Origin of the sequence: Kitasatospora purpeofusca, assembly GCF_034043715.1 — a bacterium.
Classification (GTDB): Bacteria; Actinomycetota; Actinomycetes; order Streptomycetales; family Streptomycetaceae; genus Kitasatospora; species Kitasatospora purpeofusca_A.
Genome location: NZ_JAXCLC010000007.1, coordinates 110,590 through 166,797 on the forward strand (window position 1 = coordinate 110,590; position 56,208 = coordinate 166,797).

The window sequence follows — 56,208 nt, forward strand, 5'->3', positions numbered from 1 at the left end:
GTTCCTGGCCGCGCGCCAGGGCTGACGAGGCCGGGGCCGACCGGCCCGGACGGGGTCCCGGACCGTCTCCGGGGCCCCGTCGTCGCGTTCGGGGCTCCTTCGGCGCGTTCACCGGGCTCGGTCGTCGGGTTCGGGGCCCCGTCGGCGCGCTGCTGTGCTCCGTCCATCGCGCGCTCAGCCGGTGGTCGGGAACACCCGGCGGACCACGCGCTCCGCCGCCCCGCCGTCGTCCCAGGGGCAGAACCGCTTGCGGAAGTCGGCCCGCGCCGCCGGCTCCGGGTCACCGGCCAGCAGCGCCGCCGCCAGCCCCTCCGGATCCGTCGTCAGCGCGCCCGGCGGCTGCTCGAACAGGTCGAAGTAGACGCCCCGGTCGCGCTTGTACTCCTCCCAGTCCGGCGCGAAGACCACGATCGGCCGGTCCAGCACGGCGAAGTCGAACATCATCGACGAGTAGTCCGTCACCAGGACGTCGGCCGCCAGGTAGAGGTCCTCCACCGTCGGGTGCGCCGACACGTCCAGGATCTCCGCCGCGCCCTCGTCCGCCGCCAGGTCGCCCGGGCCGCCGGTGTGGAAGTAGTGGGTGCGGACCAGCAGCGTGAACTCCGGCCCCAGCCGCCGGGCCAGCTCCCGCACGTCCAGCAGCGGCACATAGCCGCCGCGCGCCTCCCGGTGGGTGGGCGCGTACAGCACGGCGGTGCGCCCCGGCGCCAGCCCGAACCGTTCGCGCATCGCCGCCGTCCCGGCCGGCGTCGCGTCGGCCAGCCGGTCGTTGCGCGGGTACCCGGTGTCCAGCATCTCGTAGCGGCCCGGGAAGGCGCGGGCGAAGTGCTCGCTGGTGTGCGGGTTGGAGGAGACCAGGAAGTCCCAGCGGTCGACCGCCTCCTGGAGCCGGTCGAAGTCCATCCCCTCGGCGGCCACCGGGTGGTCCCTGAGGTCCATGCCCATCGCCTTCAACGGGGTGCCGTGCTGGGTCTGGACGTGCACCGTGCCGGGCCGCTTCGCCATGGTCCGGGGGAAGTTGACGTTGTTCACGAAGTACTTGGCCGTGGCCATCGCCTTCAAGTACGCCGGGGTGTTGAGAATCACGTACGGCACCCCCTCCGGCAGCGTCGCCGCCCGGGCGCGGTCCTCCACCACCCAGACCCCGTGGATCCCGGGCGCGAGCTCCTTCGCCTTCTCGTAGATCGCGGCCGGGCTGCAGGCGTAACCCCGGTGCCAGTACGCGGCGTACACCGCCAGCTGCGGGTTCAACGGCATCCGGCGGAACGTGTTGTACGCGGTGAACCGGGCGCTGCTGCGCACCCCCTTCTTGAGCGCCGGAGCCACCGCCCGGGCCCCGCGCTTGAGCCCGCGCGGCAGTCGGCCGGTGCGGCGCAGTTCCGCGTACGCGCGCCGGGCGCCGCGCGCCGCGAGCCGGTACTGCACGCCGCGCACGCCCCCGGGGAAGCGGTAGCCCGCCGGGCGGTGCCGGGTGAAGTGCTCGGCGATCCGCCGGAAGAACTCCGGCCGCAGTCCGACCGGGACCAGCCCTGGCGTGTCGTAGACGGTGAGCGCCTGCTGCACGGTCCGTTCGAAGACCAGGGTCCGCAGCGTCGCGGGGACGGGGTGGCCGGGGCGGTTGGGGCCGTCGGGGTGGTCAGGGGCGCCGGGGTGCTCATGGCGGTCGGGGCGGTCCAGGAAGGCGAAGATCGCGTCGTACTGGGCGAAGGCGTCGGCGTGCTTGGCGGAGGCGGTGCTGGTGATCGCCCCGGCCCGCCCGCGCCGGTAGAAGTAGCAGGGGCGGTCGAAGTAGCGCAGCCGCTCGGCGGCGAGCAGCGCCGGGTAGGTGACGGAGATGTCCTCGTAGAAACCGCGGCCGAAGGACACCCCGAGCCCGAGCAGGAACTCCCGGCGGAACACCTTGTTCCAGACCGACATCACCGTCCTGAACACGGCCGGGTGCTCGGCCAGCGTTGCCCCCGCGACGAGCGGGGATCCGGTCAGCACGTGCCGCCACGGGTTGGGCTCGGTCCCGCCGTCGGGGTAGACGTGGACGAAGTCGGTCAGCAGGACGTCGGCGGGCGCCTCGCCGCGCCGCTCGCGCTCCAGCTCGCCGGTGAGCTCGTCCAGGAGGGCGGTCACCGTGCCCTCGGGCACCCAGTCGTCGCTGTCGACGAACCAGACGTACGTGCCGCGCACCTCGGGGAGGGCGGCGGTGCGGGCACCGCCGAGGCCCTGGTTCTCGGCGAGGTGGAGGACGCGCAGGCGCGGATCACGGGCCGCGTACTCGTCCAGGATCGCGCCGCTGCGGTCGGGGGAGCGGTCGTCGACCGCGATCACCTCGAAGCGGGACTCGGAGGACGGGGTGTCCGCCAGGAGGGAGTCGAGGCAGCGGGGCAGGAAGCGCTCCACCCCGTGGACCGGGAGCACGATGCTGAGGAGGACTGGCACGCTGGCCGAGTCTACCGAGCGCTGCCGCGGGCGGCGGAGGACGGGTGCGGAGGACGGGCGCGGTGGCGTCGTTGGTGGGCGGGGCGCGGTCCCGGGGCGACGCCGGTCGGGGCGGCCCTGGTGGGCGCGGTCGAGGGCCGCGGAGCCGGAGCCGCCGGTGCCGGACCCCGAGGGGTGGCACCGGCAGCCTGGTGGCAGCCTGGCCGACCCTCTGCGGCCGGCCGCCGGTCCGAGCACCGCCCGAACCCGGCCACCGCAGCGTCGAGGCGGCCTGGCAGTAGGAACGGGGGAGCCGGAATCTTCATCAGTCGAACACGGAAGGCGGTAGTGCTCGCGCCCGCGTGGTCGATAGAGATATTGCTTGGAGCCGACTCCCGCGTCAATCCCCCGGCTGTGTTCACTTCCTAAACGGATAGTCGTACCTCGTCGTCGGCGGACCGGGCCTGTCCCGGGGGTGACGGTGGGAGGGCGGTGGGAGGGCGGCGGGGTGGCCGCCGGGTGGCCACGGCGCGTGAAGGGGCGGTGACCCCGTGCGCCGGGCGTGCACCGTCACGGCGAGCGCCGGGTGTGCGACCCGAAGAACCCGGTGACGTACCGCCGGTCGTGCACCATCATTGATGCTCAGTCGTGATCGACCGGGTGGGGCCTGGTGCAGTGTCAGTTGACGCAGCACGGTACGGTTGCAGAACACCAGGACGGTTGCGCGAAGGCCGTCTGTCACGGATAGTCTTCGCCTCACGGCCCTGGCGCCTCGTAGGGGTGGGAAAAACTGATGGAACACATGCAAGTGCGGACCCGGCCTCGGGTGCCCGCGATCCAGTGCGGTGTCGGCGCGACCGGCCGCCGGATCGAGCGACACCTGGCTGTGCTCGGCGCGCCCGCACTCCCGGCGGTGGACACCGCCGAGGCGCTCGGGCTGATAAGGGAGCTGACGCCGCGCGGCGTCGGCGCCCCGACCGCGCCGCCGCGCCGCCATGCGCGGGTCAAGCTGCTGGCGCCGCTGCGCCGGCTGCGGCGGGGGCTCTTCGGCAGTCGCGGCTGAGCCGACCGGTCCGGTCGAATCCGGTCCGGCCGCGCGGGGGCCCCGTTCCCGGGGCTTCTCGCACTGCCCTTCGCTTTGCGCACACGCCTTTTCGGTACCGGCCCGACGGATCCTGACGACCGTCGGGCCGTCCGCGTTCCCGCACCCCGGTCCGTGCCGATGGGGGACCGGTCGATCATTCGCGGTCCGCGCCGGTCCTCGGATGGCATTTCGGATGCCATTTTGGTCTGAACCTCTCAGCCTATGTCGACCGGGCTCTCCGGCGCCGGGAGTCGGCGAGGCTTGCCGGTCCACCCCCGGCCGTGGGTCAGGATGGCGCCATGGCGGACCACACCCACTCCCGAACCACGTCCCACTCCACTCCCACCTCCACGTCCTTCCGGACCGAGACCTTCGACATCACCACCGGAAGCCATGAGGTCGCGCTCGACATCACCGACCGCTGCGTCCGGTTCCTCGACGAACACGCCGTCGGACGGGACGGCCTGCTCAACGTCTTCGTCCCGCACGCCACGGCCGGCATCGCCGTCCTGGAGACCGGTTCCGGCAGCGACGAGGACTTCCTCGCCACCCTGCGCGACCTCCTGCCGGCGGACGACCGGTGGCGTCACCGGCACGGCAGCCCCGGCCACGGCCGCGACCACGTCGTCCCCGCCCTGGTGGCCCCGCACGCCACCCTGCCGGTGATCGACGGACAGCTCGCCCTGGGCATCTGGCAGTCGGTGGTGCTGATCGACACCAACGGTGACAACCCGCACCGCACGCTCCGGCTCTCCTTCCTGGGCTGAGCCCGCCATCCGGCCCCGGCCCCGGATCCGCCGGGGCCGGACCAGCCGGGCTCCGGACCCGCCGGGGCCCGGCGGCGCGCTAGTCGGACAGCGGTGCCTCGGGTCCGGGGTCGGCGGCGGCCTCGAGCACGGACGCGAGGTACCGCTCGATCGCCAGGTACTGGCAGAGCACGGCGACCGGGCGGCCGAGCCGCGCGTACCAGGCGGCGAGCCGGGCGAAGGCGATGACCTCGAACCAGACCTCGCCCGCCGCGTCCATCGACACCAGGAACGCTTCCTCGCCGCACTCCGGGTGCCCCGGCAGCGTCCCGTAGGCGAAGCCGATCCGGTCCGGCTCCTCCACCGTCCACACCACCCGGCACGGGATCACCAGCCGGGGCCAGCGGCTCCCGGGCAGGGCGAGCCGCAGGAGGACGGTCGCCCCGGGCTCGGCGGGCGCGTACGGGAACACGGCGAACCCGGTGCCCAGCTGGCAGCCCCAGCCGAGGACGAAGCGGCCGGCCCGGGCCAGGACCTCCGGGCCGTGCCCGAGATGCACCCGCCGCCGCAGATGCGTGTAGCCCTCCGGCAGCCGGGCGTCCGCGGTGGCGCCCACCTCGCGATAGTTGGGCCCGGTGGCCCGGGCGGCGCGCAGCCTCCGCTCCAGGGCGGACCCGGACGTCCTGGACGTCCCGGACGTCCCGGACGTCCCGGACGTCCCGGACGTCCCGGCAGGTCCGGAGGTCCCGGCAGGTCTGGAGGTGTCGGTCCGGGCGGAGGGGACCGGCAGGACCGGGGGGACCGGCGACGGGACGGCGGGAACGGCGCGGGAGGCCTCGTGACCGGGAGAGTCGGGCATACGGCCACCGTATCGGCGGTCCCCGGAACGGCCTCGCCCGGGACTGCCTTGCGCGCTGCCCGGCGCGGGGAGTAGAGAGGCTGCATGAGCGAAACAGCCAGGCAGGACAGCGGCGGCGCGCCTACCGGGGACATGGGCGACCCGGCGGCGGGGCAGGAGGTCTGCGAACTCGCCCCGAGCGGTGCGGAGGCGGCCCTGCTGCGCGACCCCGATTCCACCGGTCCACGCGCGGACTGCGTGCTGTGCGGCGAGCCGACCGAGCTGCCCGCCGACCACCCGGGCAGCACCCTCTGCCCCGTCTGCGCCTGGCAGCAGGCCCAGCGGATCGCCTGCTCCGGCTGAGCGGGCCGCCCGGGTGAACAGCCGGGTCTCCGGCGTCGGGCACGTCTCCGGCGTCAGGCGTCCTCCCGTCCCGCCGGTGCCAGGGTGGAGCCGTGCCGGCCCTTGCGGACCAGGAGCTGGGCCGGGATCCGGCTGCGCAGATCGGCGACGTGACTGACGATGCCCACCGCGCGGTCCCGCTCGCGCAACCCGTCCAGGACGTCCATCACCTCCTCCAGGGTGTGCTCGTCCAGGCTGCCGAATCCTTCGTCGATGAACAGGGTGTCCAACGGCATGCCCCCCGCCTCGTCGGTGACCACGTCCGCCAGACCGAGCGCCAGGGCGAGCGAGGCGAAGAAGCTCTCGCCGCCGGATAGCGTCGCGGTGTCGCGCTCGGTGCCCGTCCAGGCGTCCACCACCCGCAGCGCCAGCCCCGAGCGCTTGTTGCCGCCGCCGCGGTCGTCGCTGTGGACGAGCGTGTACCGGCCGCCGGACATCCGGACCAGCCGGTCGCTCGCCGCGGCCGCCACCTGCTCCAGCCGCGCCGCCAGGACGTACGACTCCAGGCGCATCCGGAGCCGGTTGTCGGCCGAGGTGCCGGCCGCGAGCGCGGCCAGCCGGCTGATCCGCCCGTAGCTGGCCAGCTCCGGGGCCAGCGAGCGCGCCAGCTCGGCCAGCTGCCGCCCGATGGCGGCGAGGGCCTCGCAACGCTGACGTGCCGCGTCCCGCGCCGCGTGCGCCGCCCGCAACCGGTCGGTGGCGGCGCCGAGCCCGCTCCGGGCCCCCGGCAGGTCGGCCGGTGGCAGGGCCGCCGCCGTGGCCAGTTCGGGTTCGGCGAGCCGCCGCTCCACTGCGGCGAGTTCGGCCCGGTGCCGGTCGATCCGCTGCTCCAGCTGGTCCCGCTCGGCTCGCGGCAGCAGCACGGCGACGGCGTCCTGGGCGCTCGCGAACCCGGCCGCCACCGCCGCGTCGGCCAGCTCGTCGTCCGCCTGCTTGAGCTGGTGCGCCGCCTCGGTGGCGGCCCGGTCGGCACCGGCCAGCGCGGCCACCGCCGAGGCGAGGCGGTCGAGCGAGGCCGCCCGGGCCGCCACGGACGGCGCCTCGCCGCGGGCCGCCGCCACCCGGGCGGTCAGCTTCTCCTGCTCGGCGTGCAGGGCGCGGGCCTGGGCGGCGAGTTCGGCGCTCCGCTCCCGGGCGTCGGAGAGCGCCGTACGGCGGGCGGTCTGCTCCTCGGTGAGCCGCTCGATCGCCCGGCCGACCGCACCGAGCCGATCCGCGACCCGGACCGCTTCCTGGTGTTCCGCCCCCAGCCCGCCGAGCACCCCGGCCAGGGTGTCGGCGGCCTCCTCACCGGCCGCGCCGGCCGCCGCGGCCCGCCGCACCCGGAGTCCGGCGAGTTCCCGCTCGGCCGCGTCGGCGGCCTGCTCGGCGGCCGTCTGGGCGCGCCCGGCCCGCTCCTCGTCCTCGGCCCGGACCGGATCGCCGACCGGGCGGGCCGGAGCCGGGTGCTCCGCCGAGCCGCAGACCCGGCAGGGCTCGCCGGCGCTCAGCCCGGAGGCCAGCTCGGCGGCCATCCCGGCGAGCCGGCGCTCACGGAGGTCCAGGCCGTACTGACGGGCGTCCAGTGCTTCGGCGCGCAGCGCGAGGGCGCGCGGCCCGGCCCGGCCGATCTCGTCGTCCAGCGCGTCCCGGGCCCGGGCGGCGGACAGCCGGGCGGTCAGCTCGGCGCGCCGGGCGTCCAGCCGCTCGACCAGCGCGGCGGCCTCCCGGGCGGCGGACTCCTCCTCCTTGAGGGCTGCGTGCCGGGCGTCGAACTCGGCCAGCCACTCGCCCGCCTCCTCGGCGAGGTCCTCGGCGCGCCGCAGGTCCGCGGTCAGCGCCGTCCGGGCGCCGGCCAGCTCGGCGCACTGCCGCTCGTCCGCCCCGGCCGCCTCCAGCCGGACGATCTCCGCGCGCAGCCGCCGTTCGGCCCCGGCCAGCTCCTCGGCCTCGGCGTGCGCCAGCGCCCGGCCGCCGCCGGCCGGTCCGTGCTCACCGCCGTCGGGGCGGTCGCTGCCGTCGAGGAATTCACGGCCGGTCCGGCCGGTCGCGACCTCGGCGAGGACCGCCCGGTGCCGGTGCTCCTCGTCCCGGGCCCGCCGGTACGCCGCCGCCGCCCGCTCCCGCAGGTGCAGCACGGACTCGACCCCGACCGCCGCCTGCGCCGCCGTCAGCCGCCGCCGGTCCGCCGCGCGGGCGGGCTCGTCCCCGGCCAGCCGGGCCGCCTCGCGCACCGCCTGCCGGTGCCGCTCCTGCCGGTCGGCCCGCTGCTCGGCGGCCTCCCGGGCCTGCTGCGCCGCCCGGTGCGCCTCCTCGGCACCGGCCAGCGCGGCCTCGGCGACGGTCAGCTGCTCGGCCGCGCCGCCGCGCAGCACCGCCGCCCAGCCCAGCACCCCCGTGGTGAGCTCGGCGTCCGCCGCCGCGCTCGGTGCCGCCTCGTCCCCGGCCGCCACCAGACCCTCGGCCGGCTCGGCGCCCGGCCCGGCCGCCTGCTCGGCCTTGCTGGCCAAGTCCCGCAGCCGGCGGCGCCCGGTCTGGACGGCGGCCTCGTGGGCCCGGCGCTGCTCCGCGAGCCAGGCCTCGACGGACTGGAACCGCTCGGTGTCGAACAGCCGGCGCAGCAGCTTGCCGCGCTCCTCCGAGTCGGCCCGCAGGAAGCGCGCGAAGTCGCCCTGCGGCAGCAGCACCACCTGGCAGAACTGGTCCCGGCTCATCCCGATCAGCCGGTGGATCTCCTCGCCGGCCTCCTGGTGCGACTTGCTGACCGCCCGCCAGCCGGGCCCGCCCTCGCCGGTGCCCGCGGCGTCCGCCGACCACTCGCGCAGCAGGGTCTGGGCCCGCTCGACGGTCATGCCCGTGCCGACCTTCTTCGGCCGCGGCTGCTCGGGGATCCGGATGATCTCCAGCCGGCGGCCACCGAGCGTCAGCTCCAGCCGGACCTCGGTCAGCCGGTCGGGCTCGGCGTGGTCGCTGCGCAGCCGGTTGGCCTTGCGGGTGCCGGGCACCTCGCCGTAGAGGGCGTAGCAGACCGCGTCCAGCACGCTGCTCTTGCCCGCGCCGGTGGCGCCGCGCAGCAGGAACAGGCCGCCGGCGGCCAGCGCGTCGAAGTCGACCGTCTCGGCGCCGGCGAAGGGGCCGAAGGCGGTCACGGTCAGCCGGTGGAGTCTCATCGGGGCTGCTCCGCCTTCCGGTCGGTGGTCTCCCGGACGCGCTCGAAGCCCTCGCGCAGCCAGCCCAGCTCGTCCTGGTCGGGGTCGGTGCCGGGGCGGACGTGCCGCAGGAAGCCCTCGGCGATCTCCAGGTCCGTCCGTCCGCTGACCCGCGCCGCGTAGGAGGTGGAGGCGGCGGCGGTGCTCTCCTCCGGGTCGAACAGCAGTTGGAGGGTGTGCGGGAAGCGGCGGCGCAGCCGCTCCATCGGCTCGGTGGGGCGGCTCGGGTCGGTGAGGGTGACCTGCACCCAGGACTGCTCGTCGGCGGTGTACCGCTCGTCGGTGAGCAGTTCGTCGAGCCGGCCGCGCAGCCGGGCCAGCCGCCGGGGGGCCGGGCAGGGTACCCGCTCGGCGGTGACCGCGCCGTCCGCCGCGAGGTCGACCAGCCACATGCTCTTGCGCTGCTCGTGCTCGGAGAAGGAGTAGGCGAGCGGGGAGCCGCTGTAGCGCAGGTGCGGGGCGAGGGTCTGGCAGCCGTGCAGATGGCCGAGCGCGGCGTAGTGCACGCCGTCGAAGACCGAGGCGGGTACGGCCGCGACCCCGCCCACCGCGATGTCGCGCTCGCTGTCGCTGGGCTCGCCGCCGGTGACGAAGGCGTGCGCCAGGACGACCGCGCGGGTGCCGGCCGGGCGGGCCGCGAGGTCGGCCCTGACCTGCTCCATCGCCGCTCCGAGCACGGCGGCGTGCCCGCCGCGGGCCAGCCCGAAGCGCTCCCGGACCAGGGTGGGCTCCAGATAGGGCAGCCCGTAGACGGCGACCGGCCCGTGCGCGTCGGCCAGCAGCACGGGCTCGGCGCACTCGCCCGGGTCCGTCCTCAGGTGGATGCCGGCCCGGCCGATGAGGCCCGCGCCGACCCCGAGGCGGCGGGCCGAGTCGTGGTTGCCGCTGATGAACACCGTCGGCACGCCCAGGTCGGCCAGCCGGTGCAGCACGTCGTCGAACAGCGCCACCGCCTCCAGGCCCGGCAGTGCCCGGTCGTACACGTCGCCGGCGACGAGCACGGCGTCGACGCGCTCGTCCCGGACCACTGCCACGAGGTGGTCCAGGAAGGCGCGCTGGGCGTCGTGCAGGCTCTCCCGGTGGAACGAGCGCCCGAGATGCCAGTCGGAGGTATGCAGCAGTCGCATGGTTCCCGACCATAACGGGCGCCACCGACAAGCCGGTCCGGAACGGGTGTCGCCGGTCGCCCCCGGACCCTCCGCGGGCCCTCACTGACCTCACTCCGAGTGCGTTGTCAGTGACGGTGTGTATGGTCGCGTTCGCCGGGAGCCGAGGGGCTCGTGGGGCCGGTGGGGAGTACCGACGACGGAGGGAGACGACCGTGCGCGAGCGGATGCGGAGCGGGTTCCAGGGCCCGGACCAGCGGCGGGCGACGGAGCGGGAGTACAGGCAGGAGCAGGAGCAGCAGCAGGGACAGGGGCGGCGCCGGAAGCGGGGTGGGCGCCCGATGGCGGGCGGCTGCCGCACGCGGTGGCGTGCGCCCGTGGTGCGGCTGTGGGGCCCCGGGGCGGAGCGGCGCCGGCCCGGGCCGGCCGGGCCGGGCGGAAGGGTCCCCGACGGGCGGCCGCCGGGCGGCGGGGCGAGCGCGCCCCGGTCGGGCGGTTCGGGCGGGCCCGCCGGTCCCGGGGCGCGGGAGCGGCGCCGGGGGCGCCCGCGCGGGGCGCCGCCGCCGCAGCCGGTGGCGCTCGCGCTGGCCGTCGGCGCCGCCGACTTCGCGGACCTGGCGCGGTACGGGCTGTTCGGCGGGCTGAGCTTCCGCTCCTACCTGCGGCGGGTGGCGGTCCAGCTGCGGGCGCTGCGCGGGCAGGGCCTGGAGGTCCACCTCCGGGTGCTCGACCCGGCGGACTACGCGGAGTACTGCGAGGAGTTCGGCTTCACGCCGGGGGACGCGGCCGCCCGGGTCGCGTACGCGGCCGATCCCGAGCTGGCCGGGGAGCCGTTCGTCTACGCGGGGCAGCGGCTGGCGGTGCTGCTGCCGGAGCTGGCCGACGACCACCGGGCGCGGGTCCGGATCTCCGTCGCGATGGCGGCCCTGCTGACGGCGGCGGGCGAGGGGCCGCCGGGGGAGCGGCGGCTGGTGGCGGTGATGCGGCACGCCGTCGAGGTCCAGCTGGCGGTGGGCGCCGGTGCCGGTGACGGGACCCATCTGCTGACCCTGCGCTGCCACGGCCCCGAGGACGGCGGGGAGCTGACCTCGGCGACCGACGTCCGGGTGGAGCGCGGCCGGCCCGGGCCCGGCGGGCGGGACGCCGAGGCGTTCTGCGTGACGCTGGCGGCGGGCCTCGCCGTGGGTGGTGCCGGTGCGATGGTGCTGCACGGGGACCCGGCCGCCCCCGGCGGGCAGACGGTGCGGGGGTGGGCCCTGCGCGGCGGGAGGCTGCGGCCGATGACCGTCCGCGAGGTGCTGGACGAGCTCGCCGACGATGTCGGCCGGGGCCTGCCCTTCCCGCCGGCCGTCGTCCCGCTGCCCGGCTTCCCGCTGCCGGCGCCGCCGCCGTCGGGTGAGGGCGGACCGCCGGGGGACCGTCCGCAGGGCGGGCGGCCGTCCGGGGAGCGGCCGTCCGGGGGCGGGGGTGGGCCCCTGGCCTGATCGCGGCTGACCAGGGCGTTCGGCCCCGGGTGTCCACCAAGCGGCGCTGGGGACTGTTCATCGACCGCCTGTTCGGGGAAGATTTCGGGGAAGATCAACAGTGGGAACGGCCGGTACCCCACGCCGCCGCGCCCGCCGCTCCGCCCCGAACCGTGCGCACCGCGAACCGTCCCCGCGCACCGTCGGTCCGGCGAGCCCGACACCGAAAGGGGGGACGCATGAGCCGGATCGAGTACAGCGCGGAGATCGCCGAGCTGCTCGGTCGGGTACGCCGGCGTCCCACGGCGGGCTGGCCGTGGCGGCCGGGCGAGACGGTGCCCGACGGGCTTCCGGTGAAGCAGTCCTGGGGGTGGCTGTTCGCCCCCGACGGCCGGGTGCTGACCCTGGTCAACCCCAAGGACGGCGTCGTCTCGCTGCCCGGGGGCTCGCTGGAGCCGGAGGACGCCGGCGACCCCGGCTCGGCGCTGGCCCGGGAGGCGGCCGAGGAGGCGCAGGCGCTGATCGGCACGCCGTACTACCTCGGCTACCTCTACGACCGGGTCGGTTCGGCCAACGGTGGCCACGAGTGCGCCCGGGTCCGGATGGCCGCCGCGCTGCGGGCCGTCGGTCCGAGCGTGCCGGACCCGGCCTCAGGGCGGCACTACCGGCGGCTACTGGTCGCACCGGGCCTCGCCGTCGAGCTGCTCGGCTGGGGTGCGCCCGGCCTGCGGCAGGCCCGGGCGGCGGTGGCGACCGCCGTCCGGAGACTGGGCGCGCCCTCGGCCGCCAACGAGACGATCGAGGAACTGCCGGCGGCGGGCTGCGAGCTGTTCCCCGGCGCGGCCCCGGGTCCCGCCGCCGGGGAATCGCCGACGGCCTGACCGACCGACGGCCTGACCGGCCGTTCGACCGGTTGACTGGCCAGCCGTCTGATCGACCGTTCGTCTGACCGGGCGACCGAACGCGCCGAGTACGGGGGTCGAGCGCCGGGGCCGAGTACCGGGACCGAGCGCCGGGCCGCACGCCCGCGCGCGTCGCCGTCGGTGGTCGCACGTCCGGCGGAGCGCCGTCGCTCGATCGGGCGACGCCCCGAAACCGGCGCACGGGCGCACTTACCGTGGCAGAAGGGGCAGTTCACCGCGCCGTTGTCAGACCGACCGTCAATTGCCTTGGCATGACAGCTTCCAGAGTTAGCTACCGCCTGGTATCAAATTATGTGACGCACGTCACTCCCAGGAGGTGTCATGCTACGCCCTGCCCGTGCCATGTCCGTCGCCGTCACCGCAGCGCTCCTCTCCCTGACCACCCTCGTCACAGCCGGTTCGGCCCACGCCGCCGGGGTCAACTACGTCGCACTCGGCGACTCCTACGCCTCGGGCCTCGGAGCCGGCAGTTACACGAGCGAGAGCGGCAGCTGCAAGCGCAGCACCAACGCGTACGCGTACCTGTGGAAGAACGCGCACGCGCCGTCCTCCTTCTCCTTCCTGGCCTGTTCCGGAGCCAGGACCGGAGATGTGCTCAACAACCAGCTCTCCACCCTGAACTCGGCCACCACGCTGGTGAGCATCAGCGTCGGCGGCAACGACGCGGGCTTCGCCAGCACGATGCAGACCTGCGTCCTGGACTCGGAGAGCGCCTGCCTCAACGCGGTCGCCACCGCGAAGAACTACGCCACCAGCACGCTGCCCGGCAAGCTCGACCAGGTCTACTCGGCGATCCACGCCAAGGCCCCGAACGCCCGGGTCGTCGTGCTCGGCTACCCGCACCTCTACAAGGTCGGCGGCAGCTGCATCTTCGGCATCGGCGACACCAAGCGGGCCGCCATCAACGGCGCCGCCGACGCACTCGACGACGTCATCGCCAAGCGCGCCGCCAACGCCGGCTTCGCCTTCGGCGACGTCCGGTCGATCTTCCGCGAGCACGAGATCTGCGGCTCCAGCACCACCTGGCTGAACAGCACCACCCTGCCGGTGGAGGAGAGCTACCACCCGAAGGCCGCCGGTCACTCCGGCGGCTTCCTGCCGGTGTTCACCGCGCAGGCCTGACCGCGACCCGCCGCACGCCTCCCCACAGGCGCGCACCCCACACCCCACACCCCACACCCCGCGCCTCCCCACAGGCGCGACCCCGCCCCCGACCCCGCACCCCGCCCCCGACCCCGACCGCACAACCGGCGGGCCCGCCGGTCCCCCCGCTCAGGAGGGACCGGCGGGCCCGTCCCGTCACTGCCCCGGCGGAGGGAACGGGATCCCGGCCAGGGCGGGCAGCAGTTCCCGCTCCTCGTGGGTGAGGTGGGCCTCCAGCTCGTCCGCCGTCCGCGCCAGGGCGGCCCGGAACGGCCCCGGCTCGGCGGCGTCGAGGCCGGACACCAGCGCGACCAGCTCGTCCTTCAGTCGCGCGACCGTGCGGTGCTCCTCGGCCAGCTGTTCGAGCACACCCCGCAGCTCCGGGTGGCTGCGGGCCAGCGCGGGGAAGACACCCCGGTCCTCGCCGGTGTGGTGCACGGCCAGGCCCTGGCAGAACGCCAGGCAGTGCCGGCGGATCTGAAGTCCGAGTGCCGGAGCGTGTCCGACACCTCCGGCGAGGTGCGCCTCGGTCTCGGCCCGCAGCTGTCGCAGCTGGGCGCGCAGCCAGTCGTGCACCTCCAGCAGTTTGTCCGCGAGGCTCGCCACCTCGCGCGCCGGAGCCCCGGCCCCGGGGTGCTCCAGGACGACCACGGGCAGCAGCCGCGCGGTGTGCCGCTGGTAGTCCCCGTACCCGGGGGCCGCCCGGACGACGGCCTCGAACAGCCGCTCGCGCCGGTCCCCCTCGGCGGGGACGGCGGTCGCGTCGAAGACCTCCGGGCCGAGTTCCACCCGCACCAGCGGGCGGGCGAGCAGATTGCGGTACCACTGCGGGTGCTCGGGCGCCCCGGCCGCCGAGGCGACGACCAGCAGCAGCCCGTCCGCCCGCACGAACCCGAGCGGGACGGTGTGCTCCCGCCCGGACCGTTCGCCGACGGTGGTCAGCAACAACAGGTCCCCGCCCGCGAAGGGTCCGCCGACCCTCCCGCCCTGGGCACGGAACTCCTCGATGACAGTTTGATTGAACGACAGGGAAGACATCGGCATACGACTGTGCAGCTCTCTCTTCGGATCGCGATCCGGATCGCTCTCCGGATCGCTCTCCGGAGCATCGGAAGGGGAAGTCGAGAAAAAGGGGAAGGAGCGGCACCGTCCCGGGGCAGGCCCGGTCGCATCGTCAAGAGGGGTGCGAAGAGGTGCGAAAGATGCTCGGAGGAGCTCAGAAAAGGGGAGCGGAGAACGTTCTCATCACGCGTCGTCCCTCGGTGTCGGGTGCCGGCCCGGCTGCCGGCCGGCCCACATCTCTTTGGCCGGCGCCACGCTGCACGCGGCCCATCCCAGCACCCGGCCGGTCCCGCTGTCAACGCGTCGACGGGCCGGAGAAACGACGCACCGCCGACCCCGGTGCGGGGTCGGCGGTGCGCCGTGCGAGCTGGGGTCAGGGCTGTCAGTGCAGGTAGGAGGCCAGACCGGCGGGCTTGAGGCCGGCCGCCTCGGCGGCGGCCAGGGCGCGGCGGAGGTCGTCGGCGAGGGTGTCGGTCCAGTGCATCAGGACGACGTCCCCGGGCGACAGGGTCCCTTCGTGCCAGACGTTGGAGGCGCCCCAGCTGAAGTCCGCGTCGGCGGTGAGCACAGTGCGCATGCCGCAGTTGGCGGCGGCCTGGAGGGTGTCGGCGTTCCAGGCGAAGTACGGCGGGCGGAACACGGTCGGCGCGGTGCCGAAGAGGCGGGCCAGCGAGTCGCGGGCGTCGCAGATCTCCACCTGCTGCTCGGCGAGCGGGAGGGTGGTGAGGTCGGTGTGGGAGACGCTGTGGTCCTGGATCGAGGAGCCGGGCGCGGCGGTCACCCGCCGGAAGTAGTCGGGATTGTTGGCGGCGGCCATCGGCAGCGGGAAGGCGGTGATCGGCAGCTTGTTGGCGGCGATCACCTGCTCCGCCTCCGGGGTGATCTGCCAGCCGTCGTCGACGGTGAAGAAGACCACCTTGTCGCTGGTCGGCACCGAGGCGGCGGCGGTCGCCGGGGCGGGCGCGGGGCCGTCGACCCGGACGTCGTCGACCGCGAACGGGCCCTGCTGGTACCAGCCGTGGACGGAGAGCCGGACGGTGGTGGCGCCGGGGGCGGCGGTGAAGCGGGTGGTCAGCTTCTGCCAGCCGCCGTTGGTGGACTCGGTCCAGGCGGGGGCGGTCGGGCGGTCGGTGCCGCCGGTGGCGCCGAGGAAGACGAACTTCCCGCGGACCCAGGCGGAGGCGGTGTAGGTGGTGCCGGGCCGGACCGAGACGGTCTGCACGCACTCGCCGGTGGACTCGTCGCCGGCCGGGGCGACGGCCAGGGCGGAGCCGCCGGAGTGCGGGGCGGCGGTGGTGAGGGCGGCCTCGGCGGGCCCGCCGGAACAGCGCCAGCCGGGCACACTGCCCCAGTCGGCGAGCGAGGAGGCGGGGATCTCGAACCCGGGGTTGGTCGCCAGGTTGACGGTGGTCGCGGTGGCAGTGGCGGCAGTGGCCGTCACCGGCGGCGCCGCGACGGCCGGCCCGGCCAGGCCGGCCACCAGCAGCGCGGCCGAGGCGGCCAGCGCGGGCAGCCGTGCGGGCAGGCGCCCGGACCCGAGGGCGGACAGGCGCGAGGACATGCGCGTGGAAAGACGCATGGGCAGGCGCGAGGACATGCGCGAGGAGATGGACACGTGGGGACTCCAGCGTGGGGGACGCGCCCGTGGGGCGGACGCGCGGACAACGGGATGTGGGGGTGCTCCCGGAGGGGGCGGGAGCTTCGGCGTGCCGCACTCGGACCGGAGCAAAACAATGGACTGGACCACAGCGATCGTCAAGGGACCGGCCGTACCCGACGGACTCCCAAATCACCTGCGTAAAACGGGACAGGACGAGACGTCAGGGGGCGTACAGCTCCTCGATGTCCGCCGCGTAGTGCTCGACGATCGCCGCCCGCCGTAGCTTCAGCGAGGGCGTCATGAGCCCCTGCTCCACCCCGAACTCCCTGGGCAGCAGCCGGAAGGCGCGGATCGACTCGGCCCGCGACACGGCGGTGTTGGCCGCCGCCACCGCCCGCTGGACCTCGGCGTGCAGATCCTCGTCGGCGAGTACGGTCCACGGATCCGACTGCCCGCGCCCGCGCCGCTTCAGCCAGTGCGCCAGCGCCGCCGGATCGAGGGTGATCAGCGCGGCCACGTACGGCCGGTCGTCGCCCACCACCAGGCACTGCGAGACCAGCGGGTGGGACTCCACCCGGACCTCCAGGGCGGCGGGTGCGAGGTTCTTGCCGCTGCTGGTGACGATGACGTCCTTCTTGCGGCCGGTGATGGTCAGGTAGCCGTCCTCGTCCAGGCTGCCGAGGTCGCCGGTGCCGAGCCAGCCCTCGAAGAGCGATTCGGCGGTGCAGCGCGGATGGTTGAGGTAGCCGCCGAAGACGCCGGGACCGCGGACCCACACCTCGCCGTCGTCGGCGATCGCCACCGTCGCGCCGGGCACCGGCCGTCCGACCGAGCCGATCTTCGACCGCCCGGGCGGGTTGCCGGTGACCGCGGCCGAGGTCTCGGTGAGCCCGTAGCCCTCGAACAGTTGGAAGCCGATCCCGGCGAAGAAGAGTCCCAGCTCGCGGTCGAGGGTCGAGCCGCCGCACATCAACGCCCGCACCCGGCCGCCGAACACGGTGCGCAGCCGCTGGTAGACCGTGCGTTCGTAGGCCAGGTGGCGCAGCCGCAGCGCGGGGCCGGGGCCGGGGCCGTGTCCGAAGGTGCGCTGTTCCCGGGCGGCCGCCCAGTCGACGGCCACCTGCCGCGCCTGTTCGAGGAGTTCACCGCGGCCGGCCTCCTCGGCGGTGCGCCGGGTCTGCTGGAACACCTTGTCCAGGACGTAGGGGACGACGAGCAGGAAGGTCGGGCGGAGGGCGGCGAGGGCGGGCAGCAGCGCGTCCGTGGACACCTCGGCGACATGGCCGATCCGGAAGCCGCCGCGGATCGAGGCGATCTGCACCATCCGCCCGTAGACGTGCGCCAGCGGCAGGAAGAGGACGGTGCACGGCGGGTGCCCGCCGGTGTCACGGAGTGCCTCGCCCCAGCCGTCGAGCAGCGCGTCGGCCGCGGCGGCCAGCGCGCCGTGGGTGATCAGGCAGCCCTTGGGGCGCCCGGTGGTGCCGGAGGTGTAGACGACGGTCGCGACGGTGTCGGTGGTGACGCCGAGCCGCTGCCGGTGGACCAGGGAGTCGGGCACCCCGCGTCCGTCCTCGGTGATCGCCTCGACGCAGTCCCGGTCCAGCTGCCAGATGCCGGTCAGGTCGGGTAACGCGTCGCAGACCGCGCCGACGGTCATCGCGTGGTCCTCGTCCTCGACCAGGCAGGCCACCGCCTGGGTCTCGGCGAGGATCCAGCGGACCTGCTCGGGCGCGGCCGTGGGGTAGACGGGGACGGAGATGGCGCCGATCGACCACAGCGCGTAGTCGAACAGGGTCCACTCGTAGCGGGTGCGGGACATCAGGGCGACCCGGTCGCCGTAGCGCACGCCCCGGGTGAGCAGGCCCTTGGCGAGGGCGAGCACCTGGTCGCGGAAGTCGGCGGCGGTGATGTCCTGCCACGCGTCCTCGGCTGCGGCGGGCCGGAAGCCGTCGGCGGGCCGGGAGCGGTCGGCGCGCCGGGAGCGGTCGGTGCGGCGGGTCAGCTGCACCAGGGCGGGGGAGCGCTCCGCGGTGTCGTAGAGCGAGTCGGCCAACCCTCCCGCGGCCGGCGGTCCGGCCGGGGCGGGGGTGGTGAACTCGCGCACGATCCCCCCGATCAGTCCTGCAGGTGCAGCGAAACTATCGGATCCCTCGCCGACTGCCCAGGGTTGTGACGGTGACGCGACGAGATCGGCACCGGGGTGTGCGGAAAGTGTCGCGGAGCCGTCGAGAGCGTCGTACGACTGTGCGGGAGCGGTGATCGCGACGGCGATCCGGACACGATCCGGTCCGGCGCGAGGAGAGGGCGGGTTCGACCCTCGAACGAGTGGTCAGGCCGTAGTAGAGTCTCGCAGACCTGCGGCCGGGGTACTCGGCCGCGGCCTGGCGCCGCCCCTGGCCGGCACTTGGTCCGTACCAACCCTGTCCGCATCAACTCGTCCGTGTCAAACCGCCGGTGCCGACCCGCCTCCGGGCCGAGCCGCCTCCGCGTCGCCCGCCCCCACGCTTCCGTTCCCAGGCCGCCCCGCCCCCGCACGCCTCCCCGTACTCCCCACACCCCCGTCCGCGCCTGGCACTTCCCGACCGAGGACTCCATGCGTCTGCGCAGCAGCTCGATCCGCGCGAAGATCATCGCGCTGCTCCTGGTGCCCATCGTCGCCCTCACCGCCCTCTGGGCGTACGCGACGCTCGCCACCACCGGCGACGTCTGGAGCCGGCTCGACGTCAGCGCGACCTACAAGGAGTTCGGGACCCCGGTCGACCTGTACGCGCACGACCTCCAGAACGAGCGCCGGGCCGCCGTCCGCAGGCTCGCCGACCCGGCCTCCCGCGCCGCCCGCGACGCGTTCGAACAGGCCCGCGCCGCCACCGACCACGACCTCGCGGTACTGCAGCAGAAGAAGGACACCGAGGGCAGCCGGCTCGACGAGGCCCAGCGCGGCCGCTACCTGCAGATCCTCGCCGCCGCCGACCAGCTCAGCCCGCTGCGCGCCCAGATCGGCCGCGCCGCGCTGAACTGGGAGTTCGCCCTCGGCCAGTACACCGACCTGATCAAGCCCACCTTCGGCTTCCGGTCCGCGTTCGTCGCCCGCCAGAGCGGCCAACTCCCGAGGCAGGGCACGATCCTGATCGAGCTGATGCGCGCCCGGGAGTACCTCGCCCAGGAGGACGCGGCGATGGAGGGGCTGCGCAGCGGGACCGGCCGGCCGACCCCCGAGCAGTACCAGGTCGCGCTCGACGCCCTGCACAACCAGCAGGCGCTGTTCACCGTCTACATCGCCGAGCTGGACCCCGCCGACCAGGCCGACTACATCGCCCTTCGCGGCGGCGAGGCCTGGGCCGCGCTCGCCCGCGCCGAGGCGGACTTCGTCGGCGCCGGCGGACCCGAGCGGGTGGTGCAGGCGATCAACGGCGACGCCTGGCGGGAGACCGCCGACCGGGCCCTCGGCGACCTCGCTGCGATCAACGCCCGGCTGAGCGGCACCATCGACGACCGCGACCACTCCTATGCGGTCGGACTGCTCTGGCGCGGCGGCATCGCCGGTCTGATCGGCCTGGTCGCGGTGGTGCTCTCGGTCCTCATATCCTTCCGGATCGGCCGGGGCCTGGTCCGCGAGCTGATCGGACTGCGCAACGCCGCCAACGAACTGGCCGGCACCCGGCTGCCCTCGGTCATGCTGCGCCTGCGCAAGGGCGAGTCGGTGGACGTCGCCACCGAGGCCCCCGAGCTGGAGTTCGGCCAGGCCGAGATCGGCCAGGTCGGCCGCGCGATCAACGCCGTGCGGCGGGCCGCCGTCGAGGCCGCCGTCGAGCAGGCCGAACTGCGGCGCGGCATCTCGGCCGTCTTCGTCAACCTGGCCCGCCGCAGCCAGGTCCTGCTGCACCGCCAGCTGACCCTGCTCGACACCATGGAACGGCGCGTCGAGGACCCGGCGGAGCTGGAGGACCTCTTCAAGGTCGACCACCTCACCACTCGTATGCGCCGGCACGCGGAGGGCCTGATCATCCTGGCCGGCGGCTCGCCCGGCCGGGCCTGGCGCAAGCCGGTGCGGATGGTGGACGTGGTCCGCGCGGCGGTCGGCGAGGTCGAGGACTACGCCCGGGTGATCGTCCGGCCGTTCCCCGGCACCGGCCTGCTCGGCAGCTCGGTCGCGGATGTCACCCACCTGATCGCCGAACTGGTCGAGAACGCGGCGGTTTTCTCCCCGCCCAGCACCCAGGTCACCGTGCAGGGCGAGGTGGTGGCGCACGGCTTCGCGCTGGAGATCGACGACCGGGGGCTCGGACTGAGCGAGCAGGCGCTCGCCGGGATCAACGAACGCCTCGCGGTGGAGCAGGAGTTCGACCTCGCCGACACCGACCGGCTGGGCCTGTTCGTGGTCAGCCGGCTGGCTCGCCGGCACGGTATCCGGGTGAACCTGCGCCCCTCCCCGTACGGGGGGACGACGGCGGTGGTGCTGATTCCGCGAGAGCTGCTGGCGGAGGCGCCGGACGGGTTGCCGGAGCCGCCCGCGGCCTCGAATCCGGGGCCGGGGTCCGGGGCGGGCGCCGCCCCTGGCCCGGGCACCGCTCCCGGTCCGGTCGGCGGTCGGCGGGCAGTGGCGGGGAGGCGCGGACAGCGCGACCTGGTCGCGGTGCCCGCCCTGGTCGAGGACGACTCCCTCGGCTCCCTCGGCTCCCCCGACTCCCTCGGCTCCGACGACTTCCACGACTTCCACGACTTCCACGACGCGCGAGGCGTGGACGCGGCGGGCGGCCGGCACCGGATCGCCGGGGGGCCGCGCCCCTCGGCGCCCGAACCGGCCCGCACCCCCGGCGGTCTGCCGCGCCGCTCGCGCGGCGGCGGGCCCGTGCTGGTCGCGGCGACCGCCGCCGACGCGACCGGGCCCGGTACCGGCCGCCACCGGCGCGCGGGCGACCCGGCGGGCGCGGCGGACGGCGTCGACTCCCTCGGGCCGAACCCGGCCGAGGTCCAGTCCGGGCCCGCCGACGCGGCCGAGGCCGTGGTCGCGGACCGGTCCGTCGCGGCGGCGCCCGTGGCGGCCGGCGCCGGTACCGCCGACGCCCTGCCGCCGCGGACCGCCACTCCGGCTACGCCGGGCGGGCTGCCGCGACGGGTGCGGCAGGCGAGCCTCGCCCCGCAGTTGCGCGAGCGCGCGGCGGAGGCCGCCGCCGGACGGGCCGACGGCCCGGGCGGCTCCGGTGCCCCGGGAAGCGCGGGCGAACCGGTGCGCGAGCGCTCGCCCGAGGAGGCGCGGGCCACCTTCGCCTCGTTCCAGCGCGGCTTCACCCGAGGCCGGGGCGCTCCCGCCGCCCGGCCGACGGCCTCGCCGACGCCCACCCCGGATCCGACACCGGCGTCGTCCCCGACCTCGTCCCCGACCTCGCCCCCGACGTCCTTCCCGACGCCGGCGGTGCGCCGCGCGCTCGCCCCGGCACCCGTCCAGGCGGCGTTGCCCGGCCCCTCCGGGGGTGAACCGGCGCCACTGGCCCGACGGGCGCCGGTGCCGCCGCCGACCAGGCTCGTCCGGTCCCCGCGCCTGGGGGCGGAACCGGACGCACCCGCCGGTCCGTTGTCCGACGGGCCGCCCGAAGGCACCGCACCATCCGCGCGAGCTGCACGATCCGCGCGACCCGCACCGCACGTCCGACCGGTAGGACCGGCCCGGCCCGCACCATCCGCACGACCCGCACCAGCAGAAGGAACTGATTCATGACCACTTCGACGCAGCCGTCCGGAGACCTCAACTGGCTCCTGGACGACCTGGTGGGCAGAGTGGCCGCCCTGCGCCACGCGGTGATCCTGTCCGGCGACGGCCTGGCCACCGGCGCCTCCCGCGACCTCGCCCGGGAGGACGCCGAGCACCTGGCCGCCGTCGCGGCCGGCTTCCACAGTCTGGCGAAGGGCGCCGGCGGGCACTTCAAGGTCGGCGGCGTGCGCCAGACCATGGTCGAGCTGGACGAGGCCTTCCTGTTCATCACCGCGGCCGGTGACGGCAGCTGCCTGGCGGTGCTGAGCGAGGCCGAGGCCGACATCGGCCAGATCGCCTACGAGATGGCCCTGCTGGTCAAGCGGGTCGGCGAGCACCTGGCCGCCGAGCCGCGCGCCGACGTGGCCCCGCCCGGGAGATGAGCGGTCCGATGGCGGACGAGGAGCCGAGGGCGGTGCCGCCCGACCCGGAGCAGGTCAACCCGGAGCCGGCCGACCGGGAACCGGCCGACCCGGGGCAGGCCGGCGCGGAAACGACCGGAGCGGCCGGAGCGACCGGCGAGGAAGCCGCCGACCGGAGTCCGGACGGCCGGGACGTGGACGAGTCCGGACTCGACCTGTTCCGGCCGCGGACCCCGGTCGACGACCGCTGGTTCGACGACGAGGCCGGCCCGGTGGTGCGCCTCTTCTCGATGACCCGGGGCCGGGCCAGGCCGGTCGAGGACGGCCTGTTCGACCTGATCTCGCTGATCGTCGCCAAGGACCCGGCGCCGGTCGCCGCGGCCGTCCCCGCCCATGTGCTGGACCCCGAGCACCAGACCATCCTGGCCTGGTGCCGCCGGGAGCCGATCTCGGTGGCCGAGCTCGGCTCCTACACCGACCTGCCGGTCAGCGTCGTACGCGTCCTGCTCGGCGATCTCCACGACGCCGAGCTGATCAGCGTCACCCGACCCGTTCCGCTCGCCGAGCTGCCCGACGAGCGCCTGCTGCGAGACGTGATCAATGGACTCCGTGCGCTCTGACCTCCCCGCCCCCGCCGCCACCGCCCCGGGCCCCGCGCACGACGGGAGCGCCGAGCGGGCCAACGACCCGCGCTGGCGGGGCGGTCCGGCGGTCGCGGTGAAGATCCTGGTCGCCGGCGGCTTCGGCGCGGGCAAGACCACCCTGGTCGGATCGGTCAGTGAGATCCGGCCGCTGCGCACGGAGGAGGAGCTCAGCGAACTGGGCCGCCCGGTCGACGACACCGCGGGCGTCGAGGCCAAGCGCACCACCACGGTGGCGATGGACTTCGGCCGGATCGACCTGCGGCCCGGGCTCGCGCTCTACCTGTTCGGCACGCCGGGCCAGGACCGGTTCTGGTTCGTCTGGGACGAGCTGGCCCGGGGCGCGCTCGGAGCGGTGGTGCTGGCCGACACGCGGCGGCTGGCGGACTGCTTCCCCTCGGTGGACTTCTTCGAGCAGCGGCGCATCCCGTTCCTGGTGGCCGTGAACTGCTTCGAGGGCAGTGAGCTGTTCTCTCCCGAGGAGGTCAGGGACGCGCTCGACCTGGACCCGGACATCCCGGTGGTGCTGTGCGACGCCCGCCGCCGCGAGGACGGCAAGGAACTGCTGGTGGCCCTGGTCGAGCACGTGGCGGCGCGCCGGGGGACGGGCACCGCGACGGGTGCCGGGGCCTGAGGGCCCGCCCGGCCCGGCGGCCCGCCGCTTCCGTGACCGCCCTTCCGAGACCGCTCCTCCCCTGACCGCCCTCCCGTGACCGCCCCGACAGCTGGCGTCTCATCAGGGTGTTCACATGCCGGACGATCCTGGCCGAGCAGGTTGCCTTGACCGGCCCGGCGTGGAAGGCTCTGGTGTCGAAGGCCGCCCGGCCCGCTGCCGGGATGCCTCGAAGGTGCCGCGCACCGGTATGTGTCCGGAAAGGGCGCCGCAGCGCGGTACGGGGAGTACTGGCAGACCGAGGGGGGAGGACCGAACCATGAACGTCGAGCAGCGACGTGCCGCGGCCGGGTCCGCCCAAGCCGATCTCGCCATGCCGGTCACCCCGGCGCTGACCGTCCGGCGGTACATCGACCACGCGCTGATCTGCAGCGCCTGTTGTCGCTGACCGGGCCACCCGTCGCCAGTCACCTCACCGTCACCGCCGTTCGCCGCCCGGGAGACCTCCCGGCCGGTGCGCCCCTTCCGGAATCCTCGGACGGGCCCGGCGTACGCTGACGGTCCATCGCATCGTCGACCCGGCAGCACCGGACAGCAGCCCGGTGGACCGTCGTCGGCCCTGCCCGCTTTGCGGAGAGCACCAGTGAACCTCCTCGAACCGTTCTGGCCTTCCCGCCAGCCACATCTGTTCGACCAGACGTGTCCGGGCTCGCCCAGCGCGTCCCGGCACTCCCTCCGCTGACCTCGGGTCGGTCCACGGCAGCACGCCCGGTAGACGCGCAGACGACTCCACCCGTCCGTCACGCGCGAAATGAGCGACACCATGTCCTCCACCTCCACGGCCACTCTTCCCCTCCCCTCCGCGACCCCGCACCTGCGCGCGGTCCGCTCCGTCCCGTCCCCCGTCGAACGCCGGCACGGGGGCCCCGCGCCGCAGCGTCCGGCCGCCGCCGGCCAGCCGGGCTCCGCGCCGCAGGGCCCCGCCCAGGCCGGGTTCGGACAGCCCGGCTTCGGCGCGTCCGGCTTCGCCCCGTCGGGGTCGGCCCGGGCCGCCGACGCGGCGATCCCGTCCGTCGCGCCGGCCGGCCCGGTGCCGCCGACCGCGCCGCAGCTCGTTCCGGCGCTCCCGCCGCAGGCGCTGCTCGCGGCGCTGCCGGCGGGCGCGGCGGTGGTCGCGGCGCTGCCCCAGGGTTCGCTGCCGCAGGCCCTGCTGGCCCAGTACGGGGCGCAGTTCGGCGCCTCGGCGGGACAGCCGATGGTCGGCTACCTGGTGCTGGTCCCGGCCGAGGGCGGCGTCGCCGCCGCGCCGGGCGCCGGACAGCAGGGCTTCCCGACCGCCTCGATCCCGGCTCCGCAGGCCGGTCCGGCCGCCGCCGTCGGAGCGTCGGTCCTCGGTGCGCCGGGCGTCGGCGGCCTCGGTGTCGCCGGTGTCGCCGGAGTCGGGGCCGCTGGAGTCGGGGCCGCTGGAGTCGGATCCGGCGTGCGTCCGGCGCGGCCCGTCGGCCGGGGGATCACGGTCGACACCGAGCGCCGCAACGCCTATGTGGACGGCCAGTTGCTCGACCTGACCTACCTGGAGTTCGAGCTGCTCGCCCACCTGACCGAGCACCCGCAGCGGGTGCACACCCGTGACCACCTGGTCGCCGCCGTCTGGGGCTACGGCCATGTCGGTGACGGCCGCACGGTGGACGTGCACGTGGCCAGGCTGCGCCGCAAGCTCGGAGCGGCTTACCGGGACAGCATCGTGACGGTGCGTCGGGTCGGCTACAAGTACACGCCGGTGGCCTGAGTACGCACCGCGTTCCTCGCCGCTCCGTCGTTCGACCGGCCTGCACCGCACTTCGCGTCACCGATCGGCCGGGGCCGGGCGTTCTCGCCGAACGCTCGGCCCCCTTGCCGTTCCTGACGCCGCATCAGCTTCGCTGATCGGGCGGCAGCAGCAGGACCGCGAGTGCGCCGGCGCAGGCCCGCGCGTGGTCGAGGAACCACTCCAGCCGCTCGTCGGTGAGGTGCGCGGGCGTGGAGCGGACGGCCAGGGCGAACCGGGCCTGACCGGCGCCGTCCAGCACCGGTACGGCCACCGTGCGCACCCCGGTCTCCGACTCGCCGTCGTTGAGCGCGTGACCGGCCGTCCGGACCTTCGCCAGCTCCGCCGCCAGGCGCTCCGGCGCGGTGATGGTCCGGTCGGTGAACGGCGCCAGCGGGCCGAGCGTCGCCACGCCCGCGTCGCCGGGGCGGGGCCAGGCCAGCAGGACCTTGCCGAGTGCGGTGGAGTGGAGCGGTCGGCGCAGTCCCAGTCCGGTGTCCGGCCGGACGGAGGCGCCGACCAGGATCACCGCGTGCGGACCGCTGCGGATCGCGAGATCGGCGGCGGCGCCGGTGCGGCGGGACAGCAGATCGAGCTCGGGTGCGGCCAGGTGCAGTCCGCGCTGGTGGAAGCTGAGTTGGCCGAGTTCGGCGACCGCCGGGCCGAGCCGGTAGCGGGCCGTGTGCTCGTCCTGCTCCAGGAAGGCGGCGCTGACCAGGGTGCGGGCCAGCCGGTGCGCCGTGGACACGGACAGGCTCATCCGGCGGGCCAGGTCCGAGGCGCTCAGATCGGGGCCGTTGTCGTGGAAGCAGTGCAGCAGCCCGAGGGCCCGCTGAACGGCCTGGGCGCCGGCCGGCGGGCTCTGGGTGGCGGTGACGGCCTCGGCCATGGGATCTCTCGTTCTGTCCGTGGCTCCGGCCGTTCACCGGAGTCGCTCCCAGACTAGGGCAGCGCGTGCTGCGGGAATGTGTCAACGGCGTTGCAAAAGGATGCCGTTCATGAACAAGAAATCCCATGATGTGGCAAACCCTTGCTCCTGGCTCGCTCGCCGTGGAACGCTCGGCGCAGCGCACCGGACGGCCCCGTCCGGCGGCGCCCGGACCGCGGGAAGGAGCAGTGCCGTGACGACCCACCGGTGCCCCTCCTCCTGCGCGTGTTGTCGCTGACACGCCCCGGCCCGCGCCGGCCCCCGCACGACTCCGCCCCGCCGCCCCTTCCGCTCCACCACGCCTGGTGACCCGTACCGCGCCCGCCGCCCCGCCGTCGGGGGCGCGCACGCACCCCGCCCCGCCTTGGAGGACCAGCCACCGTGCCCAGTTCCGCCCGCAGTTCCGCCCGCAGTTCCACCCGAGAGCCCTCGCCGACCGCCGGTTCCCCGACCGCCGGTTCCCCGGCCACCGCCGTCGCCCCGGGAGCGCCCGACACCCTCTGGTTCACCCGCTGCCCGGTGCCCACCGCGACCGGCATCGCGGCCGACCGGGGCTGGCTGGGCCGGGAGTTCGCCCCCGACGGCATCGCCGTCCGCTCGCTCCAGGACGCGGCTCCGGAGGTCGCCGCCGACCACCACTACACCCACGCCCTGACCGGGTTGTTCCGCGAGGGCGGCAATGTGCCGGCGCTCTGGGCCCGTTCGCGCGGCGAGCGGACCAGGCTGGTCGGGCTCACCTGGATCGAGGAGCGCCAGGTCGTCCTGGTCCGGTCCGGGAGCGGGGTCGCCGAGCCCGGGCAACTGCGCGGGCTGCGGCTCGCCGTCCCACGACATGGGATCGCCATCGACTTCTGGCGCGCGATGGCGCTGGCCGGCCTGCACGGAGCACTCTCGCTCGCGGGTCTCACGCCGGCGGACGTCGAGCTGGTGGACGTACCGGCCGCGCCGGGCGAAGGGCAGTGGGAGGCGGAGCTGACGGCGCTGCGGGACGGCGTCGTGGACGCGGTCTACGTGAAGGGCGCGCTCGCCGTGGAGGCGGCCCGACGGATCGGGGCGGAGGTCGCCGTCGACCTGGACGCCGTCCCGGACCGTCGGGCGCGGGTCAACAACGGCACGCCCCGGCCGGTCACCGTGCGTCAGGAACTGCTCGACGCGCACCCGGACCTGGTGGCCCGGTTCCTCGCCGTGCTGCTGGAGGCCGCCGACTGGGCCGCCGGGCAGCCGGCGGAGGTCGCCCGGATCCTGGGCGCCGAGACCGGAGCGGGGGAGGAGGGCGTCGCCGGGGCGTACGCGGCCGGCGGTCACCGCACGCTGCACCTCGATCTCTCCGAGGACCGCCTCGCCCTGCTGGAGCAGCAGGAGCGGTTCCTCGCGCGGCAGGGGTTCCTGGCCGGTCCGGTCGACGTCCGGGCCTGGGCCGACCCGGAGCCGCTCCGGGCCGCCCGCGCCCTGCTCGCCGCCCGCCGCGCCGACGGGCGGAGGCACGGTGACTGACCGGTAGCGGCCGACACTTCCCGAAGGCCGTCGGTCCCTCCTCCGCCCAGCCCGCCGCCCGCCACCGCCCCCGCACCGCCTCCGCCCGCCACACGCGCCCCCCCCCGACCTCAGGAGCCGACCCCGTGAATCCGTCCCGCCCCGTCCTCGCCGCCACCGCCCTGCTGGCCACCACCCTCCTGGCCGCCTGCGGCTCCTCCGCCGACGGGGGAGCGTCCGCCGCCGGCGGGGGCAAGGCCGACCAGGCCGAGGTGGTGCTCCGGCTGCCCGACCCCGGGAACAACGGCTTCCTCGCCCTGGGGAAGAAGGACGGCTCGCTCGACCGCGCCCTCGCAGCCGTCCACGCCAGAATCGCCTGGACCGGCAGCGCCGGCCCGTTCGCCCCCGCCGCCCAGGCCCTCTCGGCCGACCAACTCGACGTCGCCCAGGGCTCGATCACCTCCGCCGTCGCGGCGCTCGCCCAGAAGCCAGGCTTCAAGCTGTTCGCCCAAACCGCCCCCGACGGCGTCGGCGAGGGCATCCTGGTGAAGAACGGCTCGCCGATCAAGAGCGTGCAGGACCTCGTCGGCCACAAGGTCGCCGTGAGCCAGGGCGGCACCAGCGAGTACCTGCTGCTCAAGGCGCTGGAGAAGAACGGCATCCCGGCGGACAAGGTCGAGCGGGTCTACCTGCGCGCCGACCAGACGGCGGGCGTCTTCAACTCCGGGCAGGTGGACGCCTGGGCCACCTGGAACACCTTCTCCACCCCGTCGATCGCCAACTCGGGCGCGCACTTCCTGGTCAACGGCAAGGAGGTCGGCTCCGACAACTACGCCGTCTGGGCCGTCCGCAACGGCTTCGCCGACAAGCACCCCGAGGTGGTGAAGACCTTCTACGCCTATCTGCGCGAGAACGGTCTCAAGGAGAAGGCCGACCCGGCCGCGTACCTCAACGTCTTCACCGACTCCGGGCCGACCGCCGTCACCGCCGCCGAGAAGGACGTCGCCGTCGAGGTGACCCGCCAGGGCGCCGCCGCCGACGCCATCGGCGAGGCCGACATCGCCCGGTTCGGCACTGTCGCCGCGTTCTTCGCGGAGCAGAAGGTCACCAAGCAGCCGGTCGACGTCAAGCCCTATCTGATCGACCTCGGGGCGTTCGGCGGTGGCGCCAAGTGACCACCGCCACCCGCCCGTCGGACGACCGGGCCACCGATCCGGAGGCCGCCGCCGCCCGTGCCGCCGGACTGGTCGAACCGCGCACCCGCCGCCGGGCCTCCCGCCCCCGCGCCCTCGCGCTGACCCTGCGGGCCCTCGGCCCGCTGGCCCTCCTCGGCGGCTGGGCCCTCGCCTCCGCCACCGGGGCGCTCACCCAGGACGTGCTCGCCTCGCCCGCCCAGGTCGCCGAGGCCGTCGGCGAGCTGTGGGGCAACGGCCAACTCGCCGACGCCCTCGGCGTCTCGCTCACCCGCGCCGGTCTCGGCCTGCTGATCGGCGCCGGCGTCGGTCTGGTGCTCGGCGTCGTGACCGGCTTCTTCCGCCTCGGCGAGGAACTCCTCGACTCCGCGGTCCAGGTCCTGCGCACCGTCCCCTTCCTCGCGCTGGTCCCGCTGTTCATGGTCTGGTTCGGCATCACCGAGACCGCCAAGATCGCGCTGATCGGCGTCGCCACCAGCTTCCCCATGTACGTGTCGACCTCGGGCGGGGTCCGCAACACCGACCCCAAGCTGATCGAGGCCATGCGCAGCTTCGGCCTCGGGCGCTGGGCGATCGTACGCACCGTCGTCCTGCCGGGCGCGCTGCCCGCCCTCCTCTCCGGCCTGCGGCTCTCCATGACGCTCAGCGTGATCGCCCTGATCGCCGCCGAGGAGATCAACTCCACCGAAGGCATCGGCTACTTGATGGCCCAGGCGCAGAACTACTCCCGCACCGACATCCTCGCCGTCTGCATCCTGATCTACGGGGTCCTGGGACTCACCGCCGACGGCATCGTCCGCCTGCTGGAGCGGGTCCTGATGCCCTGGCGCGGGGCCGCCCAGGGAGGCACCCGATGACCACCACTCCCGCCACCACCACCCCTGTCGCCGCCACCCCCGCCGTCGCCGCCCCGGCCCCCGGCTCCGCGTCGGTCGAACCGGCCGTCCATCTGCGCGGCCTGCGCCGGGTGTTCGGCACCCGGGCCGTCCTCGACGGAGTCGACCTCTCCATCGCCCGCGGCGAGTTCGTCGCGCTGCTCGGCGCCAGCGGCACCGGCAAGACCACCCTGCTGCGCATCCTCGGCGAGCTGGACCGGGCCGACGGCGGAACGGTCCTCGTCCCGCCGGTGCGGACGGTGGTCTTCCAGGAGCCGCGACTGGTCCCTTCCAAGCGGGTGCTCGCCAATGTCACCGTCGGCCTGCCGCGCGGTGCCGCCACCCGGGAGACCGGGCTGAGGGCGCTGGCCGAGGTCGGCCTCGACCGGCACGCGGACGCCTGGCCGGTCACCCTCTCCGGCGGCGAGGCGCAGCGGGCCGCACTCGCCCGGGCCCTGGTCCGGGCACCCCAACTGCTGCTGCTGGACGAACCGTTCGCCGCCCTGGACGCGCTCACCCGGCTCCGCATGCAGGACCTCGTGGGCGATCTGGTCCGCCGTCACCGGCCGGCCGTGCTGCTGGTCACCCATGACGTGGACGAGGCGGTGCGGCTCGCCGACCGGGTCGCCGTGCTCCGGGACGGCAAGCTGGTCCGCGACCAACGCGTGGCCGTCACCCGCCCGCGGGACCCGGCCGACCCCGCCTTCGCCGACCTGCGCCGCCGGCTGCTCGCCGACCTCGGCGTCCACTGACACCACCGGGCCCGCTCGCCCTGACCCCTTGCCAGAACCGCCCCTCGCCCCGCCCGCACCACAGGAGTTGATCCCATGGCCATCACCCTCGGCGTCCACGCCAGCAATCCGTCCCTCTACTACCTCTCCCGACTCGACTACCTGAACGAGGAGTTGGCGCCGCTCGGGGAGACCGGGGAGTTCCACCACTACACCGACGGGACGCACACCGGCGAGCTGCTGGCGGAGGGCGTGATCGACTTCGGCGGCACCGGCTCCACCCCGCCGGTGACCGCCCAGGCCGCCGGCCACGACCTGGTCTACGCGGCGGTTTCGGCGCCCCGGCCGGACCACGGCGCGCTGCTGGTGAGCGCCGAGGGGCCGGTGAAGTCGGTCGCGGACCTGAAGGGCGGCACCGTCGTCCTGGCCATCGGCTCCTGGCAGACCCACCTGCTCGCCAAGGCCCTGCACGCGGAGGGCCTCTCCTACGCGACCGATGTCACGGCCGTCCGCCCGGCGGCGGGACAGGACCAGGCGCGGCGGCTGCGCGAGGGCGCGATCGCCGGCTGGATCGCCCAGGGCGCCGAGCTGGCGGCCGCCCGGCGCGACGGCGGGTTCCGCGAGCTGGTCCGCACCGGCGACGTCATCACCGACCGCTCGGTGTTCTTCACCCGGCGCGGCTTCGCCGTCGACCGGCCCGAGGCGGTCGCGGCGATCGTCACCGCGCTGCGGCGGGCAGACGAATGGGTGGCCGCCCACCTGCCGGAGGCGGCGGCGATCGCGGCGGCGGACCTCGGCGGCAGCGCCGAGGACTGGCGGACCGCCCTGGCCGGCCTGCCGTGGCGGCTGGAGCCGGCGACCGCAGGCTTCGTCGCCGAGCAGCAGGAGGCGGCCGACATCTTCCACCGGGTCGGCTTCGTCGACCGCAGGGTGGCCGTCGCCGACGCCCATCTGCCCGCGCTGGAGGCCCCCGTAGCGGCGGCCGCGACCGCCGCTGCTGCTGCCACCGCCGGCACCCGGGCGGTCTGACCGATGGCCTCCGAATTCCTCTGGTACATCATCCCGCGCGAGGGCCACTACCCCTGGGAGCCGTCCGGACGTCGCCCGGTCGACCTCCGCTACCTCCAGCAACTCGCGGGCAGCGTGGAGCGGTTGGGCTACACCGGCGCGCTGCTGGCGACCGACCTGCACGACGTGTGGGACCTCGGCAACGCACTCGCCGCCGCCACCACCCCGGCGTTCAAGCCGCTCCTCGCCGTCCACCCGGGGCTGATCTCACCCACCCTGCTGGCCAAGATGGCGCTCAGCTTCGACCACCTGCACGGCGGCCGGCTGCGCTTCAACGTCGTCAACGGCTCCACCGAGCAGCTGCGCGAGTACGGCCTGCACGTCGAGCACGACGACCGCTACCGCCTCAGCGCCGAGTACTGGTCGATCGTCAAGCGGCTCACCGCCGGAGAAGTCTTCGACCACAAGGGCGAGTTCTACGATCTCCGGAACGCCGGGGCGAGCCTGGCCGAACTCACCCCGGTCCAGCCGGGCGGCATCCCGCTGTGGTTCGGCGGCAGTTCGGCGGCCGGGATCGAGATGGCCGCCGAGCACGTGGACGTCTACCTCACCTGGGGCGAACCGCCGCAGCAGCTCAAGGAGAAGCTCGACCTGGTCCGGGAGCGCGCCGCCGCGCACGGACGCACCCTGCGGATCGGCCTGCGGCTGCACCTGATCGTCCGCGACACCGAGGACGCGGCCTGGGCCGCCGCCGACCGGCTGCTCGACGTGACCAGCGAGGCCACCTACGCCCGCCGGCTGGGCGGGGTGCACGGCGAGGACGGCATCGGCTGGCAGCGCCAGTTCCGGCAGCACGGCGGCAAGGTGCCGGCGCGGGCCCGGGAGCTGGAGGTCCATCCCAACCTGTGGCCCGGAATGAGCCTGTTCCGCCCCGGCCCCGGCACCGCCGTGGTCGGATCGACGGCCCAGGTGGTCGAGCGGCTCCAGGAGTTCGAGTCGCTCGGGGTGGACACCTTCATCCTCTCCGGCAATCCGCTGCTGGAGGAGGCCCACCGGGTCGCCGAGACGGTGCTACCGGCGCTGGGCGTCCAACGCCGGTAGGGCACCCGGAAGGACGGGGAACGGCAGCGGCGAGGTCAGCGCCAGCTGCCGGGCGAAGCGGGCGACGGTCCGGAGGAGGTACATCCGCACGACTGGCTCCCGAGAGCTCGAAGGACGCGTACGGACGGTCCCGTACGCGCGGTCCAACGAGCGCGGTGCCCCGACGGTCACGCATCGACCGGCGGGGCACCGCGGCGCCTCAGCGGCTGAGCGTGTCGATCTCCGCGAGTTCCTCGTCCGTCAGCGGACCGCCCGCCAGCGCGTCGAGGTTCTGGTCCAGCTGCCGGACGCTGCTGGCCCCGATGATCACCGACACCACCCGCTCGTCCCGCAGGACCCAGCTCAGCGCCAGCTGCGCCAGGGTCTGCCCGCGCCGCTCGGCCACCTTGTTCAGCGCCCGCAGCTGCTCCAGCTTCGCCTCGGTGAGCGCCTCCTCACGGAGGAACCTGCCCACCGACATCCGCGACCCGCTCGGCACCTGGCCGGTGAGGTAGCGGTCCGTCAGCAGGCCCTGGGCGAGCGGCGAGAAGGCGATCAGGCTGGTGCGGGTGTCGGCGACGGCGTCCAGTACGCCCTCGTCCTCGACGTAGCGGTTGAGGATCGAGTAGGAGCACTGGTTCATCAGCACCGGCGTGCCCAGCTCGCGCAGGAGCGCCACGGCCTCCCGGTGCTGCTCCGCCGGGTAGTTGGAGATGCCCGCGTACAGCGCCTTGCCGGACCGGACGGCGGAGTCCAGCGCGCCCATGGTCTCCTCGAGCGGGGTGTTCGCGTCGTAGCGGTGCGAGTAGAACACGTCCACGTAGTCGAGGCCCGTCCGGCCCAGCGACTGGTCCAGGCTGGCCAGCAGGTACTTGCGGCTGCCGCCGTCGCCGTACGGGCCGGGCCACATGTCGTAGCCGGCCTTGGAGGCGATGAACAGCTCGTCCCGGTACGGGCGGAAGTCCTGCGCGTACAGGTGGCCGAAGTTGCGCTCGGCACTGCCGTACGGCGGACCGTAGTTGTTGGCCAGGTCGAAGTGGGTGATGCCCCGGTCGAAGGCCCGGCGCAGCACCGCCCGCTGGACGTCCAGCGGTTGGCTGTCGCCGAAGTTGTGCCACAGGCCGAGCGAGACGGCCGGCAGCAGCACGCCGCTGCGGCCGGCCCGGCGGTAGGTCATCGAGGCATAGCGGTCGTCCGCGGCGAGGTAGGTCATGGCGGACATCCTGCCAGGTCGGGGCCGGCAGGCCGAGGGGCGTGCCGTGGTCGTCGGGAGCCGTACACGGAGCGCCGGGGGCGGCCCTTGCCCGGAGTGCGGGCCGGTGCCTATGCTCGCCGGAGATCGTGGATCGTGCGCGTGCGAGCGGAGGGGGCCGGAGCGATGTGCGTCCGTGCCGTCGACCTGCGCTGTTGTCGCCCCCGCAGCGCCGCGTGCTGAACGCCGGTTCCTGAACTCCCGACCGGCCCCGCGCGATCCGACCCTTCGGTGCTGCCCCTGCGTGAGCGGCCGACCGTGGGGCGCTCCGCCGGGCCGCCGCGCCGGCCGTCCGCCCACCGAGCGCCCCCAAGGAGACCGCCGTGCGGTTCATCGTCTCGTCCCTCGCGTCCAATGTGCCCGATCCCGTCACGGGCGTGCGGCGCACTCCGCACGAGAAGGTGCACGACATCATCGATCAGGCCGTCACCGCCGAACGTCTCGGCTTCGACGGCTACGGGGTGGGAGAGCGGCACGGCGAGCCGTTCCTGTCCCCGGCTCCGGCCGTGCTGCTGAGCGCCGTCGCCGCCCGCACCTCGGCGATCCGGCTGTTCACCACCGTGACGGTGCTGTCCGTCGTGGATCCGGTCCGGGCCGCGGAGGAGTACGCCCTCGTCGACCAGATCTCGGGCGGACGACTGGAGTTGATCATCGGCAAGGGCAACGACCCGCGCCTCCTCGAGCAGTTCGGCCTGCCGGAGGAGCGGCAGTGGGAGGCGCTCGCCGAGAACTACGGCCTGCTGCGCCGGCTCTGGCGGGAGGAGAAGGTGACCTGGGAGGGCGGCACCCGGCCGCCGTTGCACGCGGTCACCACCTGGCCGCGGCCCCTTCAGGAGCCGATCCCGGTCTGGCACGGCAGTGCGACCAGCACGCTCTCCACCGACCTGGCCGCCCGTTACGGCGATCCGCTGTTCTCGGCCAACTCCTCGCACCCGATGGAGCAGTACAAGGCGCTGGTGGACCACTACCGCGAACGCTGGGAGCACTACGGCCACGACCCGAAGGACGCCCGGGTCGGCACAGGTTTCAGCGGACTGTTCGTCGCCCGGCGTTCGCAGGACGCCTTCGCCGGCTTCCGCCCGTACTGGGAGTCGATGGCGAGGTGGGCGGCGGGCCGGCGCAACGGCTCGACGTTCACCTCGCTGGAGGACGCCGTGGAGCGCGGCTCCCTGCTGGTCGGCAGTGTGGAGCAGGTGATCGAGAAGATCCACCGCTATCACGAGGCCTTCGGCAACGAGGTGGTGGGCGTCGGGGTGGACCTGCTCACCGAGGGGGCCCAGCGCGAGCAGCTGGAGCTGTTCGCGGGCGAGGTCGCGCCGGTGGTCCGGCGTGAACTGCCCTCCCGGCGGCCGTGATCGGCCCGACGGGCCGCCGTTCCGCCGCTGGTGACGCACCGTGAATCGACGGCGGGCGGCGGGGTGATGCGCGCCACGGCCCGCGGGCGAGTGCCGCGCGGCTTTCCTGGGGACGACGATCACGCAGGGCCGTGGACCGCCGGGGGGCGGCCCACGGTTCACGGGCGGTCGAGCGGCGCGCACGTTTCGGGAGTCTGTACCTACTGGTATGTACAGAACGCTGTACCAGTAGGTACGGTGAGGGCCATGGCAACCCAGGACCGCCTCATCGAAAGCACTCAGGAACTCCTCTGGGAGCGCGGCTACGTCGGCACCAGCCCCAAGGCCATCCAGCAGCGGGCCGGCGTCGGCCAGGGCAGCATGTACCACCACTTCGACGGCAAGCCCGACCTCGCCGCCGCGGCCCTGCGCCGCAGTGCCGAGCAGATGCGGGCCGTCGCGGAGGCCGACCTCGCCGGTTCCGGGACCGCCTACGAGCGGGTCGCCGCCTACCTCGGGCGCGAGCGCGACGCCCTGCGCGGATGCCGGATCGGCCGGATGGCCCAGGACCCGGACGTGGTGGCCGACGCCCGGCTGCGCGCGCCCGTCGAGGAGACCTTCGACTGGCTGCGCGGGCGGCTCGCCGCCGTGATCGCCGAAGGGCAGGCGAACGGCGAACTGCGGCCCGGGGCCGAGCCCGCCGACCTCGCCGCCGCCGTGGTCGCCGTGGTGCAGGGCGGCTACGTGCTGGCCCGCGCCGCCGACAGTGCCGAACCGTTCGAGCGGGCCGCCCGCGGCGCCCTCGCCCTGTTCGCCGCCCACCGCCGCGACTGAGCGGCCGCACATCTCCCACCGCCCCCGGAGTCCGCCGTGCACGCGATGCAGTACGAGATCACCCTGCCCGCCGACTACGACATGCGCACCGTCCACCGGCGGATCGCCACCAAGGGCTCGCTGCTGGACAGTTGGCCCGGGCTGGGCCTCAAGGCGTACCTGGTGCGCGAACGAGGCCGCGACGGTTCACTGGTCAACCAGTACGCGCCGTTCTACCTCTGGCGCACCCCCGAGGGCATGAACGACTTCCTCCTCGGGCCCGGATTTCGCACCCTCTGCGCGGACTTCGGCCGCCCCGCCGTCCGGCACTGGATCGGCGCGGGCCTCCGCCGGGGCCCGGCCGACGGTCCGGCCGCAGCCGGTTCGGCCGAAGCCGGTCCGGCCGTGCCCGGTCCGGTCGCCGCCACCCGGCTGACGGAACGGCTGCCGGAGGGCGCGGATCCGGCCGAGGCCGTCGAACGGGCCCTGGCCGAGCTGCCCGACCACCCCGACCTGCACACCGCCGCCGTCGCCCTCGACCCGGCCCGCTGGGAACTGCTGCGGATCGCCCTCTGGCGCGCCGACGCCCCGGCCGAGGCGCCCGGCACCCGGTACCGCGTGCACCACCTCTCCAGCCCCGAACTCGACCGGCTGCCCGTCGGCCGCCACTGGTGAAAGGACCGTCCCGCCCCGTGAATCCGGCAACCACCACCCCGACTCCGCCAGCGGACCGGCCCCTCGGCGCGGGCCTGGTGCCCTCTCCGTTCGACCGGGCCGCCGGCCACGCCCTGCTCGCCGAACTGGCGGGCGACCGGACCCGGTCCGGCACGCTGGGTCCGCTCGACGAGCTCGCGCCGGGCTTCGCCGACTGGATCGTCACCGCGCTCTTCGGCGGCACCTACCAGCGGCCCGGACTCGCCCTGCGGGACCGCCAGGTGGCCAACCTGGCGGCACTCACCGCTCTCGGCGGCGTGGAGCCGCAGCTCGCCGACCATGTGCGCAACAGCCTGCGGATCGGCCTGACCAGGACGGAGGTCACGGAGGTACTGGTCCACCTCGCGCCCTATGTCGGTGTGCCCAAGGCACTGGCGGGCCTGCGCGTCGCCGCCGCCGTCTTCACCGAGGCCGAGGAGGAGGGCACCGCCGCCCCGGACGGGCCCGATGCCGGGGAAGCGGCGGCGTGAACACCCCCAGCCACCCCAAGCACTCCGTCCGCACCATCCGCACCGTCCTCGGCGACCTCGATCCGGCCGAGCTCGGCGTCTGCGACGCCCACGACCACCTCTTCCTGCGGAGCCCCAGGCTGCCGGGGGAGGAACTGGACGATCCGGCCGCCGCGGAGGCGGTGCTGCGGGGCTTCGCGGCCGTCGGCGGCCGGGCGTTCGTCCAGTGGACGCCGGCCGGGATGGGGCGGCGGGCCGACGCGCTGCCCGGGCTCTCCCGTGCGACCGGGGTCCACCTGGTCGCGGCCACCGGGCTCCACCAGGCGGTCCACTACGATCCGGCGGAACTCGACCGGCGGTACGAGGGCCTGGCCGGCTTCTTCACCGCCGAGCTGACCACCGGGCTGCGGGGCGCTCCCGAGGGCGTCCGCGCCGGACTGATCAAGGTGGCGGGCGACTACCACGGCCTCGGCCCGCACACCCGCCGGGTGATGGCCGCGGCGGCCGAGGCGCACCACGCCACCGGAGCGCCGATCGCCGTGCACCACGAACTCGGCACCGCCGCTCCCGAGGTCCTCGACCTGCTCTGCGAGCGGCACGGCGTCCCGCCCGAGCGGGTGGTCCTGGGGCACCTCAACCGGTTCCCGGACCTCCGACTGCACCGCGAACTCGCCGCGCGCGGCGCCTTTGTGGCCCTGGACGGCCCCTCGCGGGCCAACCACGCAACCGACCACCACCTCTTCGACACGGTGGCGGCCCTGGTCGAGGCCGGGTACGGCGGCCGACTGCTCCTCGGCGGCGACACCACCACCCGTACCGCCCGTTCCGCCCCCGGGCCCGCGCACCTTCTCACCGCCCTCGCGCCCCGGCTGGCCCGGGCGTTCGGCCCCGACGTCGCGCACGGCATCCTGACCGCCAACCCGGCCCGGGCGTTCGCGGTGGACTGGCGGGGCTGACCCGGCCCCGCCGCCGACGGTGCCCCGCCGACGATGGGCCCCCGCCGTCGCCCGGCCCCCGTCACCGGCCGGTCCCCGCCGTCGACGGCGTCACATATGGGTGCCGCCGTCGATCCGCAGCTCGGTCCCGGTGACGAAGGCGCCGTCGTCCGAGGCCAGCATGGCGATCACACCGGCGACGGTCTCCGGCCCGGCGAAGCCCTGCCCGAGCGCGGGCGAGAGCTTGGCGAGGAGGCTGAGGTCCGCGTCCGCCGGCAGGCCCGGGTTGTTGGTCATGCCGCTGTCGATGCTGCCCGGCGCGACGCACACCGCACGCAGGCCCTGCTTGGCGTACTCGGCGGCGATCGCGTGGGTGAACGACTGGATGCCGCCCTTGGTCGCGGCGTAGGCGGCCATGTAGGGGTGGGCGAAGGTGGCGGAGGTGGAGCTGAAGTTCACCACGACGCCCCTGCCGCCGGCGAGCAGCGCGGGCAGCGCCTCCCGGGTCATCAGGAAGGTGCCGGTCAGGTTGACCGCGACGATCTTGTTCCAGAAGTCCAGGCCGGTCTCGTGGGTGTGGGCGGAGCGCAGGATGCCGGCCGCGTTGACCAGGACGTCCAGGCCGCCGAGCGCGGCCACCGCCCCGGCCACGACGGTCCGGACGGCGGCCTCGTCCGACACGTCCAGCGCCGTCGTGGTGAGGCGGTCGGCGGTGCCGTCGGCGGTGGCGCGGTCCAGGGTGGACCTGAGGCCGTCCTCGTTGACGTCGACGGCGACGACCCGGCCGCCCTCGGCGAGGATCCGGTGCACGGTGGCCCGGCCGATGCCCGAGCCGCCGCCGGTGATCAGGACGTTCCGTCCGTCGAAGCGCTCCATGGCCATGGTGGTTCTCCGTTCCGTTCGTGGTCTCTCGACCTTGATGACACGGTACGCCTAAATGGCACGTCGTGCCAAAAAGTCTCGACATGCCGAGTGGGCGCGGGGTGCCACCGATCGCTTCGTCCCCGTACGCTGGGCCCGTGACCGGACGTCCCACCCTGAACCAGCGCCGTCGCGAGAGCACCCGACTGGAGATCGCCCAGGCCGCGGCCGAGCTGTTCGCCGCCCACGGGGCCGAGGCGACCACCGCCGAGGAGATCGCCACCGCCTCGGGCATCTCGCTGCGCACCTTCTACCGCTACTTCTCGGAGAAGGAGGACGCCGTCACCCCGCTGCTGGCGGCCGGCGGCGAACGCTGGGTGCGGCTGTTCACGGAGAGCGCCTCCGACCTGCCGGTCCGCGAGGCGCTGGAGCGTTCGGCGGCGGAGTCCCTGAGCCCGTCCGACGCGCCCGCCGTCGAAGCCCTGCGCTGGACCCGCGACCTGCTGCGCGACCCGCGGCTGGCCACGGTCTGGCAGCGGGTGCACGCCGACTCCGAGGAGCGGCTGCGGGCCGCGATCGCCGATCGCTGCCCGCCCGGCACCGACCTGCTGGAGATCCGGCTCGCCGCCGCCGCCGCGACCGCCGCGATCCGGGTCGCGCTGGAGCAGTGGGCACGCTCCGGCGCCCCGGCCACCGGCCCCGGTTCGCCGCGCGAACTCGGTACCCGCTGCATGCGCGAACTCACCGCGGGCCTCGACCTGTGGACCCGCGTCAACTGACGCCGCCTCCGTCACCCGCCCGCCGCAGCAGCCCGCGCAACCGCAAAAACCCGCTGCAACGCGCTGCCACCCCGGCAGCAGGCACCGGAAGCACACCCCGGCGGCCCGCTTCTCCTCCTCAGGGCCGATGGCGCCACCGCTGGTCGGCGGGGGCGGCGGGCGCTCCGGAGCGGCTAGGCTGGGTGGTCGCGCCTCGGCGACGGTGCCCCGCTGCGGAGGGGGGAACCGGGGCGGCCCTCCCGGGTGTCCTTCCCCCGGGGGCGGGGGAGTACGAGGCGTGGGAGCAAACACGACATGGGTCTGACGAGCCACAAGGTGCTGGCACTGACCGTTCTGATCGCCGTCGCGGCGATGGTCGGGACGATCTGGCTGTGGCCGAGACTGTCGAAGCGGAGCTGGAAGGCCGTCCTCGGCCGGATCGGCGCCCTGCTCGCCACCCAGCTGGCCGTGCTCGCCGCACTCGGCCTGGTCGCCAACAACTACTTCGCGTTCTACAGCAGCTGGGACGACCTGCTGGGCACCGGGGACAGCGGGCCGGTGGTCATCCAGAACAAGGTGGACGCCTCCGGCCGGCTGCGCGTCGAGACCATCGGCCACGCCGAGGTGCAGGGTGGCGGTGCGCTCGGCCGCGATCGCGAGAAGTCCGGCGAGATCCGCGAGGTCCGCATCGACGGCGCCACCACCCGCCTCTCCACCGAGGGGTACGTCTACCTGCCGCCGCAGTACTTCCAGCCCGAGCACGAGCAGAGGCAGTTCCCCGTACTGGTCGTCAGCACCGGCTTCCCGGGCATCGCCAAGAACCTCGTCACCCGCCTCAACTACCCGGGCGCGGCGCTGAAACTGCTTCAGGAGGGGCGGATGCAGCCGACCGTGCTGGTGCTGGTGCGCCCTTCGCCCGCCCTGCCGCAGGACACCGAGTGCGAGGACGTCCCGGGCGGCCCGCAGACCGACGCCTACTTCGCCAAGGACGTGCCCTCGGCGATCCAGGCCACCTACCGGGTCTCGGCCGACCCGCGGGCCTGGGCGTTCATGGGCAACTCCACCGGCGGCTACTGCGCGCTCAAGCTGGCGATGCGCCATCCCGACGTCTACCCGACCGCCGTCTCGCTCTCCGGCTACTACCGGGCGGCCGACGACCCGAGCACCGGCGACCTCTACAACGGCAGCGGACAGCGCCGCGACGAGGCCGACCTGATGTGGCGTCTCAAGAACCTGCCGCAGCCCGCGATCTCCGTGCTGCTGGCCGGCACCCGGGAGGGCGACGGCGACTACCGGCGCGACACCGAGGCGTTCGTGGCCGCCGCGCACAGCCCGATGAAGGTCTCCTACAGCATGCTGGAGACCGGCGGCCACAACTTCGAGACCTGGAGCAAGCTGCTCCCGTCCTCACTGGAGTGGATCTCCCAGCGCCTGACGGTCCCGGCCGCCGGTCCGTCGGCCTGACCGCACGGACGCCCCGCCGGCCTGACCGCACGGACGCCCCGCCGGCCTGGCCGCACGGGCACCCCGTCGGCGGGCCGCGCCGGGCCCGCGGGCCCGCGAGCCCGGGCCCTGCGGGCGGACGCTCAGGCCACCTGCTCCAGGGTGCCGGTGTGCAGCTCGCCGACCCGGCCGCCCTCGCCCTCGTACGTCCAGAACGCGCGGACCGTCATCCGGGCCAGGTCCATGACGTGGCTCACGGTGATGCCGCTCACCTCGGTCCAGCTGACGAAGTAGAGCTGCGGGCCGACCTCGGCGACGTGCAGGGAGACGTCCTCCCACTGGCCCGCCGATTCCCCGAGGCCCTCCCAGCGCAGCCGCTTGCCGTCGGCCGAGTACGCGTTGCGGAAGGCCGCGCCGTTGTCGACCCGGAACAGGAAGGTACGGCCGGCGAAGGCGGGCAGGGACGCGGTCATGGCGGGGCGGGTCTCCTCGTCTCTGGACGTGCTGTCGTGGTGCTCCCCGCCGCCCGGACGGGTCCGGGCGCGGATGGATCTCCAACCTATCCGACCACCCCGCCTCCGTGGCGCACTTTCCCCGCCGGACCCGCCACCACGGCCACCCGGACCCGTCGCCAGGGGAAGGCGGGGCGGCGGGGCAGCCGTGTGAGCTGCGCGACAACCGCCCCGGGAAGGTTGTCCGTGCGCGGACGGCCTGCCTAGCCTGCAAGGGCTTCCGCCGCAGCGGAGCCCCGCCGCCGGGACGCCGAGTCCCGTCCACCCGCCGGCCGGCAGTCGAGCACCACAGCGGACGGGAGCGGGGGACCCAGGTCAGTGCCCGGCCGCGCGCTCGACGCGTGCGAGTCGAGGCTAGGGGTGAAGCCGCTCTCCGGACGGCCGGGCAGACCTCAGCGCCCGAACCCGACAGCTCACCTCGTAGGCGTCGCAGAGGACCACTGCCATGCCCACTGCCTCCCCGCAGCCCCCTCGCCCCGCCCGGAACCCGGGCCTCCCGGCCCGCCGCCCGGCCGCCCGCCACGCCCGTCCCTCCCGCCGGGGCCGCACCGCCGCCCTCGCCGCCACCGGGGCGCTCGCCGTCACCGGTGCCGGACTGCTCGGCCTGCCGGCCGTGACCGGAGCCCAGGCCGCCACCCTGCCGACCGTCACCCAGGACAAGCTCGCCCCGGCCGCCATGGTCGCGGGCAAGGCTGCGACCGGCTCGCTCACGCTGCACTCCTCGTCCTGCTTCACCGCGAAGACCGTCGGCGTCGGCGTGCGCGACGCGGCCGGGCACAACCTGGACTTCCCCGGCAACAAGAGCAACGTCCAGGTCTGCCCCGCCGGCCTGACGGTCACCACCGGCTCCCGCACCCTGGCGGCCGGCACCTACACCCAGTTCGGCTTCTGGCAGGACAGCGGCGGCGGCTGGCACAACCTGCCCTCGCGCCAGCTGGTGGTCTCCGCCGAAACCGCGACCCCCACCCCCACTCCGACGCCGACCCCGACGCCCACTCCGACGCCCACCACCCCCACCACGGGTGCCCCGGTCGCCGGCAAGCAGCTGACCTGGTCCGACGACTTCAACAGCCTCGCCCTCGGCTCCCGCTGGACCGCCGACCGGAGCAGCTCCTACCACTACGGCGACCACAACCCGAACGACAACAAGCTCGACTGGCTGAACAAGAACAACGTCGCCGTCGCCGGCGGCGCCGCCACCTTCACGGCCAGGCCGAGCGCGCACACGCTGGAGAACGGCAAGCAGGCCTGGGACACCGGGCTGCTCACCACCGAGTACTCCAGCGAGGGCTTCAAGGTGAAGACCGGCGACTACATCGAGACCCGGGTCAAGCTCCCGGCCGGCACCGGCGCCTGGCCGGCGCTCTGGACCTGGAACAGCACCAGCGGCACCCACGGGGAGATCGACTCCTTCGAGTACCACACCGACAACCCGAACCTGCTGGAGCTGACCAACCACATCAACCCGGGCCACCTCTACTACACCGACGCCAAGGCGATCGCGAAGGACGGCTGGGTCACCATCGGCACCCACTACGGTGCCACGTCGGTCGACTGGTACATCAACGGCGCCAAGGTCTTCTCGGACGGCAAGGGTGTCGGCGCCGGCTGGTCGGCGTACCCGATCCTCAACCTGTCCCTGAGCGCGGGGAACTACCACCCCGCGCCCTCGGGCACCACGCCGATCACCTTCTCGGCGGACTACGTCCGGGTGTACCGCTAGCAGCGGTCACCGGTCCGCGGCCGACGGTCAGACGGCCGGCCGCGGACCGGTGGTCTCGACGACCTCGACAGTGAACGGCTGCCGGTTGTTCGCCTCGTTCCGGTCGTCGTCGCCGCGCACCGCGACGTAGCCGCCCGTCAGCTCGCCGAGGGGGAGGTCGGGGGAGAGCCGGAGCGGGATCAGCGCCGTCGCGCTGCGGTACTTCGGGAGCCCGGCCGGGAAGGTGCAGCGCACCCGGTGGCCGTTCTGGAACTCGTAGCAGTTCTCCGGGAAGAACGGCCCCTCGGCCGTGACCCCCTGGGGCAGGGTGACCACGACGGTGAACGGCGAGGCGGTCCGGTCCGGTCCGAGGTTGCCGATGAAGGCGTGCAGGGTGGTGGTGCCGCCGGGCGCCGCCGCGTCCGGGTCGAGCCGGACGACATAGAGGTCGGAGTCCGAGGTCTCGACCGCCGGGGCCGGGTCGGCGGCCGTTCCCGGAGCCGCGGCGCCGGGGTCACCGGCCGCCGGGGCCGGGGCGCTCGTCCCGGGCGCGGGCGCCTTGTCGTCCGGCGGACAGACCGCCCCGGCCTGTCCGGCGGCCAGCACCGCCACCGTGCACCCCGTCACCAACGACCTGCCGAGAAGCCTTCGAACGGAACCGCTGCGGGTCATCGCCGCTCACCCTGCCCTTCGTGTCCGGCGCACCCGCCTCGTCGCGGGCCGCGTCCGCACCAGCGTCGCCGACCGGTCCGCCGGGGCCGGGCAACCCGCCCTCGGACGGCTCGAAGGGTGGCTCGAACGGGTGAACACCCGGGCGCGCCGCCGCGCTGAACATGCGTCAGGGTGCCAGGACCTGGCCCAGCCGGGCCGCGATCCCGTGCATCACCGGCACCAGCGACGCCGCGCCGGCCTGCTCCTCCAGCGCCCTGACCCGGGCCTCCGGGCCGGAGACGGAGAGCGCCGTAGGGGTCGGCGCGCCGGGGACGGCGAGGGCGATGCACCGCACCCCGATCTCCTGCTCCTGGTCGTCGACCACATAGCCGCGCTCGCGCGCCTCGGCGAGCTGGGCCATCAGCGCCTGCGGGTCGGTCACGGTGTGCGGGGTGTGCGCGGGCAGCGGGTTGGGGCCGAGGACGGCGCGCGCCTCCTCGTCGGACAGCTGCGCCAGCAGCGCCTTGCCGACGCCGGTGCAGTGCGGCTGCACCCGGCGGCCGACCTCGGTGAACATCCGCATCGAGCGCCGCGACTGCACCTGTCCGACGTAGACCACCTCGCCGCCCTCCAGCACCGCCAGGTTGGCGGTCTCGCCGGTGGCCTCCATGAGTTCGGCCAGGTAGGGGCGGGCCCAGCTGCCGAGCAGTCGCCCGGCGGTCTCGCCGAGCCGGATCAGCCGCGGGCCGAGGGTGTAGCGGCGTGCGGTGTCCTGGCGGACATAGCCCTGCTGCACGAGGGTACGAACCAGGCGATGGATGGTCGGCATCGGCAGTCCGGAGGAGGTGGAGAGCTCGCTGAGCGTCGCCACGCCGCCGGAGTCGGCGAGTGCCTCCAGCAGTTGGAAGGCCCGTTCGACGGACTGCACTCCGCCGCTGGTGCGCTCCTGCCCCGTCGACGGGGCAGGAGCCTTCGGGGCACCGCCGTCGCTGCTTCCGCTGCTCGAGCCGCTCCCGTCGCTGCCGCTGCTCGCGGTGCTCTCACTGCTCTCGGAGGTCGGGGCCACCGGCGTTCCCTTCGCGGTCGGAGGAGGAGTACAGTCCCAGCGATCATCTCAACAAACCGTTGAAATTCTGTATCGCGGAAACTAGTCTCCACCTTACAGAATCAAGCCCTCCACTTAGGAGTGTCCTGCTCATGGCTGCAGATCAGGGACCCGGAGCTTCCCCCGCCGCTCCGGTCGTCACGGTCGCGGGTCCCCGCGTCCACCGGGCCGAGGAGGTGCTCACTCCGGAGGCGGTCGCCTTCGTCGTCGGCCTGCACCGCTCCTTCGAGGGCCGGCGCCGCGAACTGCTCGCCCGCCGCCGGGAGCGCCGCGCCGGGATCGCCCGCACCGGCACCCTGGACTTCCTGCCCGACACGGCCGGGGTCCGCGCCGCCGACTGGCGGGTCGCCGAGGCGCCGAAGGCGCTCCAGGACCGCAGGATCGAGATCACCGGCCCCACCGACCGCAAGATGGTGATCAACGCGCTCAACTCCGGCGCGAAGGTCTGGCTCGCCGACTTCGAGGACGCCACCTCCCCGACCTGGGAGAACGTGCTGAGCGGTCAGATCAACCTGATCGACGCCTTCGAGGGCCGGATCGACTTCAGCAGCGCCGCCGGCAAGGCCTACACCCTGCGGCCGGCCGCCGAACTCGCCACCGTCGTGGTCCGCCCCCGCGGCTGGCACCTCGACGAGAACCATCTGCTGGTCGACGGCGAGCCGGTGGCCGGCGCGTTCCTCGACTTCGGCCTCTACTTCTTCCACAACGCCGCCCGGCTGCTCGCCCGCGGCGCGGACGACCCGAACTCCGGGCCGTACTTCTACCTGCCGAAGACCGAGAGCCACCTGGAAGCCCGGCTCTGGAACGACGTGTTCACCCACGCCCAGGCCGAACTCGGCATCCCGCACGGCACCGTCCGCGCCACCGTGCTGATCGAGACCATCACCGCCGCCTTCGAGATGGACGAGATCCTCTACGAGCTGCGGGAGCACGCCGCCGGTCTCAACGCCGGCCGCTGGGACTACCTGTTCTCCATCGTCAAGAACTTCCGCGACGCCGGCGAGCACTTCGTCCTGCCCGACCGCAACACCGTCACCATGGCCTCGCCGTTCATGGCCGCCTACACCCGGCTGCTGGTGCGGACCTGCCACCGGCGCGGCGCGCACGCGATCGGCGGCATGGCCGCGTTCATCCCCAGCCGCAAGGACCCCGAGGTCAACGCCGCCGCGCTGGAGAAGGTCAAGGCCGACAAGGACCGCGAGGCCGGCAGCGGCTTCGACGGCTCCTGGGTCGCGCACCCGGACCTCGTCCCGGTCGCCCGAGCCTCCTTCGACGCCGTCCTCGGCGGGCGCCCGCACCAGAAGGACAACCCCGGGCCGGTCGAGCCGGTCGGCGCCGACCAACTGCTCGACATCGCGGGCGCCGGCGGCAGCTGCACCCGGCACGGGCTGCACAACGCCGTCCAGGTCGGCATCCGCTACATCGAGGCCTGGCTGCGCGGCCTCGGCGCGGTCGCCATCTTCGACATGATGGAGGACGCCGCCACCGCCGAGATCTCCCGCTCGCAGATCTGGCAGTGGATCCACAACGACGTCGTGCTCGCCGACACCGGGGAGAAGGCCACCGCCGACCTGGTCCGCCGCCTGGTCGCCGAGGAACTGACCGCGCTGCGGGCCGAAGTCGGCGACCAGGTCTACGCCGCCGGGCGCTGGCGGGAGGCCGCCCAGCTCTTCGAACAGGTCGCACTGGCCGAGGAGTTCGCGGACTTCCTGACTCTGCCCGCACTGCCCCTGCTCGGCTGAGGCCCACGCTACCGGCCGGGGCGCGCCGCCCGTCCCCGCCAGGGCGGCGCACTCGGCCCGCCGGGTGCGCCGTTCCGTACGAGGACGCACCGCCCGTCGGGGTGAAGCGTCCGGCCCGCACCCGTTACCCGTTACCCGACACCTGTCATCCGTCACCCGTCGCGGCAGGTCAGCGCGTCGCCGAGGCTGCTGCGCCGGTAGAGCACCCGGCGGCCGTGCCGGGTGCGGTCCAGCAGACCGGCCGAGGCCAGCGCCCCCAGGTGGCGGCTGACCGCGCCGGGCGTCACTCCCAGCCGTTGGGCCAGCTCGGTGGTGCTGGCGGGCGACGCCAGCAGGACCAGCAGCCGCGCCCGCGCCGCCCCGACCAGCCCGACCAGTGCGGCCGGCGCCCCGTCCGGCCCGGCCCGTCCGGCCAGGCCCTCCGCCATGGTCGCCCGGCCGCGCGCCGGGTAGACGATCAGCGGCGGGCCGTCCTGGGTGATGTCGGTCTGCGCACCCATCCCGGCCAGCGTCGGCATCAGCACCAGGCCCCGCCCGGCCACGTCCACCGAGGTGCCCAGCGCCCGGACCGCCGGATTGCTGTCGTTCAGCCGCAGCACCCCGGCCCGCCAGGAGATCCGGCCGTCGAGGTCCGCGAACAGCCCCTCCGAACCGCGCTCCGAGAGCATCCGGCCCCGGTGGGCGAGGTCCGCCTCCAGGACCGATCGCGCCCGCGGCCACCACGCGGGGGCCAGGCAGCGCGTCCAGTACGCCGACAGCGCCTGCGCCACCCGGTCCCGCAGCTCCGCCGGGCGGTCGACCAGCGCGGCGAGCACCGGCGGCAGCGGACTCCCGTCGCCGGCGTAGGCCGCCAGCACGTCCGTCCTGACCTCCTCCGGCGGCGTCCGGGCCAGCTCCGCGAGCTCGTCGTGGAAGTCCGGCCGGGGCACCGCCGGGCGGGGCGTCAGAAAGTCCGGCACGAAGGCGTTCGGCGTGATCAGCGCGTCCAGCAGCGCGGTGTCCAGCGTCTCCCAGCGGTCCTGCCAGCCGGCGATCCACGGCTGCTGCTCCGGGTAGTACGACGCCCAGCGGCGGGCGCGCAGGCCCAGCACCGCCTCCTGCAGGGGGGAGTAGGCGAACCAGGTGGCGGCGAGGTCCTCGACCCCGAGGCGGAACTCGAACATTGACCGTAACGGTAAAAGAATTCCGCCCGCCCGGGAACCCCGCTGTGCTTGGCCCATGACCTCCTCCCCCCGCACGGGGGCGCGCCCGCGCGCCTCCGGCCGACGCCTCCTGCCCGCCGACCCGCTGCTGCGCCGACTCGTCCTCATGGGGCTGGTGAACTCCGTCGGGGACGGGCTCTTCGTCACCGTGAACGTGCTGTTCTTCACCCGCTCCATCGGTCTGACGCCCACTTCGGTGGCGCTCGGCCTCACCGTCGCCGGCGTGTGCGGGGTGTTGGCCGGGGTGCCGATGGGGCGGCTCGCCGACCGGGTCGGGAGCAAGCGGCTGCTGCTGGCGGTCGGGCCGCTGGAGGCGGCGGCCGTGCTCGGCTACGCCTTCGTGCACTCCTTCGCCGCCTTCGTGGTGCTGGCCTGCGCCGCGACGGCGCTGTCGCGCGGGGCGGCGGCGGTGCGCAGCGCGCTGATCGCCCGGGCGCTGCCCGCCGAGGGGCAGGTGCGGGCGCGGGCACTGCTGCGCTCGGTGATGAACGCGGGCCTGGTGGTCGGCTCCGGCGGTGCGGCGCTCGCGCTGCAGGCCGACAGCTACACCGGGTACGTGACCATGCTGGTGCTGGACGCGGTGAGCTTCCTGGGCGTGACCGTGCTGCTGGCGGGCCTGCCGGTGGGGGCCGTGACGGCGGCGGGCGCGCGCGCCACCGGTGCCGGGGGTGCCGCGCGTGCCACCGGTGTCAAGGGTGCCACCGGTGCTGAGGGCGCCGGGGGTACCGCCGCCGACGACTCGCGCGGGCCCCGGACGGCGCTGCGCGACCGCCGGTACCTGCTGGTCACGGCGCTGCACGCGGTGCTGGAGCTGCAACTCGCCGTGCTGACCGTGGGGTTGCCGCTGTGGATCGTGCTCGGCACCGGGGCTCCGGCGGCGGTGCTCGCAGCGGTCAACGTGGTCAACTGCCTGCTGGTGGTGGTGTTCCAGGTGCGGGCGAGCCGGGGCGTCACCGATGTGGCGTCGGCGGCGCGGGCGTGCTCGCGCGGGGCGCTGCTGCTGGCGGGCGGGTGCCTGGTCTACGCGGCGGCGCAGTACGGCCCGGCGTGGGCGGCGGCCGGCGCGCTGCTCGCGGGGGCGCTGGTGCACACCCTGGGCGAACTGCTGACCTCGGCGGGCGGCTGGACGCTCAGCCTGGACCTGGCGGACCCGGGGGCGCACGGCGAGTACCAGGGGGTGTTCATGAGCGGTCAGGCGGCCGCGCATGTGATCGGGCCGCTGGTGGTCACGCTGACGGCGGTGGACCACGGGGCGGTCGGCTGGGTGGTGCTGGCGGGGGTGTTCGCGCTCGCCGGACCGGCGCTGACGGCGGCCGTGCGGGGCGCCGCCCCGGGCGCGGCCCCGGGTGCGGCCGTCCGTCTCGGCTGAGCCCGGTCCGGCCCTGGCCGCTCTGTCCGGCCTGTCGTGCGCGGGACAGGCATGCCGCGAACCGGTGCGGGCGCCCCACGGGGGGTGGGAGCCGGTTCCGGTGCGGCGGCACGCCGCGGCCCCGGACCCTCGCCGTGGGTCCGGGGCCGCGGTCCACCGGCCGGGCGGGCCGGACCGGAGGGTCCGGGGCCGTCCGGCCGGCGGAGTCCGGGTGACGCACCGTCCCTGGTGCGGCCCGGAGTTCGGGTGGACCGGAGTTCGAGTGGACCGAAGCAGTCCGGTCGATATGGCGCTGCGTCAGATCGGCCGGGCAGCAAGCTCCTTGGCGGCCCGGGCGCAGGCCCGGGCGATCCGGTCCTCGTTCACCGTGGTGAGCTGCCCCTTCTCGACGACGGCGTTGCCGTTGACGAAGAGCACGGCCAGCGGCGGCAGCGCGCCGAGGGCGAGCGCGGCGACCGGGTCGGCGATCGAGGAGTGCATGATGCCGTCGACCTTCCACAGCGCGAGGTCGGCGAGCTTGCCGGCCTCGATCGAGCCGATCTCGTCCTGCCGGCCGAGCACCCGGGCGCCGCCCATGGTGCCCAGGCGCAGCGCCTGCCGGGCGGTGAGCGCGGTCGGGGTGCCGTGCAGCCGGTTGATCAGCAGGGCGTTGCGCAGTTCGGTGCCGAGCTCGCCGGACTCGTTGGAGGCGGTGCCGTCGACGCCGAGGCCGACCGGGACGCCGGCCGCCAGCATGTCGGGGACCCGCGCGATCCCGGCGGCCAGCCGGGCGTTGGAGGAGGGGCAGTGGGCGACGCCGGTCCCGGTCTCGGCGAACTTGGCGATGTCGGAGTCGTTCATGTGGACGCAGTGCGCCATCCAGACGTCCTCGCCGAGCCAGCCGACCGACTCGAAGTAGTCGGTCGGGCCCATCCCGAACAACTCCTTGCAGAAGGCCTCCTCCTCGGCGGTCTCGGAGCCGTGGGTGTGCAGCCGGACGCCCTTGCGGCGGGCGAGTTCGGCGGACTCGCGCAGCAGCCGGGTGGAGACCGAGAAGGGCGAGCAGGGCGCGAGCGCGATCCGCAGCATCGAGTCGGCGGAGGCGTCGTGGTAGCGGTCGACGGCCGCCTCGGAGGCGGCGAGGATCGTGTCCAGCTCCTCGACGGCGTGGTCCGGGGGCAGGCCGCCGTCCTTCTTGCTGCGGTCCATCGAGCCGCGCAGCGCGGTGAACCGCAGGCCCAGCTCCTGGACGGCCTCGATCTCGGCGCCGAGGATGTCGCCGCCGTCCTTGGGGAACACGTAGTGGTGGTCGGCGGCGGTGGTGCAGCCGGACTTGAGGAGCGCGGCGGCGGAGCCCTGGGCGGCGGCGTGCACGAGCCGGTCGTCGATCCGGGCCCAGGTCGGGTAGAGGGCGACCAGCCAGTCGAAGAGGATGTCGTCCTGGGCGAGGCCGCGGGTGATCCACTGGTAGAAGTGGTGGTGGGTGTTGACCAGGCCGGGGGTGACGAGGTAGCCCTCGGCGTTGATCCGGCGCACCACGTTGTCCAGCCAGGCCGGGGCGGGGCCGTTGCCGACCGACTCGATCCGGTTGCCGAGGAGGACCACGTGGCCGCGGGCGTACTCGGTGTCGTGGGCGTCGACGGTGGCGATCGCGGCGTTCTCGATGACGATCCGCTGGTCGGCGGGCGGGGGCTGGACTGCCATGGTGACTCCAGGGGGGAGGGCCGGGCGGGCACGGGGCGCGTGCCCGCCCGGTGGGTCAGGAGGGTGACGGGGTCGCCGTCGGCACCGAGGGGTCGGACGATCCCTCGGTGGGGGTCCGGCGGGTGGCGCCGAGGTGGTGGAACAGCAGGTTGAGCAGGACGGCCGCGACGCAGCCGGCCGAGATGCCGGAGTGGAGCAGGGTGCGGGCGGCCTCCGGGAAGGCGTCGTAGAAGGTCGGCGCGGCGATCGGCACGATGCCGACCCCGAGCGAGACCGACACCAGGGCGGTGTTGGCGCCCGAGTCCAGACCGGCCTCCGCGAGGGTGCGGATGCCGCTGGCGGCGACCGTGCCGAAGAGCACGATCCCGGCGCCGCCCAGGACGGGCTGCGGGACGAGCGAGACGACCGCTCCGAGCACCGGGAAGAGCCCGAGCAGGACGAGCAGACCGCCGCCGGTGGCGACCACGAAGCGGCTGCGGATCCCGGTCAGCGCCACCAGCCCGATGTTCTGGGCGAAGGCGCTGGCGGCGAAGCCGTTGAAGACCGGGCTGACGGCGGTGGCGAGACCGTCGGCCCGGAGTCCGGCGGCGAGGGTCTTCTCGTCGGCCTCGCGGTCGACGATCCGCCCCAGGGCCAGCATGTCGGCGGTGGACTCGGTCATGGAGACCACCATGACGATGCACAGCGAGGCGATCGCGGCGGCGTCGAAGACCGGCGCGCCGAAGTGGAAGGGCGAGGGCAGGGCGAAGACCCGGGCCTCGTGGACGGCGCCGAAGTCGGCCAGCCCGAGCGGGAAGGCGAGCAGGGTGCCGACCGCCAGGCCGACGAGCAGGGAGAGCTGCTGCCAGAAGCCGCGCAGCAGCCGGTTGCCGAGGACCACCGCGCCGAGGGTGAGCGCGGCCAGCCCGATGGCCTTGGTGGAGCCGTAGCCGGGGGCGTCCGGCGAGCCGCCGCGCGCCCAGTTGACGGCCACCGGGAGCAGGGACACCCCGATGAGGGTGATCACGGTGCCCTGGACGACCGGTGGGAAGAACCTGGTCAGCTTGCAGAAGTACGGTGCCGCGAGGAGGCACAGGATCCCCGCGACGATCACCGCGCCGAAGATCACCGGGAGGGCGTCCCTCGGTCCGTGCTCCTTCGCGATGGCGATCATGGGGGCGACGCCGGCGAACGAGACGCCGTTGACGAACGGCAGCCGGGCGCCGATCCGCCAGATGCCGATGGTCTGGAGCAGGGTGGCCAGTCCGGCGGTGAACAGGCTGGCCGAGATCAGGAGGGCTAGTTCGGTGGGGCTCAGGCCCACACCGGCACCGACGATGAGCGGGGGAGCGACGACTCCCGCGTACATCGCGGCGACGTGCTGGAGCCCGCTGGTGAGGAGCTTCGCCGGGGGCAGGAGCTGGTCCACGGGGTGGACCTCCGGTCCGGACGGCGCGCCGGCGGTGCGTGCCGGTGCGCCGTCCGGGCCGGGTGTTCTCGCAGGGGTGGAACCGCCGTCGTTGCTGCTGGTGCTGCTGGGTGCCATGTCGAGCCCCTCTTGTGCCTCGGCTCTCGGCGCGCCCGTGACGCTGGAGGTGTCCCCCGAGGGCGGGGACGGCGGTGCAGGAGTCCCTCGGGGCGGGTTCTCCAGCTCCCCGGGCCGGCCGCCGTGAGGGTGGGCACGGTCTCCGATGGGTGGGGGTGGAGAAGCAGGTGGTGCAGAAGATGGTGCGGCAGGTGGTGCAGAAGGTGGTGCAGGAGGTGGTGCTGCGGGTGGTGCCGGGCACCGGCGGGAGGCCGGCGGCGGGCCGGTTTCAGGCGACCGGGATCACCGGTACGACGCCCTCGCGGTGCACGGTGCCCTCGATGAGGCCGTACATCCGGTCGGCGGCGTAGTAGACCTCGTTCTCGTTCTTGAGCCCGAACGGCTCCAGGTCGACCAGGAAGTGGTGCTTGTTGGGGAGTTCCAGCCGGACCTCGTCGACCTCGGCGCGGTTGTTGAGGACGCGGGTGCCCATCGCGTGCAGGGTCTGCTGCAGCGAGTAGGAGTAGGTCTCGGCGAAGGCCTCCAGCAGGTGCCGCCTGGCGTGGGTGTAGCTGCGGTTCCAGTTGGGCTGGGCCTCGTCGTCACGGCCGGTGAAGGCGTACTTCCAGCGGGCGGTGACCTGGGTCGCGAGGATCCGGTCGTACGCCTCCTGGAGGGTGGTGTACTCGTCCTTGATGTAGCCCCAGAACTCCGAGTTGGTGGAGTTCAGCACCACCAGGTCCTTCAGGCCGGAGATCACCTGGACGGAGTCCCCGTCGTAGACGATCTCGCTGGTGCGGACCTCCTGGCCGCTGCGGACGAAGGAGTGCCCGACCTCCTCGGAGCCGATGAAGCGGGCGCTGCTGTCGGGGGTGCGGATCCGGTCCCAGGAGTACTCCTCGATCCGGATCCTGGCCCGGTGCACGACGCCGCGCTCGGTGTCGTCGACGAAGTGCCGGGCCAGCAGGATGCCGAAGGCCTCGGCCGAGTCGATCCCGTACTCCTTGGCGAAGGCGAAGACGGTGTTCTTGGTGGTGTCGGTGGGCAGGCAGTTGGCGTTCGACCCGGTGAGGTGGACGTCGTCGAACTCGCCGGAGAGGGCGACCGAGACGTTCAGGTCCTTGATCTCGTGGCGGGTCGAGTCGCGGTAGACGCGGACGATCCGGTTCTCCGCCTTGCCGTACTGGTTCTGACCGAGCACGTGGGCCATGACATGGCTCCCATATCAATCGATCGGTCTAGCTTCCGCGGTAGACCGAGTATCCGAACGGGTTCAGCAGCAACGGCACGTGGTAGTGGTGCTGCGCGGGCGCGACCGTGAAGACGATCGCGACCTCGGGGAAGAACGGCGGTTCCTCGGACTTCCGGGCGAAGTACGCGGCGGTGTCGAAGAGCAGCCGGACGACCGAGCCCGCCTCCACGGCCGGCAGGTCCTTGGCCCGGCCGTCGGAGTCCGTGGCGGAGGTGCCGAGCACCTGCCAGCCACCCTCGGTGTGCAGTGCGAGCTCGACCGGGACGCCCTCGGCCGGGCGGCCGAGGCTGGTGTCGAGCACGTGGGTGGAGATGCCAGTCATGGGTGAGGTGACCTTACTGATGGCAGCGGTGGTGCGGGGCGACGCGGAGGTACTGCGTCAGTGATACCTGAGGCGGGGTCCGGGAGGCCCGAACGACCGTCAGTTGTCGTCGAGCAGCCGGTTGATACGGATGTCGTTGATCCGGCGCAGTTCGCCCCGGACGACCTCCGCCTCGGTGGCGGGGTCGTTGAGCAGGCGCTCGCGCAGGGCGTCGAGCATGGTGGCCGCGGTGCGGCCGGTCGCGCAGATCAGGAACACATGGCCGAACTGGGCCTCGTAGGCGGCGTTGGCCCGGCGCAGTTCGTCGAGCAGGGCCTCGTCGGCGCCGTGGACGCCGGCCTGCTCGCGCTCGGAGGTGGCGTCGCCCGGCTTGGGTGCGCCGATCCGGGCGTGGCCGGCCATCGCGTCGTGCAGGTCGGAGACGGAGAGGCCGGCCATCGCCTTGGCGTTGGCCTCGAGCAGGGCCCGGCGGTCCTTCCACGGACGGGCCGCCGCGACGGCGTCGGCCCAGCCGGGGCTGGTGCAGACGTCCAGCAGGATCTCCCTGAGCTCGGCGGTGTCGGTCGCCGCCAGGGCGTCAAGGGCGTGGGGGTGGTTGGTCACGGGTGGACCTCCTGGAGAGTGGTGCCACCCGCACAAGCTAGATCGGTGGGATCAGGCCGTCAACACTTTGTTGAACCGTTGGTGGTTACGTTTCGCGACGGCCCTGGTCGCGGGGTGTTTCGTGTGTGATGAGACAAGTGCGCCCCGCCGGGGCCCGGGTCAGACTGGCCGGGCCGGCGGGGCGCACCCCTGCGGGAGGGGTCAGTTCGGCTTCGCGCCGTCCTGGCGGTTGAGGTAGTTGTACACGGTGAAGCGGCTGACGCCGAGCGCCGTGGCGACCGTCTCGACGCCGTGGCGGACGGTGAAGGCGCCGCGCTCCTCCAGCAGTGCGACCACGCGCTGCTTCTCCCACCGGTCCAGCTCGGCCAGCGGGCGGCCGTCGAACTGGCGGGCCATCTCGGCCAGCAGGCGGTCCAGCGCGCTGCTGAGGTGCGGCAGCCGGACGGCCAGCGCCCGTTCGCCCTCCCACTCCAGGACGACGTCCTCGGCCTTCGCCTCGTCCAGCGGGACGGGCGTCGCGCCGACCGCGTCCAGCAGCGGCTTGATCGCCGCGGCGAGCGGGTGTTCGGTCTGCTCGGTCACGGCGTACCGCCCTCCCCGGCTGCGCTCCCACTCCCGCTCCCGGCCTCGGTCCCGGTCTCTGCCTCGTCCTTGCTCCCGGCCGTGCTCCCGGCCTCGGCCTCGGCCTCGGCGAGGACGCTGACCTGGACCGAGATCCGGGTCGCGCCGGCGTCCAGGCTCTCCCGGAGCAGCTTGGACACGGCGGCCAGGACCTGGTCCGCCTCGCCCTCGGCGCCGGTGCCGAACGGTCCCACCGCGACGTCGAGGCCCGCCTCGTCGACCGCCTCGCGGGCCGCCACGGCGTGCGGCGGGAACGTGTCCAGTTCGAACGGCTCTGTCGTGAACTCCACCATCAATCGCACGCGCTCACTCTAGCGAGCGGGTGGGTGGTGCCGGGTCGGCCGCCGGGGGCCGGCCTGCGGCGCAGCGCTTCAACAATTTGTTGCAGATGCCTTGACAGTCGCTCGATGGCCGGAGATGCTTCCACCAGACAGAATCCCTCTTCCGGATCGTGGAAGTTGCGGATGACGGAAGAGAGATTACGAGGTGATGGACGTGGCCGCCGAACCGAGCGCCGCCGCCCGGCACAGCTTCACGGTCAACCTGTCGATCCTGTTCGGCGAGCTCCCGCTGCTGGAGCGCCCGGCCGCGGCCGCCGCCGCCGGCTTCACCGCCGCCGAGCTGTGGTGGCCGTTCGGCGCCGAGCACGACCCGTCCGAGGCCGAACTCGACGCGCTGCGCAAGGCGTTCACCGACGCCGGGGTGCGCCTCACCGGTCTCAACTTCCTCGACGACCTGACCCGGGGCGCCCGGGGCACCGTCTCGGTGCCCTCGGAGCGCGAGCGCTTCCGGGCCAATGTGCCGGTCGCCGCCGCGTTCGCCGCCTCGCTCGGCACCCCGGCGCTGAACGCCCTCTACGGCAACCGCGTCGAGGGCGTCGACCCGGCCGAGCAGGACGCGCTCGCGCTGGAGAACCTCGTCCTCGCCGCCCGGGCCGCCCACGGCATCGGTGCGGTC

General features: G+C 74.4%; 52 protein-coding genes and 1 riboswitch (2 of these 53 cut by a window edge). Of the genes, 31 read left to right on the forward strand and 21 right to left on the reverse strand.

From position 1 onward, the window contains the following. Positions 1-25, forward strand: the 3' portion of a protein-coding gene (locus SM793_RS05860) for an EF-hand domain-containing protein (protein ID WP_320436931.1). 188 nt of this gene lie to the left of the window's left edge; only the last 25 of its 213 coding nucleotides appear in the window; its start codon lies beyond the left edge, outside the window; it ends in the stop codon at positions 23-25. A gap of 149 nt (positions 26-174) precedes the next feature. Here SM793_RS05860 and SM793_RS05865 read toward each other — a convergent pair whose 3' ends face one another. Continuing rightward, complete coding sequence (locus SM793_RS05865) at positions 175-2,430, reverse strand: bifunctional glycosyltransferase family 2 protein/CDP-glycerol:glycerophosphate glycerophosphotransferase (protein WP_320436932.1); 2,256 nt, start codon at positions 2,428-2,430, stop codon at positions 175-177. 772 nt (positions 2,431-3,202) lie between these two features. On the opposite strand from SM793_RS05865, the gene SM793_RS05870 reads away from it, so the two are divergent. Together SM793_RS05870 and SM793_RS05875 are read left to right on the forward strand one after the other, a co-directional pair. Then, on the forward strand, positions 3,203-3,472 hold the full coding sequence (locus tag SM793_RS05870; RefSeq protein ID WP_093859619.1) for a hypothetical protein: 270 nt from the start codon (positions 3,203-3,205) through the stop codon (positions 3,470-3,472). Between the two features lie 320 nt (positions 3,473-3,792). Next, positions 3,793-4,260, forward strand: coding sequence for a YjbQ family protein (locus SM793_RS05875; RefSeq protein WP_320436933.1), 468 nt, complete (start codon positions 3,793-3,795; stop codon positions 4,258-4,260). A gap of 79 nt (positions 4,261-4,339) precedes the next feature. On the opposite strand, the gene SM793_RS05880 is transcribed toward SM793_RS05875, so the two are convergent. After that, positions 4,340-4,855 carry a DUF1990 domain-containing protein gene (locus SM793_RS05880; protein ID WP_320436934.1) on the reverse strand — a complete coding sequence of 172 codons (516 nt, stop codon included), beginning with the start codon at positions 4,853-4,855 and terminating at the stop codon, positions 4,340-4,342. Between the two features lie 19 nt (positions 4,856-4,874). Between SM793_RS05880 and SM793_RS05885 the strand changes: the two genes are divergently transcribed. Next, on the forward strand, positions 4,875-5,081 hold the full coding sequence (locus SM793_RS05885) for a hypothetical protein (protein WP_320436935.1): 207 nt from the start codon (positions 4,875-4,877) through the stop codon (positions 5,079-5,081). 149 nt (positions 5,082-5,230) lie between these two features. Further along, the gene (locus SM793_RS05890) at positions 5,231-5,440 is read left to right on the forward strand and encodes a hypothetical protein (RefSeq protein ID WP_320436980.1); all 210 of its coding nucleotides are present in this window, start codon (positions 5,231-5,233) and stop codon (positions 5,438-5,440) included. Positions 5,441-5,493: 53 nt separating this feature from the next. On the opposite strand, the gene SM793_RS05895 is transcribed toward SM793_RS05890, so the two are convergent. Together SM793_RS05895 and SM793_RS05900 are read right to left on the reverse strand one after the other, a co-directional pair. Continuing rightward, entirely contained in the window at positions 5,494-8,628 is a 3,135-nt protein-coding gene (locus SM793_RS05895; protein ID WP_320436936.1) for an SMC family ATPase, read from the reverse strand. After that, positions 8,625-9,794, reverse strand: a complete 1,170-nt coding sequence (locus tag SM793_RS05900; protein ID WP_320436937.1) for an exonuclease SbcCD subunit D — start codon at positions 9,792-9,794, stop codon at positions 8,625-8,627. Before SM793_RS05900 ends, SM793_RS05895 begins: the two co-directional genes overlap by 4 nt. A 551-nt stretch (positions 9,795-10,345) precedes the next feature. Between SM793_RS05900 and SM793_RS05905 the strand changes: the two genes are divergently transcribed. The 3 genes from SM793_RS05905 (at position 10,346) to SM793_RS05915 (ending at position 13,281) form a co-directional block, all read left to right on the forward strand. After that, entirely contained in the window at positions 10,346-11,257 is a 912-nt protein-coding gene (locus SM793_RS05905; RefSeq protein WP_320436938.1) for a hypothetical protein, read from the forward strand. 218 nt (positions 11,258-11,475) lie between these two features. Beyond that, the gene (locus SM793_RS05910) at positions 11,476-12,117 is read left to right on the forward strand and encodes a hypothetical protein (RefSeq protein ID WP_320436939.1); all 642 of its coding nucleotides are present in this window, start codon (positions 11,476-11,478) and stop codon (positions 12,115-12,117) included. A gap of 363 nt (positions 12,118-12,480) precedes the next feature. Then, a complete protein-coding gene (locus SM793_RS05915) occupies positions 12,481-13,281 on the forward strand; it encodes an SGNH/GDSL hydrolase family protein (RefSeq protein WP_413815882.1) in 801 nt (266 codons plus the stop codon). Between the two features lie 177 nt (positions 13,282-13,458). On the opposite strand, the gene SM793_RS05920 is transcribed toward SM793_RS05915, so the two are convergent. From SM793_RS05920 to SM793_RS05930, 3 genes are all read right to left on the reverse strand, one after another. Next, positions 13,459-14,346, reverse strand: a complete 888-nt coding sequence (locus tag SM793_RS05920; RefSeq protein ID WP_320436940.1) for a nitroreductase/quinone reductase family protein — start codon at positions 14,344-14,346, stop codon at positions 13,459-13,461. Between the two features lie 400 nt (positions 14,347-14,746). After that, complete coding sequence (locus tag SM793_RS05925) at positions 14,747-15,925, reverse strand: polysaccharide deacetylase family protein (protein WP_320436941.1); 1,179 nt, start codon at positions 15,923-15,925, stop codon at positions 14,747-14,749. A 259-nt stretch (positions 15,926-16,184) separates the two neighbouring features. Next, positions 16,185-18,068, reverse strand: a complete 1,884-nt coding sequence (locus SM793_RS05930) for an AMP-dependent synthetase/ligase (protein ID WP_320436942.1) — start codon at positions 18,066-18,068, stop codon at positions 16,185-16,187. A 489-nt stretch (positions 18,069-18,557) separates the two neighbouring features. Between SM793_RS05930 and SM793_RS05935 the strand changes: the two genes are divergently transcribed. From SM793_RS05935 to SM793_RS05960, 6 genes are all read left to right on the forward strand, one after another. Next, on the forward strand, positions 18,558-21,680 hold the full coding sequence (locus tag SM793_RS05935; protein WP_320436943.1) for a nitrate- and nitrite sensing domain-containing protein: 3,123 nt from the start codon (positions 18,558-18,560) through the stop codon (positions 21,678-21,680). After that, positions 21,677-22,096, forward strand: coding sequence for a roadblock/LC7 domain-containing protein (locus SM793_RS05940; RefSeq protein ID WP_320436944.1), 420 nt, complete (start codon positions 21,677-21,679; stop codon positions 22,094-22,096). Before SM793_RS05935 ends, SM793_RS05940 begins: the two co-directional genes overlap by 4 nt. Before the next feature lie 8 nt (positions 22,097-22,104). Further along, complete coding sequence (locus SM793_RS05945) at positions 22,105-22,695, forward strand: DUF742 domain-containing protein (RefSeq protein WP_320436945.1); 591 nt, start codon at positions 22,105-22,107, stop codon at positions 22,693-22,695. Between the two features lie 97 nt (positions 22,696-22,792). Next, complete coding sequence (locus SM793_RS05950) at positions 22,793-23,350, forward strand: GTP-binding protein (protein ID WP_320436982.1); 558 nt, start codon at positions 22,793-22,795, stop codon at positions 23,348-23,350. 298 nt (positions 23,351-23,648) lie between these two features. Then, positions 23,649-23,777 (forward strand): hypothetical protein, encoded by a 129-nt coding sequence (locus SM793_RS05955; protein WP_320436946.1) that lies wholly within the window; start codon positions 23,649-23,651, stop codon positions 23,775-23,777. 615 nt (positions 23,778-24,392) lie between these two features. After that, a complete protein-coding gene (locus SM793_RS05960; protein ID WP_413815883.1) occupies positions 24,393-25,118 on the forward strand; it encodes a winged helix-turn-helix domain-containing protein in 726 nt (241 codons plus the stop codon). A gap of 124 nt (positions 25,119-25,242) precedes the next feature. Here SM793_RS05960 and SM793_RS05965 read toward each other — a convergent pair whose 3' ends face one another. Then, entirely contained in the window at positions 25,243-26,025 is a 783-nt protein-coding gene (locus tag SM793_RS05965) for an IclR family transcriptional regulator (RefSeq protein WP_320436947.1), read from the reverse strand. Between the two features lie 558 nt (positions 26,026-26,583). On the opposite strand from SM793_RS05965, the gene SM793_RS05970 reads away from it, so the two are divergent. The 6 genes from SM793_RS05970 (at position 26,584) to SM793_RS05995 (ending at position 32,445) form a co-directional block, all read left to right on the forward strand. Further along, entirely contained in the window at positions 26,584-27,558 is a 975-nt protein-coding gene (locus SM793_RS05970) for an ABC transporter substrate-binding protein (protein WP_320436984.1), read from the forward strand. A 125-nt stretch (positions 27,559-27,683) separates the two neighbouring features. Beyond that, on the forward strand, positions 27,684-28,712 hold the full coding sequence (locus SM793_RS05975; protein ID WP_320436948.1) for an NrtA/SsuA/CpmA family ABC transporter substrate-binding protein: 1,029 nt from the start codon (positions 27,684-27,686) through the stop codon (positions 28,710-28,712). Positions 28,713-28,780: 68 nt separating this feature from the next. Next, positions 28,781-29,587: an ABC transporter permease gene (locus tag SM793_RS05980; RefSeq protein WP_320436985.1), complete on the forward strand. Its 807-nt coding sequence runs from the start codon at positions 28,781-28,783 to the stop codon at positions 29,585-29,587. After that, positions 29,584-30,357 carry an ABC transporter ATP-binding protein gene (locus SM793_RS05985; protein ID WP_320436949.1) on the forward strand — a complete coding sequence of 258 codons (774 nt, stop codon included), beginning with the start codon at positions 29,584-29,586 and terminating at the stop codon, positions 30,355-30,357. The genes SM793_RS05980 and SM793_RS05985 overlap by 4 nt, the downstream gene beginning before the upstream one ends. Before the next feature lie 75 nt (positions 30,358-30,432). Beyond that, entirely contained in the window at positions 30,433-31,365 is a 933-nt protein-coding gene (locus SM793_RS05990) for an ABC transporter substrate-binding protein (protein ID WP_320436950.1), read from the forward strand. A gap of 3 nt (positions 31,366-31,368) precedes the next feature. Continuing rightward, positions 31,369-32,445 carry an LLM class flavin-dependent oxidoreductase gene (locus SM793_RS05995; RefSeq protein ID WP_320436951.1) on the forward strand — a complete coding sequence of 359 codons (1,077 nt, stop codon included), beginning with the start codon at positions 31,369-31,371 and terminating at the stop codon, positions 32,443-32,445. A 199-nt stretch (positions 32,446-32,644) separates the two neighbouring features. On the opposite strand, the gene mgrA is transcribed toward SM793_RS05995, so the two are convergent. Further along, positions 32,645-33,637, reverse strand: coding sequence for an L-glyceraldehyde 3-phosphate reductase (mgrA, locus tag SM793_RS06000; RefSeq protein WP_320436952.1), 993 nt, complete (start codon positions 33,635-33,637; stop codon positions 32,645-32,647). Between the two features lie 362 nt (positions 33,638-33,999). Here mgrA and SM793_RS06005 point away from each other — a divergent pair, with 362 nt between their 5' ends. The 5 genes from SM793_RS06005 (at position 34,000) to SM793_RS06025 (ending at position 37,942) form a co-directional block, all read left to right on the forward strand. After that, entirely contained in the window at positions 34,000-35,031 is a 1,032-nt protein-coding gene (locus SM793_RS06005) for an LLM class flavin-dependent oxidoreductase (protein WP_320436953.1), read from the forward strand. Positions 35,032-35,277: 246 nt separating this feature from the next. Beyond that, positions 35,278-35,844, forward strand: a complete 567-nt coding sequence (locus SM793_RS06010) for a helix-turn-helix domain-containing protein (protein WP_320436954.1) — start codon at positions 35,278-35,280, stop codon at positions 35,842-35,844. 36 nt (positions 35,845-35,880) lie between these two features. Next, the gene (locus SM793_RS06015; RefSeq protein ID WP_320436955.1) at positions 35,881-36,498 is read left to right on the forward strand and encodes a DUF4865 family protein; all 618 of its coding nucleotides are present in this window, start codon (positions 35,881-35,883) and stop codon (positions 36,496-36,498) included. 17 nt (positions 36,499-36,515) lie between these two features. After that, positions 36,516-37,007: a carboxymuconolactone decarboxylase family protein gene (locus SM793_RS06020; protein WP_320436956.1), complete on the forward strand. Its 492-nt coding sequence runs from the start codon at positions 36,516-36,518 to the stop codon at positions 37,005-37,007. Further along, complete coding sequence (locus tag SM793_RS06025; RefSeq protein ID WP_320436957.1) at positions 37,004-37,942, forward strand: phosphotriesterase; 939 nt, start codon at positions 37,004-37,006, stop codon at positions 37,940-37,942. The genes SM793_RS06020 and SM793_RS06025 overlap by 4 nt, the downstream gene beginning before the upstream one ends. Before the next feature lie 90 nt (positions 37,943-38,032). On the opposite strand, the gene SM793_RS06030 is transcribed toward SM793_RS06025, so the two are convergent. Then, a complete protein-coding gene (locus SM793_RS06030) occupies positions 38,033-38,797 on the reverse strand; it encodes an SDR family NAD(P)-dependent oxidoreductase (RefSeq protein WP_320436986.1) in 765 nt (254 codons plus the stop codon). Positions 38,798-38,940: 143 nt separating this feature from the next. Here SM793_RS06030 and SM793_RS06035 point away from each other — a divergent pair, with 143 nt between their 5' ends. Continuing rightward, positions 38,941-39,561 carry a TetR/AcrR family transcriptional regulator gene (locus SM793_RS06035; protein WP_320436958.1) on the forward strand — a complete coding sequence of 207 codons (621 nt, stop codon included), beginning with the start codon at positions 38,941-38,943 and terminating at the stop codon, positions 39,559-39,561. A gap of 294 nt (positions 39,562-39,855) precedes the next feature. After that, positions 39,856-41,004, forward strand: coding sequence for an alpha/beta hydrolase (locus SM793_RS06040; RefSeq protein WP_320436959.1), 1,149 nt, complete (start codon positions 39,856-39,858; stop codon positions 41,002-41,004). 122 nt (positions 41,005-41,126) lie between these two features. Here SM793_RS06040 and SM793_RS06045 read toward each other — a convergent pair whose 3' ends face one another. Continuing rightward, complete coding sequence (locus SM793_RS06045) at positions 41,127-41,456, reverse strand: MoaF-related domain-containing protein (RefSeq protein ID WP_320436960.1); 330 nt, start codon at positions 41,454-41,456, stop codon at positions 41,127-41,129. Between the two features lie 313 nt (positions 41,457-41,769). After that, positions 41,770-41,937, forward strand: a riboswitch (cyclic di-AMP (ydaO/yuaA leader). Between the two features lie 3 nt (positions 41,938-41,940). Here SM793_RS06045 and SM793_RS06050 point away from each other — a divergent pair. Continuing rightward, positions 41,941-43,218: a glycoside hydrolase family 16 protein gene (locus SM793_RS06050; protein ID WP_320436961.1), complete on the forward strand. Its 1,278-nt coding sequence runs from the start codon at positions 41,941-41,943 to the stop codon at positions 43,216-43,218. A 27-nt stretch (positions 43,219-43,245) separates the two neighbouring features. On the opposite strand, the gene SM793_RS06055 is transcribed toward SM793_RS06050, so the two are convergent. Both SM793_RS06055 and SM793_RS06060 read right to left on the reverse strand, forming a co-directional pair. After that, a complete protein-coding gene (locus tag SM793_RS06055) occupies positions 43,246-43,869 on the reverse strand; it encodes a hypothetical protein (RefSeq protein ID WP_320436962.1) in 624 nt (207 codons plus the stop codon). 166 nt (positions 43,870-44,035) lie between these two features. Further along, positions 44,036-44,776, reverse strand: coding sequence for an IclR family transcriptional regulator (locus SM793_RS06060; RefSeq protein ID WP_320436987.1), 741 nt, complete (start codon positions 44,774-44,776; stop codon positions 44,036-44,038). Between the two features lie 269 nt (positions 44,777-45,045). On the opposite strand from SM793_RS06060, the gene aceB reads away from it, so the two are divergent. Continuing rightward, entirely contained in the window at positions 45,046-46,695 is a 1,650-nt protein-coding gene (aceB, locus tag SM793_RS06065) for a malate synthase A (RefSeq protein ID WP_320436963.1), read from the forward strand. A gap of 152 nt (positions 46,696-46,847) precedes the next feature. Here the strand turns inward: aceB and SM793_RS06070 are convergent, their stop codons facing one another. Then, positions 46,848-47,858 carry a winged helix-turn-helix domain-containing protein gene (locus SM793_RS06070; protein WP_320436964.1) on the reverse strand — a complete coding sequence of 337 codons (1,011 nt, stop codon included), beginning with the start codon at positions 47,856-47,858 and terminating at the stop codon, positions 46,848-46,850. Between the two features lie 55 nt (positions 47,859-47,913). Between SM793_RS06070 and SM793_RS06075 the strand changes: the two genes are divergently transcribed. Further along, a complete protein-coding gene (locus SM793_RS06075; protein WP_320436965.1) occupies positions 47,914-49,266 on the forward strand; it encodes an MFS transporter in 1,353 nt (450 codons plus the stop codon). Between the two features lie 297 nt (positions 49,267-49,563). Here SM793_RS06075 and SM793_RS06080 read toward each other — a convergent pair whose 3' ends face one another. The 7 genes from SM793_RS06080 to SM793_RS06110 all read right to left on the reverse strand — a co-directional run bounded on the left by SM793_RS06080 (position 49,564) and on the right by SM793_RS06110 (position 55,544). Further along, positions 49,564-50,949 (reverse strand): 8-oxoguanine deaminase, encoded by a 1,386-nt coding sequence (locus SM793_RS06080; RefSeq protein WP_320436966.1) that lies wholly within the window; start codon positions 50,947-50,949, stop codon positions 49,564-49,566. Between the two features lie 55 nt (positions 50,950-51,004). Continuing rightward, a complete protein-coding gene (locus tag SM793_RS06085; RefSeq protein WP_320436967.1) occupies positions 51,005-52,474 on the reverse strand; it encodes a nucleobase:cation symporter-2 family protein in 1,470 nt (489 codons plus the stop codon). Between the two features lie 268 nt (positions 52,475-52,742). Further along, positions 52,743-53,663 (reverse strand): factor-independent urate hydroxylase, encoded by a 921-nt coding sequence (gene pucL / locus SM793_RS06090; RefSeq protein WP_320436968.1) that lies wholly within the window; start codon positions 53,661-53,663, stop codon positions 52,743-52,745. 28 nt (positions 53,664-53,691) lie between these two features. Next, positions 53,692-54,027 carry a hydroxyisourate hydrolase gene (uraH, locus tag SM793_RS06095; RefSeq protein WP_320436969.1) on the reverse strand — a complete coding sequence of 112 codons (336 nt, stop codon included), beginning with the start codon at positions 54,025-54,027 and terminating at the stop codon, positions 53,692-53,694. Between the two features lie 99 nt (positions 54,028-54,126). Beyond that, the gene (gene uraD / locus SM793_RS06100) at positions 54,127-54,630 is read right to left on the reverse strand and encodes a 2-oxo-4-hydroxy-4-carboxy-5-ureidoimidazoline decarboxylase (protein WP_320436970.1); all 504 of its coding nucleotides are present in this window, start codon (positions 54,628-54,630) and stop codon (positions 54,127-54,129) included. A gap of 201 nt (positions 54,631-54,831) precedes the next feature. Further along, the gene (locus SM793_RS06105; protein ID WP_320436971.1) at positions 54,832-55,212 is read right to left on the reverse strand and encodes a helix-turn-helix domain-containing protein; all 381 of its coding nucleotides are present in this window, start codon (positions 55,210-55,212) and stop codon (positions 54,832-54,834) included. After that, on the reverse strand, positions 55,209-55,544 hold the full coding sequence (locus SM793_RS06110; protein WP_413815884.1) for a thiamine-binding protein: 336 nt from the start codon (positions 55,542-55,544) through the stop codon (positions 55,209-55,211). Before SM793_RS06110 ends, SM793_RS06105 begins: the two co-directional genes overlap by 4 nt. Positions 55,545-55,746: 202 nt before the next feature. On the opposite strand from SM793_RS06110, the gene SM793_RS06115 reads away from it, so the two are divergent. Beyond that, a protein-coding gene (locus SM793_RS06115) for a TIM barrel protein (protein ID WP_320436973.1) crosses the window boundary here: on the forward strand, positions 55,747-56,208 show its 5' portion. Its footprint extends 390 nt past the window's final position; the window shows 462 of its 852 coding nt (coding positions 1-462); the start codon lies at positions 55,747-55,749; its stop codon lies beyond the right edge, outside the window.

Excerpts from the sequence above, each read along its gene's own strand:
- SM793_RS06050 (WP_320436961.1), top strand. The coding sequence starts at position 41,941 with ATGCCCACTGCCTCCCCGCAGCCCCCTCGCCCCGCCCGGAACCCGGGC.
- SM793_RS05915 (WP_413815882.1), top strand. The coding sequence starts at position 12,481 with ATGCTACGCCCTGCCCGTGCCATGTCCGTCGCCGTCACCGCAGCGCTC.
- SM793_RS05990 (WP_320436950.1), top strand. The coding sequence starts at position 30,433 with ATGGCCATCACCCTCGGCGTCCACGCCAGCAATCCGTCCCTCTACTAC.
- SM793_RS05945 (WP_320436945.1), top strand. The coding sequence starts at position 22,105 with ATGGCGGACGAGGAGCCGAGGGCGGTGCCGCCCGACCCGGAGCAGGTC.
- SM793_RS05935 (WP_320436943.1), top strand. The coding sequence starts at position 18,558 with ATGCGTCTGCGCAGCAGCTCGATCCGCGCGAAGATCATCGCGCTGCTC.
- SM793_RS05900 (WP_320436937.1), bottom strand. The coding sequence starts at position 9,794 with ATGCGACTGCTGCATACCTCCGACTGGCATCTCGGGCGCTCGTTCCAC.
- SM793_RS05940 (WP_320436944.1), top strand. The coding sequence starts at position 21,677 with ATGACCACTTCGACGCAGCCGTCCGGAGACCTCAACTGGCTCCTGGAC.
- SM793_RS05870 (WP_093859619.1), top strand. The coding sequence starts at position 3,203 with ATGGAACACATGCAAGTGCGGACCCGGCCTCGGGTGCCCGCGATCCAG.
- SM793_RS06045 (WP_320436960.1), bottom strand. The coding sequence starts at position 41,456 with ATGACCGCGTCCCTGCCCGCCTTCGCCGGCCGTACCTTCCTGTTCCGG.
- SM793_RS05965 (WP_320436947.1), bottom strand. The coding sequence starts at position 26,025 with ATGGCCGAGGCCGTCACCGCCACCCAGAGCCCGCCGGCCGGCGCCCAG.
- SM793_RS06075 (WP_320436965.1), top strand. The coding sequence starts at position 47,914 with ATGACCTCCTCCCCCCGCACGGGGGCGCGCCCGCGCGCCTCCGGCCGA.
- SM793_RS05985 (WP_320436949.1), top strand. The coding sequence starts at position 29,584 with ATGACCACCACTCCCGCCACCACCACCCCTGTCGCCGCCACCCCCGCC.
- SM793_RS05925 (WP_320436941.1), bottom strand. The coding sequence starts at position 15,925 with ATGTCCTCGCGCCTGTCCGCCCTCGGGTCCGGGCGCCTGCCCGCACGG.
- SM793_RS05890 (WP_320436980.1), top strand. The coding sequence starts at position 5,231 with ATGGGCGACCCGGCGGCGGGGCAGGAGGTCTGCGAACTCGCCCCGAGC.
- SM793_RS06030 (WP_320436986.1), bottom strand. The coding sequence starts at position 38,797 with ATGGAGCGCTTCGACGGACGGAACGTCCTGATCACCGGCGGCGGCTCG.
- SM793_RS05995 (WP_320436951.1), top strand. The coding sequence starts at position 31,369 with ATGGCCTCCGAATTCCTCTGGTACATCATCCCGCGCGAGGGCCACTAC.
- SM793_RS06070 (WP_320436964.1), bottom strand. The coding sequence starts at position 47,858 with ATGTTCGAGTTCCGCCTCGGGGTCGAGGACCTCGCCGCCACCTGGTTC.
- SM793_RS06010 (WP_320436954.1), top strand. The coding sequence starts at position 35,278 with ATGGCAACCCAGGACCGCCTCATCGAAAGCACTCAGGAACTCCTCTGG.
- SM793_RS06055 (WP_320436962.1), bottom strand. The coding sequence starts at position 43,869 with ATGACCCGCAGCGGTTCCGTTCGAAGGCTTCTCGGCAGGTCGTTGGTG.
- aceB (WP_320436963.1), top strand. The coding sequence starts at position 45,046 with ATGGCTGCAGATCAGGGACCCGGAGCTTCCCCCGCCGCTCCGGTCGTC.
- mgrA (WP_320436952.1), bottom strand. The coding sequence starts at position 33,637 with ATGACCTACCTCGCCGCGGACGACCGCTATGCCTCGATGACCTACCGC.
- pucL (WP_320436968.1), bottom strand. The coding sequence starts at position 53,663 with ATGGCCCACGTGCTCGGTCAGAACCAGTACGGCAAGGCGGAGAACCGG.
- SM793_RS06080 (WP_320436966.1), bottom strand. The coding sequence starts at position 50,949 with ATGGCAGTCCAGCCCCCGCCCGCCGACCAGCGGATCGTCATCGAGAAC.
- SM793_RS05955 (WP_320436946.1), top strand. The coding sequence starts at position 23,649 with ATGAACGTCGAGCAGCGACGTGCCGCGGCCGGGTCCGCCCAAGCCGAT.
- uraH (WP_320436969.1), bottom strand. The coding sequence starts at position 54,027 with ATGACTGGCATCTCCACCCACGTGCTCGACACCAGCCTCGGCCGCCCG.
- SM793_RS05920 (WP_320436940.1), bottom strand. The coding sequence starts at position 14,346 with ATGCCGATGTCTTCCCTGTCGTTCAATCAAACTGTCATCGAGGAGTTC.
- SM793_RS06110 (WP_413815884.1), bottom strand. The coding sequence starts at position 55,544 with ATGGTGGAGTTCACGACAGAGCCGTTCGAACTGGACACGTTCCCGCCG.
- SM793_RS05895 (WP_320436936.1), bottom strand. The coding sequence starts at position 8,628 with ATGAGACTCCACCGGCTGACCGTGACCGCCTTCGGCCCCTTCGCCGGC.
- SM793_RS05875 (WP_320436933.1), top strand. The coding sequence starts at position 3,793 with ATGGCGGACCACACCCACTCCCGAACCACGTCCCACTCCACTCCCACC.
- SM793_RS06040 (WP_320436959.1), top strand. The coding sequence starts at position 39,856 with ATGGGTCTGACGAGCCACAAGGTGCTGGCACTGACCGTTCTGATCGCC.
- SM793_RS05910 (WP_320436939.1), top strand. The coding sequence starts at position 11,476 with ATGAGCCGGATCGAGTACAGCGCGGAGATCGCCGAGCTGCTCGGTCGG.
- SM793_RS06085 (WP_320436967.1), bottom strand. The coding sequence starts at position 52,474 with ATGGCACCCAGCAGCACCAGCAGCAACGACGGCGGTTCCACCCCTGCG.